We start from the raw sequence: 47,676 nt of genomic DNA, 5'->3' as shown, positions 1-47,676 counted from the left end.
AGCTCAGGTTCAATTCAGCGCCCGGAAGCAGCGAAGACGCGAACTATACGCTACCCAAACTACAACTGTCAAATACTAAAAAATAAAAATATCGCATAATCCTCGCAACACTTAGGTATCATTGGAAATTTAATTTAAAACACATCCGGCCCTCCAGCATCAAAATAACAGGCTACCTGAAAAAAGCCCCTAAACTAAAGCTGAAACCGCCCCCGCTTCACCTGCATCCCATATTGCAATTTCGCCGCCAAACCGTGATTGCGCAAGGCATGGGTGAGCGCCACCGCCAGCCCGTCGGCGGCATCGGCCTGCGGTTTGCCGGAAAGCTTCAGCATCTGCACCACCATGTGCTGCACCTGCTCTTTGGCCGCCTTGCCCTGCCCCACCACCGCCTGCTTCACCTGCAACGCCGTGTACTCGTACACCGGCAGCCCGCGCAACACCAGCGCCGCCACCGCCGCCCCGCGCGCCTGCCCCAGCATCAGCGTGGCCGCCGGGTTCACGTTTACAAACACCTGCTCTATCGCCGCCTGTGTTGGCTTATACGTGTCAATAATCTCGCCGATGTGCTGCACGATAATGCCGATGCGGCCGGCCAGCTCGTCGCCCGGAATGGTTTTGATGCAGCCGGAAGCCACATAGCGCTGGCTCTGCCCCACCACATCAATCACGCCAAATCCGGTTACCCGGCTACCCGGGTCGATGCCCAAAATCCGTATTGCTTTCTGCATAGTCGTTCCGTTCAAATTGCCCAAACTGGTTTTCAGGTAGCCTTTAGCGGGTAAACAGGCTACCTGAAAACCGATCCGCCGCATTATAGCCAAACAAATTCTTTTCCCCCACCAAGCATCAGCCCGCGGGCAGCGCAAACCGTACTATAAAGCAAGCCAACGCGGCAGATAACAAGAAACAGCCGGCCATACCCAGCCAAGTTTTCAGGTAGCCCATACGCCCTGTTCGGGCGCGCAAATTTGAAGAAGCCTAGATAAAACGGTAAACTGCGAGCCGTTTCAAACCTCACAGAACACCTCATCGCCGCGATGAAGCCCGCTTTCGACATCAAATCCGCCCGCCTCGACGCACTGGCTATCCAGCTCAACAGCGCCGACCCGGCCGCCATCCGCCAAGCATTAAATGAGCGCGCAGCCCAATATGCCGAACTCAGCGACATGCCGCTGCTGCTCGACCTGCAAGCATTCGGCGAACCCGGCGATTTAGATTTAGACAGCATCCTCGGCCTGTTTGCCGAACACAGCCTGCCCATCGGCACCCTGCGCCACCGCGGCGAAGCATGGCAAACCCTCGCCCGCGAGCACCATCTGGCCTTTTGCGAAGAAGGCATAAGCAGCAGCGAAGAGCCGAAAGAAGCCGGCAGGCTACCTGAAAAAAGGCTACCTGAAACCTCCGCCGAGCCGCAACCCGAAGCCCGCCCTACCCTCGTGGTGGAAAAACCCATCCGCACCGGCCAGCAGGTATACGCCGAACAAGCCGACCTCATCGTATTAGGCATGGTGAGCGAAGGCGCCGAAGTGATTGCCGACGGCCATATCCACGTTTACGCCCCCCTGCGCGGCCGCGCCCTGGCCGGCGCCAACGGCAACCAAAACGCCCGCATCTTCGCCCAATCCATGCAGGCCGAGCTGGTATCCATCGCCGGCATCTACCGCACCTTCGACCAGCGGCTGCCCCCGCACCTACACCGCCAGGCCGTACAGATATATTTGCAGCAAGAGCGGCTCGCCATTGCCGCCCTCAGCGACATCATTTAACCAACGCAATTTAATATACCGCAACACACCGCGCAAACGGCGGCCAACCCTTTTCCGTTTTTCAGGCAGCCTTTTTCAGGTAGCCTCAACAGCCCGCCAACCATTTAAACAACTTCAACAACAAATTCACCGAACAGAAAGGACTGTTACCGTGGCAAAAATCATCGTAGTAACCTCAGGCAAAGGCGGCGTGGGCAAAACCACCACCAGCGCCAGCATCGCCAGCGGCCTCGCCCTCAAAGGCCACAAAACCGCCGTGATCGATTTCGACGTCGGCCTGCGCAACCTCGACCTCATCATGGGCTGCGAACGCCGCGTGGTGTACGACCTGATCAACGTCATCCAAAACGAAGCCTCGCTCAACCAGGCCCTGATTAAAGACAAACACTGCGACAACCTCTTCATCCTGCCCGCCTCGCAAACCCGCGACAAAGACGCGCTCACCCGCGAAGGCGTGGAACGCGTGCTCACCGAGCTCACTGAAAAAATGGACTTCGAATTCGTGATTTGCGATTCGCCCGCCGGCATTGAAACCGGCGCGCTGATGGCGTTGTATTTCGCCGACGAAGCCATCGTTACCACCAATCCCGAAGTATCCAGCGTGCGCGATTCCGACCGCATCCTGGGCATTTTGCAGAGCAAGAGCCGCCGCGCCGAAAAAGGCGAACAGGTGAAAGAGCACCTGCTGATCACGCGCTACAACCCCGAGCGTGTGGAAAGCGGCGAAATGCTGTCTGTTAAAGACATCGAAGACGTGCTGCGCATCCCGCTCTTAGGCGTGATCCCCGAATCGCAGAATATCCTGCAGGCATCCAACGTCGGCCTGCCGGTGATTCATCAGGAAGGCGTGGCGGCGGCCGAGGCCTATAAAGATGTGGTGGCCCGCCTGTTGGGCGAAAACCGGCCGATGCGTTTTTTGGAAGCCGAAAAGAAAGGCTTCCTGCAACGCCTGTTCGGAGGTTAAGCCATGTCTTTAATCGATATTCTATTTGGCAAGAAACCCAAATCCGCCAGCATCGCCCGCGACCGCCTGCAAATCATCATTGCGCAGGAGCGCGTGAAATCGCAGGCGCCGGACTACCTGCCCACCCTGCAGAAAGAATTGCTGGAGGTGCTGTCGAAATACGTGCATGTTTCGCTCGACGACATCCGCATTTCGCAGGAAACGCAAAACGGCGTGGATGTGTTGGAGCTCAATATCGTGCTGCCCGACATCCAGCGCAAAAGCGAAGAAGGCTAAACCATGACCCTAACCGAATTGCGCTATATTGTGGCGGTGGCGCAAGAACGCCACTTCGGCCGCGCTGCCCAGCGCTGCTTCGTTAGCCAGCCGACTTTATCTATTGCCATCAAGAAATTGGAAGAAGAACTGTCGGTATCGCTGTTTGACCGCAGCAGCAACGAAGTCAAGCCCACCGAAACCGGCGAGCGCATCATCACGCAGGCACACCGCGTGCTGGAAGAAGCCGACCGCATCAAGCACCTGGCCGCTTCCGAGCAAAACGAGCTCTCCGGCGTGTTCAAGCTGGGGCTGATTTTCACCGTGGCCCCCTATCTGCTGCCGCGCCTGATCCTGTCGCTGCGCAAAATCGCCCCCGGCATGCCGCTGATGCTGGAAGAACACTACACCGCCAACCTCACCGACTGGCTGAAAAAAGGCGAGCTGGACGCCATCATAGTGGCCGAGCCTTTTCAAGAGCCGGGCATCGTTACCGAGCCCTTGTATGAAGAGCCGTTTTTCGTGATTGTGCCCAAGGGGCACGAGTTTGAGGAGCTGGATGCAGTATCCGTACAGCAGCTGATCGACCAGCAGGTGTTGCTATTGAGCGAAGGCAACTGCATGCGCGACCAAGTGCTGGAAAGCTGCAGCAAGCTGGCTTCCCGCCAGCGCATCGTCGGCCTGGCCAACACCCTGCAAGGCAGCTCCATCAACACCATCCGCCACATGGTGGCTAGCGGCATGGGCATCAGCGTGCTCCCTTCCAGCTCGCTCACGGATAACGACCACCTGCTGTTTTCCATCATCCCCTTCGAGCCGCCCGTGCCCAGCCGGCGCATCGTGCTGGCTTCGCGCCGCAACTTCGTGCGCCCGCAGGCCTTGCAGGCGCTGCGCCAGGCCGTGATGCAATCCCAGCTTGCCGGCGTGCGCTTTGCCGAAGCTTGAAGTGCAATATAGAGGCTACCTGAAATCCCCAACCATTTTTCAGGTAGCCTCAACTGTGATTTTGTTCCACCCGCAAACCAAGTAAAATAGCGCGATTATTTTATCCGCCCCACACCGCCATGCTCACCTTCCAACAAATCATCTTCAAACTGCAAAACTACTGGGCCGGCCAAGGCTGCACCCTCCTCCAACCGCTCGACATGGAAGTCGGCGCCGGCACTTCGCACCCCGCCACCTGCCTGCGCGCGCTCGGCCCCGAGCCCTGGTTTGCCGCCTACGTGCAACCCAGCCGCCGTCCCAAAGACGGCCGCTACGGCGACAACCCCAACCGCCTGCAACACTACTACCAATTTCAGGTAGCCCTCAAACCTGCCCCCGCCAATATCCAAGACCTCTATCTCGATTCACTGCGCGAACTGGGCATCGACCCCAAAGTCCACGACATCCGCTTCGTGGAAGACGACTGGGAAAACCCCACCCTCGGCGCATGGGGCTTGGGCTGGGAAGTTTGGCTCAACGGCATGGAAGTGACCCAGTTCACCTATTTCCAACAGGTCGGCGGCATCGACTGCGCGCCCGTCCTCGGCGAAATCACTTACGGCATCGAGCGCTTGGCAATGTATCTGCAAGGCGTGGAAAACGTCTATGACCTCGTCTGGGCGAAAACTTTGGACGGCAACACCGTTACCTACGGCGACGTTTACCACCAAAACGAAGTCGAGCAGTCCACCTACAATTTCGAATACAGCGATGCCGACTGGCTTTTGCGCCAATTCAACGACTACGAAGCCCAAGCCAAACGCCTGCTCGCCGTGGAAGACACCAGCCTCGCCCTGCCCGCCTACGAACTGGTTTTAAAAGCAGGTCATACGTTCAACCTCTTAGACGCACGCGGCGCGATTTCCGTTACCGAACGCGCCACCTACATAGGCCGCATCCGCGCCCTGAGCCGCGCCGTGGCGAACAAATATGTGGAAAGCCGCGAAAAGCTTGGTTTCCCGCTGATGAAACACAAATAAGCGGTAGTCGAAAAAAGGGTTGGAATATTCCAACCCTTTTGTTTTGCCTCCGCGATATGGCATTAACGCCATTCGCGGCATTCGAAGCTTTCTGCCTTGCCTGCATCACCGCCGGTATAAAACGCGATTTTCGGATAGGCGCAAACCGGCATTTGTTTGCCAGGGAAGGCTTTGCCTTGGGCAACCATGCGTTCGGGGGCTTGGTTTTTGCCGTGCCAGTTTTCCAGCAGCGTGAGCGGGTCGAAGTCGTTGAAAGCCTGTCCGCCGCCGCAGTGGTTCATGCCCGGCACCATAAACAGGCGGCTGAAACTTTGGGCGTTTGGCGTGTCGGCGTTCATCTGTTTGAACCATGCCACTTGGTCTTTGGCGGAGAACACGGGGTCGGATACGCCTGTCAAAACAATCAGTTTACCACCGCGTGCTTTAAAGCTGGACAAATCGGTGGATATAGCATCGTTAATCGCGCCGGTTTGGTAGGTTTTGGGCGTGTCGCGGTCGAAATCGAATTTCGCCAAATCAAAATTGGGCACGGCGGGGGTCATGAAATACCAAGTCAGCGAGCCTGCGCCGAGGGTTACGCTGCGGGCATCGGGCTGGGCGGTTTGCGAGCTGCCCAGTTTCCAGGCGCGCCAGTCGGGCTGGTTTAAGCCCGTGTCGTAATACCAGCCGCTGTAAATTGGGTTGCCGCGCGAGTCTTTTGCGCCGTCCATCACGGCTTTGAGCGCGGCGGTTTTGGCGCGGGGCAAACCTGCGTGTTCGGCTTTGAAATCGCAGCTTTCCCACGCGTTAATCACGCCGTCTTTTAAGCCGTCGCGGGCGTCGCAACGGTTTTTCACCGCTTGGCTGACTTTATCCAAATCGGCTTGGGTTAAGGCATTGGCCAGGATTGGCTTGCCTTGTGCATTGCGCGGGGCGATTTTGAGAAACTGCTGGTAATCCCACTGCTGGGCGACGGCGGCGCGGGAGAGGCGGAAGCCGGGGTTGGCGGCAATCACGCCGTCAAATTCCAAGGGATAACGCTGGGCGGCTATCATTGCCTCGCGTCCGCCGTTGGAACAGCCCATAAAGTAGCTGTGCTGCGGGGCGGCGGCATACATTTTTTGAATCAAAGCCTTGGCAACGTTGGTAACTTTGCCCGTGGATTGGTAGGCAAAATCCAGCCGCGCCTGCTGGTCTGCGCCGAAATCGGGCGTGGGCGTGGGGTGGCCACCGTCCATGCTGACCACGGCATAACCGCGCATCAAGGCAGGCGTGGCGGTGGTGGTATTCACGGGGATGTTGCCGACGGCGGGTGCGACAAAGCCGTCCACCCCGCCGCCGCCTTGGAACAGGAAGTTGCCGTTCCAGTTTTCAGGTAGCCTCAATTGGAATTTCGTGCCGTAGTGTTTGCCATCCGCCCCTGTGCGCGCGCCGATTTCGCCTTCCACAATGCAGTGCGGTTTCGCCTGCTGGGCATTGACCGAGCCGCCCGTAAAGGCAGACATGGCATCAGCGGCGATTTCGCCGTTTGACCATTCGGTTTTGGTGATGGCGGTGTTGGGCAGGACTGCGTTTTTCAGGGCAAGGCATTGCTGTTGCGCGTTGCCCTGTGCGGGTGCGGCCTGGCCTGCGGTGCTTAAGCCGGCCAAAAACAGGATGGCGGCGAAAGGGGAAAGTTGGTGCATAACGCTTCCTTTGCGGTGGGAAAATCAACGATTTCAGACAATACGGTATGGATTTCGGAAAACCATGCCGGTCTTTTTCAGGTAGCCTGATTAGCCATCAAGGCTACCTGAAAATGAGCAACAGGGGTTTCTGCGGAGCAAAAACCGATAAAGGCTACCTGAAATTTTTCAGGTAGCCTTTTGCGTGCCTCACAATACGTTGGCCAGCAGGCTTTGGCCGAGGTAGCCGCCCTGCTCGGCGCCAGGCAGGGTGAAGAAGTAGCCGCCGCCGAAGGGGCTGATGTATTCCTCCAGCGGTTCGAAGTCGAGCAGCTTCTGTACGAAGATGAAGCCGTCGTCGAGGTTGGCCTGGTAGCAGATGAAGATGAGACCGACGTCGAGCTGGCCGGATTTGGCCAGGCCGCGCGAGTAGTCGAAGGGGCGGCGGTAGAGCAGGTGCCGCCTCATGAATTCGGGGTCGCGCGGGTTGGCCAAGCGCATGTGGCTGTCTTTGGGGATGGTGCGGCCTTCGGGGTCGGAGGCATAGTTGGGGGTGTCGTGTTCGTGTTGCATGCCGAGCGGGGCGCCGCTGTATTTGTCGCGACCGAAGATGGTTTGCTGCTCTTGCAGCGGGGTTCGGTCCCAAAATTCGACGAAGTGGCGGATGAGGCGCACGCCTTGGTAGCTGCCGTTTTGGGCCCAGGCGGGCTCGTCTTGGCTGTTTTCGGCCACACCGGTCCACAAAACAGAGTCGGCGGTTTTGGGGTCGGACACGTCGGGGTTGCCGGAGCCGTCGCGGAAGCCGAAAAGGTTGCGGGCGGCGGTGCCGGGCTCGGTTTTGGGCAGGAAGCCGTCGATGCTCCAGCGGATCACGGCGAATTGGGCGGTGTTTTTGATGATGTCGCGCAGGGCGTTTTGGCAGGTTTCGGGAGTGAAGGCGCAGATTTGGATGCTGAGGTCGCCGTCGCACCATTCGCGTTGTAGTTTGTCGTTGGGGAAGTCTTTCATTTCCTGCAGGTGTTTGGGCTTGTGGGGGGCGAGGCCGAAACGTTCGTCAAACAGGCTGTTGCCCACGCTGAGGGTGATGGTGAGGCCGTCTGGTTTCACGACTTTGCCGAGGATGCCGCTGCCTTGCGGGGGGAGCTTGGGATCGCCGTCTTGCAGCTCGCCGCCTTTGGTGAGGAAGTCGGCGCGGGCGGTGATGGCGCGGAAGAGGTGTTCGAGCTCTTTGGGGGTTTTGGCGAGCACGTCGAAAGCGGCCATGATGGCGAATTGTTGGTGCGGGGTGGTGATGCCGGCCTGGTGCGGGCCGTAGAAGGGGAAGCTTTGGTCGGAATGGCCGGCGGCATCGGCGCTGCCGGGCTGGGCGGCGCCGGAGGCGGCATTGCTTTGGCTGCCGTTGCTCATGCCGCAGGCGGCGAGGCCGGCGGCTGCGGCGCCAACGGCGAGGCCTTTGAACAGGGTGCGCTTGGAGGGGGACTGGGGTTGCTGCTCGGCGGGTTTCATGATTTCTCCTTCTGGCAGAATGGTTTCAGGTAGCCTGTGGATGGCCGAATATAATTTCAGGTAGCCCCGCGGATGATAGAGGCTACCTGAAAATGCTTTTTTAAACTAAGTCAAACATTCGGTTTGGCTGATTAGTTCAAACCGAGGATGCCGCGCAGTTTGGCCAAGTCTTCGGCCAGGGTGTTGATTGGTGCCTGCAAGGTTTTGCGGTCGGCTTCGGTGAGCTTGTCGTAGGGCTCGAAACCTTTGTCGTTGCGGTATTTGGCGAGGATGTCGGTAACCTGTTTGAAGTTGGCATCCACTTTTTCCAGCAGGGCTTTGTCTTTCTCGGCAATCATCGGGCGGAACAGCTCGACGATTTTCTGCGCTCCTTCCACGTTGGCTTGGAAGTCGCTCAGGTCGGTGCGGCTGTAACGGTCTTCCTCGCCGCTGATTTTGCTGTTGGCCACTTCTTCAATCAGCACGGCGGCGCCGCCCACGACTTTGGTCGGCGGGAAGGTGAGGATGTCGATTTCCTGTTTCAGTTTCTGCACATCGGCCAGGAGCTTGTCGGCCACGGGCTCCATGCCTTTGGTGGTGTTCAGCGTCCACAGGGAGTGTTCGATGCGGTGGAAACCGCCGAAGCCTTCGTCTTTCTCGCCGAGCTTGAAGTCGTCGGCGCGGGCGTCGATGGCCGGGTCGAGCTCGTTAAACAGCTCGGCAATCGGCTCGATGCGCTCGTAGTGGCTGCGCACGTCGGCAAACATGGCTTTGGCTTCTTCGGTGCGCCCGCCCTTCACGGCGTTCACGAAGGCAGTGGTTTTGGTAACCAGCAGGTTGGCTTCGTTCTGTACGTAAACCTTGTAGTCGGCCAAAGGCTGTGCCAGTTTTTCCATATCGGCTTCGCCGGCAGTTTCCTTGAAGCCGCTGTCGGTTACCACCAGTTTGCCGCGCGGGTTGTTCAAGAGGCCGCAGGTCATTTCGTATTCGCCGGGCAGCAGGGTGACGGTCATCTTATCGCTCAGGGTCGGAGCGATGTTTTCACGCTCGTCCACCACCATCACGCCTTTGAGGATTTCCCATTCCAGCTTGCGGGTACTGTTGTTTTTGATGTTGAACACCACCTGGCCGCTGGGCACGGTCATTTCCATCGGCTCGCAGGCGTGGTCGTTCACCGCGATGTTGTAGCTACCGTCGGCATTGGCGGTGGCTGCGGCGCCGGAAGCGGCAGACGCGCCAGAAGCAGCGGGCTGGCTCGGGGTTTCGGCAGCCGGCGGCTGGCAGGCAGCCAAACCGAAAGCGGCAAACACGGCCAGAGCGGTAAGATTCAGTTTCTTCATAGTAAGACCTTTCACATGGCAAAAACTAAGAGGTTTGGGAAGATACGGCAGCCGGCTTACTGCCGCGCAAAAACAGGAACAACACCGGAATCAGATAAGCAAAATACAGGATAAAATCAGACAACACCGGATGATGCGTGTAACCGAAGAACCCGCCCATCAACACGCCCAGCGGGCTGTCTTCATGCAGCACGCCCGACCAATCCAGCGGCATCGGCGAAGACCAATCAAACGGGTTCACCTGCCACACATTCCACACCCCGGACTCATGCAGCGCGCGGAACGCCCCGGCTGTGAGCCCGGCAGCCACGAAAATCAGGAAAATGCCGGTCCAGCGGAAAAAGCGCGCCAAATTGATGCGCACCCCGCCTTGGTAAATCAGCCAACCCACCAGCGCCGAAGCGGCCAGCCCCAGCACCGCGCCCAGCGGCATGGCCGCGCTCTGGCTCTGGTTAAACACCGCCAGCAGGAAAAACACACTCTCCATGCCTTCGCGCGCCACCGCCAGAAAAGCCATGCCCACCAGCGCCCAGCCGTGACCGCTGCCCCGGTTCAGCGCATCCGTTACCGACTGCTGCAAATGCTGCTTGATCGACTTGGAAGCCTTCTGCATCCACAACACCATATAAGTGAGCATCGCCACAGCCACCAGGCCGATCACACCCACCACAAATTCCTGCTGCTTTTGCGGAATCTCACCGGTTTCCTTGTAGATCAGCCAGCCGGCCAGCAAACACATTCCCGCCGCCAGCGCCACGCCGAGCCACACTTTCGGCATCATGCGCTGGTAGCCGCCCTGCTTCAGGAAGCCGGCCACAATCCCCACAATCAGCGCCGCCTCGATGCCCTCGCGCAGCATAATCAAAAAGGCGATCAGCATGGCCGCCTCTCCTTTACACAAATTTGAACTTGCCCGATTATATCCCCGCCTTCCGGCAAAATGCAAACAATTCCCAATTAAACCCGAACAAAATCAGCACAATCTGTCAAGCAATTAAATCCACAAGCAAAAAACAAAAGCCCGGCTATTTGCCGCCGGGCATGAAAACCTTTTCGTTAGCACACTTATCAATATCCTCACCACCAATACGGATAATACGGCCGGTACATCATCCACTCCAGCTCACGCCGACGCTCGCGCCGCTCCAGCTGCTCCAAGCGCTGCCGATACACCAAATTCTCCCAAGCCATCCGGTAGCAGGCCTGAAACCCCGGTTCCGTCACCTTCCTGGTATATTCCTGCCGCAGCTTGGCCTTCTGCACATCCGGCACACCCAGATAATCCTCCTGCTGCAAAGCAATCAATTCCGCCGCACGCCGGTCGCACTGCGCCGCCAGCGCCACCGCTGTCTGCTTCATCTCCCGCTCCCGCGCCGCCTCATAGGCCGCCCGCTGCTGCGGCGTCATCACACAACCTGCCAGCAGCAACCCGGCAAAGGCTACCTGAAAAATAGATCCCTCCCATTTCGCATACATCATTCTTTCCTCCTTAAGCGGCTGCCTGCACAATGGATTCATCATACACCATCAAACCGATGCCTCAAACCTCCGCTGTTTCACAGCAGCTGAAAGTCCAACGGGGGCAAGGCATGGCTGCCTTCACCACACCCGAGTGCTGCGTTTGGCTACATGGCTGCCTACCTTTTTCAGGTAGCCCTTTCCCCGGCTCCGTTTTTGAAAAACTGCCGATTATTCTTTACAATGCCACTCCGGCAGCAATGCTGCCTTGTAAACAACCCAGAAAGGAATCAACTGATGAAATCCAAACAAGCCCTGTGGCTGCTGTGCCTCTCCGCCGTGCTCGGTCTCTCCGCCTGCGGCGGCAAAAACGAAGGCCAGGCTCCTGCCCAACAGGAAGGCCAAACCCAGGCCCAAAGCCAAGACAGCGCCAAACCTGAAGCCGAAAGCAAGCCCGAAGCCTCTGCTATGGACAACTTCCTGAGCAACGCCGAAGCCCTGCAGGCGGCCGAAGATTCGCTCAAAGCCCTGCCCCAATTTGAAGGCAAGCCCCTGAGCATCTTCCAAAATATCCAGTTCTACGGCGGCAGCCGCCCGCGCATCGAAATCGACGTGCAAGACCCGAACAAGCCGGAAAATATCGACCACTACACCTACGAAAACGGCCAGTGGGGCGAGCCCCAACCCGTGCAGATTTCCGGCGGTGGCGACATGAAACACAACGTAACTCCCTTGGCCGACATTAAGTTCGCCACCGTGGCCACCATCGCCCAAACCTGGGCCGAGAAAGCCAAAGAAGTAGAAGCCACCGAAGCCGAGCTCGATTTCGTAAGCTTCCAGCTGTGGGTGCCCAACCAAACCCGCCGCTGGATTACCTCTTCCATCGAAACCCCGCGCGCCAAATACTCCGTTGATTTCAAACTGGATGGCAGCCTGCAAGAATTCAAGAAACGCTAATTCTTAAAGCGATTTGGCAAGTCAAAGAGGCTACCTGAAAACCAAAAACCGTTTTCAGGTAACCTCTTAATTTGTCCACACCGCCCGCTTGAGAACGTTTCCAATCAAACACACAATCAGGCAGCCCAAAGGCTGCCTGAGAACACCGGTTTCAACAACACCAATATCCCGCTGCTATTTTTCAGGTAGCCCTGCCCACCGTCACCCGATACTGCTTCGGCGTTTGCCCGAAATACTGCTTAAACGCCCGGTTGAAATGCGATTCCGACACAAAGCCGTTGTCCAGCGCAATGCGCAGCACCGTGTCCGCGCTGTCCGAAAGCTGCACCGCCGCCTGCTGCAAGCGGATCGACAACACAAACCGGTGCGGGCTCACCCCCACCACAGACTTGAACAAACGCATCAGCTGCGCCCTCGAGAGCCTAGCCACCTCCGCCATCCTGTCCACCGGCCAATCCTCCTGCGGCGCCACCAGCACCGCCTGCAACACCGCGTTCAGGCGCGGGTCGGCCAGCTGCGACAAAAACGACGGATCGCTGCTCTGCTGCCGATAACGGCGCAACACCGCCACCAGCATCACCTGCGACAGTGCGTTCACCACTGTGCCGCTGCCATAGCGCGCGCCGTCGGCCTCCTCCAGCATGGTCAACGCCACCTGACGCATTTCCGGCAGCGGCAACAGCAGGTATGCCGGCATGCCCAGCCACAGCGCGGCATGACGCGTGTAGTGATAACACCCGCACAAAAGCTGCAGGCTGTTGCCGCCGCAGTCTTTGATGGTGAACACGCCGCGTTCGCTCAGCTGCGGCCGGCCCGGCGGCTGGCGCAGACCTTCCAGGCTGTCAGCAATGCTGTGCGGCGTGTCATACGGCAGCAGCACCGCGTCGCCGGTGTGCAGCGCCACCGCCGGTCCGTCGCCCACGCGCAGCCAGCCGCTGCCGGAGAGCACCCAGTGCAGCCGCGCCGTTTCCGGCTCGGTGCCGTGCCCGAGGTGAAAGCCGCCGCCCAAGCGGCAGCACACGTCTATCCGGCCGCGTAATCTGGCCAGATACATTAATTTATCTAACACATCCATGTTTCCTCCCCTCCTGTTTTCGTTTTGCACGGCATTTTCTGCCCGCCGGCCTATCCGGCCGGGCAACAGAATGAGACAATCGGGCAAGCCGCACGCCCTTTCCGCTAGCATAATACGCCGCATCAAGCAGCCGGACAGATGTTGTAATCCGTTCGGGCTATATTTACTCCAACCCGGTATTTTACACAAGGAGCATCATCATGTTTTTAGATTGGAAGAAACACGCCGCCCACGTCAAACAATCCTTCGCCAAGCTCGGCAAAGCGCATCCGAAAATGCTGGCCGGCTATGCCGCGCTGGATAGCGCCGCCGCAGCCGAAGCGCTGGATACCAAAACCCGCGAGCTGATTGCCCTCGCCGTGGCTGTTACCACCCGCTGCGAAAGCTGCATTTCCGTGCACGCCCAAGCCGCCGTGAAGGCCGGCGCCACCGAAAGCGAAATCGCCGGCGCGCTCGCCACCGCCATTTCCCTGAATGCCGGTGCCGCCTACACCTATTCGCTGCGCGCCATGGAAGCCGTGGAAGCCAACCGCGAATAAGCGGCGAAACATTTTCAGGTAGCCTTTGCCGCCGCGCTTGAGGCTACCTGAAAAAAGTGATACGGCTCACGCCAACGCGCAAAAGAACACCCACTGCCAAACCGAGCCGTATCACTTTAAACCGCCATAATCCCAATCTCGCAGCCACCCGCCGCATTCACTGTTTGCCGCGCAGAAATTCACTTCGTTCGTTTTAACTACGTCGAAGCTAGCGCTTTCAGGTAGCCTCCACGGCAACGCCGGAGGCTACCTGAAAACCTAAACCGTCCACACCAAGGATTCTCCATGAACATGCACACACTCCCCGTCCTCGCCGCCGTTGCCCTCCTTGCCGCCCTGCCATCCGCCGCATCCGCCCACGGCTCACACCGCCACGCCCAACACAGCCAGCCGGCACGCGCCGCCGCCCGCCAGCAGGCCGTGTGGATCGATGTGCGCAGCCCGGAAGAATACGCCCAAGGCCACATCCAAGGCGCGCACAACCTGCCGCACGACCAAATCGGCCGGCAAATTGCCGCCGTCGTGCCCGACAAACACACCCCCATCCAGCTCTACTGCCGCAGCGGCCGCCGCGCCGAATCGGCCAAGCAAGTGCTGGAAAGCATGGGCTACACCCGCGTGCAAAACCGCGGCGGCTACGAAGCGCTGAAGCAGGCCGGCGTGCAATAGCCGCCTGTTCCGCAGGCAAACAAAAACCGCATCCGGTTATGCCGATGCGGTTTTTGTTTGCCCTCACTATTCTTTCAGCTTCAGCCACTTATTACTCAGCGTGCCGGCCACCATCGCGCCGTTCACATTCAATGCGGTACGGCCCATGTCGATTAGCGGCTCGATGGAAATCAGCAAGCCCACCAGCTCCAACGGCAGATTGAGCGTGGAAAGCACCACGATGGCGGCAAAGGTTGCCCCGCCGCCCACGCCGGCAATACCGAAGGAAGACACGGCCACCACAAACACCAAAGTGGCAATGTAGCTCACGCTGAACGGATCCACGCCCACGGTGGGCGCAATCATCACCGCCAGCATGGCCGGATAGATACCGGCGCAGCCGTTTTGGCCGATGGTGGCGCCGAAGGTGGCCGAGAAATTGGCAATAGCGGAATGGTTGCCCAATTTGTCGGTTTGCGTTTCAATGTTCAGCGGGATGGAGGCGGCGCTGGAGCGGGAAGTGAAGGCAAAAGCCAAGGTGGGCATCACTTTTTTGAAGTAGCCCAGCGGGTTGATGCCGGAGAGAGCCAGCAGCGCGCCGTGCACGGCAAACATCAGGATAATCGCCAGATAGGAAGCCGCGATGAAGCTGCCCAAGTTTAAAATATCCGTCCATTTCGAGGTGGCGGCCATCTTCACCATCAGCGCAAACACGCCGTAGGGCGTGAGGCGGATCACGAAGCGCACCAGGCGGCCCACCAATTTGTTTAAGGTATCCACGCCCTGCGCGATGCGCTCGCCCAGCGCCTGATCTTCCTTACGCAGGCTCAACGCGGCCACACCCAAGAAAGCGGAGAAAATCACCGTGCTGATGATGGAAGTGGGATTGGCGCCGGTGAGCTCGGCAAACGGGTTTTTCGGAATGAAAGACAATAACATGGCCGGGATGGTGAGGTTGCTCACCTGATCCACGCGCCCCACCACATTGGCCTGCGCCGCTATTTCGCGCTCGCCCGCCACTAGGCCTTCCGCCGTGAGGCCGAACAGCTGCACCATCATGATGCCGATAAAGGCGGCAATCGCTGTGGTAATCAGCAGCACGGAAAGCACGCTGAAGCTGATTTTGCCCAGGGCGCTGGCCTGGTTCAGGCGCGTAATTGCCGACAAAATCGACACGAACACCAGCGGCATCACGATCATTTGCAGCAGGCGCACATAGCCGCCGCCCACCAGGTTGATCCAATCCAGCGCCGCCGCCATCGTTTCCGGCACGGCAGATGATTGCAGCAGCGCGCCGAAAGCCAAACCGGCCAGCATACCGGCAAACACCGTTTGCCCCAGTTTCTGCGTCTTCTTATATAAATAGCCCAGGCCGGCCAAGCCCAGCGCGAAAACAGCCAAAATCAAGAACAACATTGCTTGCTCTCTCGTGTGTGTCCATAACGGCCGGCACTATACCTGCCGTATAAAGAAAAGGCTACCTGAAAACGCAGCGCAGCGAAGTTTCTGCACAGCTAAATTTTTCAGGTAGCCTTTTTCAGCAACTAATCAAACCGGATTAAGCCAAGCCTTTGGCTTTCAACACTTCCAGCATGGTGCTGCCCAATTCGGCCGGGCTGCGGGTGTAGGCCACGCCGGCTTTTTCGAAGGCGTGGAATTTCTCTTCCGCTGTGCCTTTGCCGCCGGAGATGATGGCGCCGGCATGGCCCATGCGTTTGCCCTTGGGCGCGGTAACGCCGGCAATGTAGCCGATAACCGGTTTGGACACGTTGGATTGGATATATTCCGCCGCTTCCTCTTCGGCCGTGCCGCCGATTTCGCCGATCAGGATGATGGCTTCGGTTTGCGGGTCAGCTTCAAACAGCTTCAGCGCGTCGATCTGGTTCATGCCCGGAATCGGGTCGCCGCCGATGCCGATACAGGTGGATTGGCCGAGGCCGAGCTTGGTGGTTTGCGCCACGGCTTCGTAAGTCAGCGTGCCGGAACGGGAAATGATGCCGATTTTGCCGGGCTGGTGGATGTGGCCGGGCATAATGCCGATTTTGCACTCGCCGGGGGTAATCACGCCGGGGCAGTTCGGGCCCACCAGGCGGGTGCCGTTGCCGTTGGTTTCCAGATAACGCTTGGCCTTCAGCATGTCAAGCGTGGGCACGCCTTCGGTAATCACCACCACCAGCTTCACGCCGGAATCCACCGCTTCCACGATGGAATCCAACACGAAGGGCGCGGGCACGTAAATCACAGAGGCATCCGCGCCGGTTTCGCGCACAGCTTCGTTCATGGTGTTGAACACGGGCAGGCCCAGATGGGTTTGGCCGCCCTTGCCGGGGGTTACGCCGCCCACCACTTTGGTGCCGTAGGCAAGCGCCTGCTCGGAGTGGAAAGTACCGTTCTTGCCGGTGAAACCCTGTACCAATACTTTGGTGTCTTTATTTACTAATACGCTCATTCTGTTCTCCTTAGGCGTTTACCGCGGCAACAATTTTCTCGGCGGCGTCATTCAGGCCGTCGGCGGAAGTCAGTTTCAGGCCGGATTCGTTCAGAATCTTGGCGCCCAATTCGGCATTGTTGCCTTCCAGGCGCACCACCACCGGCACGTTCACATTGATTTCCTTCACGGCGGCCACAATGGCTTCGGCAATCATGTCGCAGCGCACAATGCCGCCGAAAATGTTGATCAGCACGCCTTTCACCGATTTGTCTTCCAAAATCAGCTTAAACGCTTCCACCACGCGCTCTTTGGTGGCGCCGCCGCCCACATCCAGGAAGTTGGCCGGCTGGCCGCCTTTGAGCTTGATGATGTCCATGGTGGCCATCGCCAGGCCGGCACCGTTTACCATACAGCCGATGTTGCCTTCCAAGGCCACGTAGTTCAGGTCGAATTCGGAAGCCTTCAGCTCGCGCTCGTTTTCCTGCGATTTGTCGCGCAGCTCGGCCACTTTCGGCAGGCGGTACAGGGCGTTGCCGTCGATGCCTACTTTGGCGTCCACGCAGGCCAGGCTGCCGTCTTGGCGCACGCTCAGCGGGTTGATTTCAAACAGGGCGAAGTCGTTTTCGATGAAGGCTTGGTAGGCGCCGGTCATCAGTTTCACAAACTGGCTCACCTGTTTGTCTTTCAAGCCCAGCTTGAAGGCCACTTCGCGCGCCTGGCAGGGCTGCAGGCCCACCAGCGGGTCCACCACCGTTTTGAAGATTTTTTCCGGGGTTTCGGCGGCCACTTTTTCAATTTCCACGCCGCCCTCGGTAGAGGCCATGAACACCACGCGGCGCGCGGCACGGTCCACCACCGCGCCCAGGTAGAGCTCGGTTTGCACCGGATACATATCCTCGCACACCAGCACGCTGTTTACCGGCTGGCCGTTGGCATCGGTTTGATAAGTGATCAGATGGGTGCCGATCAGGCTTTCGGCCACCTGCTTGGCTTCTTCGCGGCTTTTCACCACTTTCACCCCGCCCGCCTTACCGCGGCCGCCGGCGTGCACCTGAGCCTTAATCACGGCAAATTTGCCGCCCAGCTTGTCGAATGCGGCGGCGGCTTCCTCGCCGTTCACGGCCAAAATGCCGCCCTGCACGGGCAAGCCGTAGCCGGCAAGCAGCTCTTTTGCTTGATATTCATGTAGGTTCATCAAAGTTCCCTCAGTTTAGGTTAAACAAAGTTTGCGGCTCATGGCGAGCGCAACGCTTAAATTTCAATCCAGCTTTGATCATGCAGGCCGAAGTATAGACGAAAACCCGCAATCCTCCGCTGGGCGATTATGTTAGAACAAGTAAATACGCGGTGGATTTTTCGGCTTGAGCCTTTCTTTGCAAAAACGCTTCAACAAAGGGCGGTTTATGCCGCAGGCAGGGAAAAGGCTACCTGAAAATATAGCCGTGCAAAAAGCCAAGCAACGAGCCGCTGGCAGTAAGCAGCACGACAAGGAGAGCCGATGCCGCATTGCTTGTTGGCCGATCTTCACGACCGAATCGTTTGCCGGATTTTTCAGGTAGCCTGTTTGGCAAAAGGCTACCTGAAATTTTCAGGTAGCCTGCCCAAACGTTTTAAACGTTCGCCTTTAACGTTCGCTCAGGTTGAGGTAATGCCGGCTGCCGCGCAGGTTGGCGATGGCGTGCAACAGGAGCTCGAAGTGTTCGGGGTTGTCCACGAAATCGAGTTCGTCGGTGTTGGCGATGAGCAGCGGGGCGCGGTCGTAAAGGTAGAAATAGCGGTGGTATTCGTCGTGGATTTGCTGGAGGTAGCCGGGCGGGAAGAGGTTGATGTGGTTGTCGCCGCGCTGGCGCAGCTGCTGTTCGGCGGCGCCGGCGCTGGTTTGCAGGTAAATCACCAAATCGGGCACGGGGATTTCGGGCATCACTTTCTGCTTGAGCTGCCAATACAGCGCCTGTTCGTCTTCGCGCAGGATGGTGGGCACGAATATCTGGTCTTTTTCCAGCAAGAAGTCGCTCACCACGCGCTGCATGCCGTGGTTGGCATTGCCGATTTCGTCGGCTTCGGCGATGAGCTTGGGCACTTCGGCGCGGCGCAGCAGGAAGTAGAGCTCGGTGGCGAGGCCGTGGTTGGCGGCGTTGAGGTAGAACTGCTCGAGGAAGGGGTTTTGCTCGGGCTGCTCGCTGAGGAGGGTGCAGCCGAAGTGCTCGGCCAGCTTGCGGCTGAGCGGGGATTTGCCGCTGCCGATGGGGCCTTCTACAACGATGTAGCGGTAGTCTGTTTGCATGCTTGGCTTTCTGTTTGGAGTTTTCAGGTAGCCTTTGCTGCCGCCATCTGAGGCTACCTGAAAGCATGAGCTTCAACGAAGTTAAAACGAACGAGGTGCGTTTCTGCGAAGCTAAAAATAAAGTTTAACCGCCCGCTCCGATACGCTGCACGCCTTCATTGCCCAATGCGGCGGCCAGCTCGGCGGCGGTGGCGGTTTGCCCGGGCAGGAGGTGCTGCGGGGCGATTTCGGCCAGGGGGATCATCACGAAGCCCCGCTGGTGGGCGCGTGGGTGCGGCAGCTGCAAATCGGGGGCGGCAAGCGTTTGGCCGGCGTAGTCGATGATATCCAAATCCAGAGTGCGCGGGGCATTGCGGAAGGTGCGCACGCGGCCGGCGGCGGCCTCGATGCTTTGCAGCAGCGCCAACAGCTCGCTTGCAAGCAAATCCGTTGCCAGCAGCGCCACGGCGTTCACAAAATCGGGCTGCTCGGCATAGCCCACCGGCGCGGTGCGGTAAAACGACGATACGGCGCGCACTTCTATTTGCGGCTGCGCGGCCAGCTTATCCAGCGCGGCTTGCAGCTGCCGCTCGGGCTGCTCCAGATTGCTGCCCAGCGCGATGATGGCCTGTTTCATATTTGCTTCCTGCTATTCAAATCCAACCATTAAATTTCAGGTAGCCCGCATCACTGCCCAAGGCTACCTGAAAACTTGCCCTATAGCCGCCGGTTGCGGTAATCCGCAAACGACACCGGCTCACGGCTGCTGAGCCAATACCAGGCCAAAAGCGAACCGCACACCGCCCCGCCCACATGCGCCAAATGCGCGATGTTGTCGCCGAACAGCGACACGCCGCCAAACTGCGCAAACAGCTCGTAGCCCACCGCCACCGGCACCAGATGCTTGGCCTTGATCCGCATCGGCAGAAACATAACCGTGAGCGGCGCATTCGGATAACACAGCGCAAACGCCGCCAGCACGCCGAACACCGCGCCAGAAGCCCCCAAAAGGTGCGTGTAAAACGCCCGCGCCAAGCCCTCCGGCACGTTCGGCAGCCCGCCCGAAACCAGCGCCGATCGCACCGTGGCCGCATCCAGCCCCAGCTGCTCGGCCACATTGCGCACCCCGCCGGCAATCAAGTATTCGTTCCAACCCGTGTAGAGCAGCGCCCCCGCCAGCCCGCTGGCCAGATACAGCAGCAGGAAACGGCACGCGCCGAAACGCTCCAACAGCGGCGGCGCAAACGACCACAACACAATCATGTTAAACAGCAAATGCGTCAAACTCGCGTGCAGAAACAAATGGCTCAGCCACTGCCAAGGGCGGTAGTAGGGATGTGCCATCGGCCACAGCGAGCCAATCGTTTCCCAATCGGGCAAACCCGGCAACTGCATCAGCACAAAGGCCAACACATTCAGCCCCACCAAACCATACAGCACCGCTAAAGAAGAACGAAATTTCATAAAACCCATCAATATGCAAAAACAACAGCCCGCCAAGGGCTGCCGCGGATCATCCAATTGCGCCCGCCAGAGGCTACCTGAAACGCAGCCCGCGCAAGCAGCGCCGCATGATACCACAAGCCACCGCGCAGAATTTGCTAAAATCCCACCTGTCGCCAACCCGCCCTCATCCGGCCATTCCGTTTTAGCTTCAGCGAAACTCACTCCGCTCATTTTAACTTCGTTGCAGCTTAACGCTTTAGCTTCGCAGAAACTCAGCCTTGGCTACGCCGAGACATCGGTCCACTGCGTTGAAGCTTGCGCTTTCAGGTAGCCTGTTATGACTGATTCCACCGCCCCCGACCTCTTCTCCCGCGCCCCCGCCGCCCCGCTGGCCGAACGCCTGCGCCCCCATTCGCTCGACGACGTCGTCGGCCAGCAGCACCTCATCGGCGCAGGCAAACCCCTGCGCGTGGCCGTGGAAGGCGGCCAGCCCCACTCCATGCTGTTATGGGGGCCGCCCGGCGTGGGCAAAACCACCCTCGCCCGCATTCTGGCGCAAAGCTTCAACGCCCAATTCCTGCCCGTATCCGCCGTGTTCGCCGGCATCAAAGACATCCGCGAAGCCGTCAACAAAGCCGAGCTCGCCCTCCAGCGCGGCCAGGCCACCATTTTGTTTGTAGACGAAGTACACCGCTTCAACAAATCCCAGCAAGACGCCTTCCTGCCCTATGTGGAAAACGGCCTCTTCACCTTCATCGGCGCCACCACCGAAAACCCCTCTTTCGAAGTCAATCCCGCCCTGCTCAGCCGTTCCCAGGTGTACACCCTCCAGCCCCTCTCCACCGAAGACCTGCGCCGGCTCAGCCGCAAAGTGTTCGCCCTGCCCGAATACAGCGGCTTCACCATCGAAGAAAACGCCGAAACCCTGCTGCTGCACACCGCCGACGGCGACGCCCGCCGCCTGCTCAACCTGCTCGAACAGCTCCTGCGCGCCGCCCAAACCCGCCACATCCGCACCCTAACCGCCGACTTCCTCGCCGACAGCCTCGGCAGCCAAATCCGCCGTTTCGACAAAGGCGGCGAAAGCTTCTACAACCAAATCTCCGCCCTGCACAAATCCGTGCGCGGCTCCCACCCCAACGCCGCCCTCTACTGGCTCTGCCGCATGCTCGACGGCGGCGCCGACCCCCGCTACCTCGCCCGCCGCATCATCCGCATGGCCTGGGAAGACATCGGCCTAGCCGACCCACGCGCCCTGCAAATCGCCAACGACGCCGCCCAAACCTACGAACGCCTCGGCTCCCCAGAAGGCGAGCTCGCCCTCGCCCAAGCCGTGCTCTACCTCGCCGCCGCCGCCAAATCCAACGCCGGCTACAGCGCCTACAACCAAATGCGCCAGTTCGTGAAGCAAAACGGCAGCGCCGAAGTGCCCATCCACCTGCGCAACGCCCCCACCAAGCTCATGAAAGAGCTCGGCTACGGCCGCGCCTACCGCTACGCCCACGACGAACCGAACGCCTACGCCGCCGGCGAAACCTATATGCCCGAAGGCCTGCCCGAGCCTGATTTCTACCAGCCCGCCCCACGCGGCCTCGAAGCCAAAATCGCCGACAAACTCGCCTGGCTCAAAAGCCTCGACGAAGCCGCCGAAAACAACGGAAGCAGTGAATAACACCAAAGGCACCTGAAAGCGCAAGCTTCAACGCAGTGGACCGATGTATTGGCGTAGCCAAGGCTGAATTTCTGCAAAGCTAAAAACAAGCCGAAGTATTTTTCAGGTAGCCCTTATCTTTTGCTACAATCCCCTCCCATTCCAACCCCACACAAGGAACCCACCATGCGCCTCCTCCACACCATGTTGCGCGTCGGCAACCTCGACACCTCCCTCGCCTTCTATCAAGACGTGCTCGGCATGCGCCTTTTGCGCCGCAAAGACTACCCCGAAGGCCGCTTCACCCTCGCCTTCGTCGGCTACGGCGAAGAAGACGACACCGCCGTGATCGAGCTCACCCACAACTGGGGCACCGATTCCTACGACCTCGGCAACGCCTTCGGCCACATCGCCATCGAAGTGGAAGACGCCTATGCCGCCTGCGACGCCGTGCGCGCCAAAGGAGGCAAAGTCGTGCGCGAAGCCGGCCCCATGAGACACGGCAACACCGTAATCGCCTTCGTGGAAGACCCCGACGGCTACAAAATCGAATTCATCCAAAAACACGGCCGCCAAGATTAAACCCTTACCGTCGGCAAAAAAAGGCTACCTGAAAACCAATCAACAGTTTTCAGGTAGCCTTTTTGCCTAAACAAACCCCGCTAATCCTCCCCCTCCCTCGGCGGCACCGGCGCAAACCAGCCCACCAGCAGCAACAGCAAGCCCACGCCGATAAACGACACAATCCGCGCAATGCCCCCGCTGCCGCCCAATTCCACCGTAAACAGCTTCAGCACCACCAAGCCCATCAGCCCCGCGCCCGCCATCCAGCGGATGCGCCGCCCCGAGCGGTGGCCCGACACCATCAGCCCGATCGCCGTCGAAGCCCACACAATCGACAGCGCCGCCTGCAAACCAAACGAAGCCATGATGCCCGGCAGCGTCCATTCCACCCCCATATAGAAATACCACAGCCGCAACACCGCCCCGCTCACCAGCGTTAAGCCCGCCAGCACCGAGCCCGCCAAATGCAGGCGCAGCCCCTCGCCCTCCAACTCAAACTCCTCCTGCCACATTTCCGCGCTCTTCAGCCACAGCGCCCCCACCGCAATCCCCGCCAAATCCATCGGATTGAGCAGCGGCCAATAGCCCAGCGGCGCCACCGCGCGCGGCTCCAGCACATTATTGCCCACCAGCCACAGCAGCGCATACATCCCGCACAGCAGCGAGCACACCGCCACATAAGGCCGCAGCGTATCCCGCTCCCGCGCCAAGTAAAACAGCAGCCACAAAGCCAGCGGCAGCCCCAGCCAAGCCAACTGCGCCCACACGCCCGGCAGCGTTTCGCCACCCAACATGCCCGCAAAACCTGTGGCCTGCACCGCCCACAGTGCAAACGCCGGCACGCCCCAAATCGGCGCCGCTTCCCGCACGCGGAAATCCTGCAAACGCAGCACCCAAATCAGCAAAAGCGCCAGCAGCACCAGCATCAGGCTACCTGAAAACGCATACGGCGCAAAACCCACGCGGTTCAGCCAGCCGCCCAGCCACACCGCCTGGCACGGCATCAGCGGTATCAGCAGCAACAGCGCCCGCCTGCCCTGCCGCCAATCCAGCCAAGACACCGCCGCCGCCCACAGCGCGAACGGCAGCGGCAGATACCACAGCCGCGCCGTATCCGCCCAAACATCCGGCAGGCGGTTCAGCAGGCTGGCCGAAGACAGCACCGTGCCGAACAGCGCCATGCCCAGCAGCAGCCAGCCCACGCTTTGGTGCAGCAGCAGGCTGCGCGGGCGGGCGGTATTGTGCTGCCTGCCGCGCCTGTTTTTGCTGCGCAGAGGCTGTTCGCTTTCAGGTAGCCATGCATCGCCCTGGCGGTGCAAAGCATAGGCCGCCGCACCCAGCAATATCGTGGCGGCAAAGCAGCAGATAGTGGACAGCCAGCCTTCCCCGTCGGACACAACCGCCAACAACAGCAGCGACAGCATCCCCCAGCTCACTGCTGCCACTGCAAACAAGCCGCTGCCGGGCAGCCAGGCAGATTCGTCTGCCTCATCCGCATCTTCATCTGCCCCGCCTTCATCGGAGGGGCTACCTGAAAGTGCGGCCAACGGTTTGGGCGCAAACGCATCCTGCAACACCGCCTGCACCCGCATCGCTGCCCAAGCCAATGCGGCCAAAGCCACCATTGCCCAATCATACGTCAGGCACATCAACGGCAACAGCCCCGCGAGCAGCAGTCCTGCACCCAAAGCGCCGCGCAGGGCACAGCTTTCCCAATAGGCTGAACCACGGAATCGCCACCGCAGCCAAGCAGCATACATTGCCAAACCGGCCGAACTCCCCACCAATGTTGGCACCAACGGGCCGATAAGCAGCGGCACATTTTCTTCACCCACAATCTGCCAGCCCAACTCATCGCCAAACAGCAATGCGCACAGCGACAGCACATACACCACCACCGCCAAAAAGCGCGTGTGCGGCCTTTGCTGGCGCAATGCAAAAATATACACCAGCGCCGCCTCCAGCGACCACAGCGATACCGTGGCTGCCTGCTCAAAGGCCAGCGGCACTGCCAGCGTGATAAAGACCAGAGAAAGCGCGCCCAGCGCCTGCCGCAGCAGCGGGAAATCGCGGCTGCCGGTAAACCAGGCCGCCAGCAGGGTATAAACCGCGGCAAAGCCGAGCGAGGCGCCCGCCGCCAAACTGTTCGCGCCCTCGGGCAGCATGTGGTATTGCAGGACAAACGCCGCAGCGGCCGTGCCGAACAAGAGCGTTCCGTCTATCGCGCCGATAATCATACCGTGGCTGAGCAGGCTGTCGGCCAGCTCGCCCAAATCCGCATTGTCGGGCACGGGGTGTTCTTCCGCGGCCTCGCGGCGGTGCAGCGCGTAGAGGCAGGCCACCAGCGTGTAGAGCAGCCAGTGGTAGAGCAGGAAGGGCTCGGTGCTGGCAAAGCGCTCCACCGTGTATTCCGAAGTGCCCCACATCAGCGCGATGACCAGCGTGCCGACAAAGCCGATCAGGTTCAGGCTGCGCCAGGTTTTAAAGCGGGCGATGGCAGCCACACCAGTGTTGAGCAGCGCCAGATAAGTGAACAGCACCACGTGGCTGCCGCTGCCGTCCGACACCAGCATCGGCGCGGCCAACCCGCCGATGAGCGCCACCTGCGCCATGATTTTGGCATCCTGCCGCACCGCCATCAGCGCCATCGCACACACCAGCGCCACCATCAGCACAAAGGCCGTGCCCGAAGGCAGCAGCGGATGCAGCTTCACCGCCGCCAGCACGGTGAGATACATCACCGCCATGCCGAAGCCCTGCAAAATCAGGCCGTATTCGCGGCGGCGGCGCTGCAACACCCAGCCCGCCACGGCCGCAGCCAAGCCGGAGCCCATCACGCCGAGATAACGCATTTCAATCGGCACATGAATCCGCTCCGAAGCAAAACGCAGCAGGAACACCAGCCCCAAAAACAGCACCACAATGCCGGTTTTCAGCAGCAGGTTGCCGTGCATCAGCCAATCGATCAGCGGAGCAAACGCACTTTCCTGCCGCGGTTCGGGGCGGCGTGCAGCACGGCGGGTTTGGCTTGCCGTTTGGCTTGTTTCGGCAGACGGCGCACGCGCCGCAGCCTGTTCGCGCGACTGGGCAGGCGTTGGCGCCGGATGCGGCTCGCCCTGCTGCGCCCGTTTGCGGATTCTCACCGTACCCGGTCGGCTGCCCGGCATCACGCTGCTGCCAGAAGCCACGGGGGCGCGTTGAGAGGCAGAAGCAGAAGCGGCTGGGGAAACGGCAGCTTGCGGATGGGATGGGGCGGCGGCCGCATCGGGCGTGAGGCTACCTGAAATGGTTTGCGGCTCGGCTGCGGAAGAAGCGGCAACCGGATGCACGGAAGGCTCTGCCGCGCGGATATCGGCGGGCAGGTGGACGGTGTGGGCAGGTTGGGCGGGATTTTCCGCAGCGGGCGGGATGCGTTCGAATGCGGCCGGATTGGGCTGCGCTGCGGAGATTGCGACGGAAGTGGGCACGTCCGGGTTGTACGGCCAGCCGCTGAAATCGGGCTGCGGCGCGGCGGGCGTATCGGAGCCGGGCCGGCCTTGCGCGCTCGAATAAAGCCCGGCTTGTTCGCTTTCAGGCGGCTTGTGCTCCGGCAGTGGCTGGCGGCGGCGCAGTTTTTCCACTTCCGTTTGCAGCCAAGATAATTTTTCGGCCAGCTCCTGCTGCTGCATGCGGTTTTGAAACACCATCACCAGCAGCGCGCCGAACCCCAACAGCAGCAACATCACGATGAAAGCCATATCACACCTCGTTTTGGCCAGGCCGCCGCAGGCTACCTGAAAATGATTGGGTTTGCCTAAAGCCTTTGCAAAGCCCCGGATTTGAGCACAATTCAAAGCGATAGCATCGCAAAACGCGCAGACATACCACGTGGGTAGGCAAGCGTTTGAGAAGCGCATCGCGAAGAAGTGTGCCAAAGACGGGGAGTTTGCAAAGGCTTCAGATTATTTGCTTCGGCAGGATTATAGCCGTATCCGTTGGCAGCGGGGAGGCGGCGGCAAAATGGCTGGCGCTGCCCTATTTTTCAGGTAGCCTCAAAACCAGATAAGGCTACCTGAAAAACAAGCAAAGCATGCCCGCATGGGAATGAAACCGATTGCCCCTTCTGTGCCGGCAAAAAACCGCCCGAGCCTGGCAGCTTCGGGCGGTTTCCAACACGCAAACCGGGTTGCTTAGAACCTCACGCGCACGCCGGCGGAAACTTCGTGGGAATCCAGCTTCGTGCCGTCGAACTTGCCCCAGTAGTTGTAGCGGTAGCCCGCATCCAGGGTGATGTTTTGGGTGATGTCGTAGCCCACCCCAATCAGGGCGCCCACGCCGGTTTTGGTTTTGCTGTAGTGGTAGTCGTCGTCATACCCGGGGGCGTAGTCATGATCGTCAAATGAAATATGGTTGACGCCGATGCGCGCGCCCACATAGGGTTTCACCGGGGCGTTCAGGTCGATATCGTAAATAGCAGATACGCCGAAGCTGCGGAATTTGTATTTCCAATCCTCCCCGCCAACTGGATAAGTTTCGTGGCCGCTCACGCTTTTATAGTGAGTGTAGTCGGCCGCCACGCGGAAATCGCCGAAATCGTAGCCCACTGACAGGCGCGGGCTGAAGCCTTTGGCGCTTTGCGCATCTTCGTCGTCATGAAGTTTCACCCTCGCATGGCCGAGGTCGCCTTGAACGTAGAAACCGCGGTTGTCGTCGGCCAGGGCAACGGCGGGAAGGGAAAGGGCAAGCAGCACAGCCAGAATTTTTTTCATGATGTTCCTCACAATGGGTAAAAAACTATTTGAATATAAGTGACGGCTTTGGAAACCGTCTGCTGCCCGAATTGTATGGCGTGGCAGCGGTGTGGACAATCTTAAACTATTTTAACGGAACGGATTGTTGGAATCTTGCAATGAAAAGGGGAAAAGCATGCCGGAAATGCTGTTTTCGGCGGTTATTTTTCAGGTAGCCTCCCGATCGGGAAGAGGCTACCTGAAAATATCCAAACAAACATTTACACCGCCCAATCCATCAATCCTGTTCCGCTTCGCCTGCAATGCGGCAGTTAATCACGCGTTTGCCTTGGATACTGAGGTGGCCGGCGGCGAAATCGGCCACGGCTTGGGGCAGCAGCTGATGTTCGACTTTCAAGACGCGCTCGGCAAGGGTGTCGGCGGTGTCGCTGTCGTACACGGGCACGGCACCTTGGGCGATGATGGGGCCGCAGTCAAGCTCGGCGGTGACGAAGTGCACGGTGCAGCCGGCGAGGCGGCAGCCTTCGTCGAGGGCGCGCTGATGGGTGTGCAGGCCGGGGAAGGCGGGCAGCAGGGAGGGGTGGATGTTGATGGTTTGATTGGCGAAGCGGCTGCAAAACTCGGGCGGCAGGATGCGCATGTAGCCGGCGAGGAGGACGAGGTCGGGCGCGTGGCCGGCCACGAGCTCAAGCATGGCTTGGTTGAAGGCGGTGCGGCTGGGGTAGTCTTTGGGGTTGAGCGCGGCGGTGGGTATGCCCTGCCCGGCCGCCCAGGCAAGGCCGGGGGCTTGGGGGTTGTCGGAAAGGACGGCGGCGATGTGCAGGTTGGGAATCTTGGCTTGCACCACGGCCTGCATATTGCTGCCGCGGCCGGAGATGAGGATAACGGTTTTGGTCATGATGTGATTGTTTGATTTGAAAAGTGGTGGGAATATTTTTCAGGTAGCCTTTTGCCTGATGCGAATTTCGTAAGACACCTAATAAACAAAAATAAACTCTTTAAAAACCAAGAGTGGAACATTTGGCGCAATCGGTTGGGCCGTACCCTTCTCTGCTGGCGCAGCCGAACGGAGCGCGGTTTTTCGGGGAACAAAGGCTTGCATGTTCGAAGCGGCGCAGCCGCAAGTTCGAGCCCGCCCGAAAAACCGTGCGGAGTGAGGGAAGTTTGGCGAAGCCAAACCTGTGCCCGCGCCGGCATGAGGCGCAAAGGTGAACAGGGTACGCATAAAAAAGGCTACCTGAAATCCAAATCAGTTACCTGGAACCCAATTGACACCGTATAAACAACAGTCTGCACTTTTTCAGGTAGCCTCATGCCGCCAAAGGCTACCTGAAAATTTCGGGCAACGGCCTCTTAGCCCAGCCGCATCATTTCTATCTGCTCCATGCTGCGACCGAGGAAGCGTTCGCCGATGGTGCGGAAGCGCAACGGGATGTCGCTCACGTAGAAGCGGTAGTCGGCGGGGGCTTGGCTGCTGTTGAGCAGGCCGGCAGCGGAGAGGGCTTCGGCGGCGGCTTCGGCGGTGGTGAGCGCGGAATCCACCAGGGCGAGGTGCGGGGCTTCGCTTTGCAGCAGCGGCTTGAGCAGGGGGTAGTGCGTGCAGCCGAGCACGAGGGTGTCGATGTCTTCGGCCAGGAGCGGCTTGAGGTATTCGCGCACGGTGAGGCGGGTGACTTCGTGCTCGAGCCAGCCTTCTTCCACCAGCGGCACGAGCAGGGGGCAGGCTTGGGAGGGCACGCGCGCCTGCGGGTTTTGCGCGTGGATGGCGCGGGCGTAGGCGTTGGAATTGACGGTGGTGGAGGTGGCGATGATGCCGATGTGGCCGTTGCGGCTGGTGCGCAGGGCGGCCTGGGCGCCGGCGCTGATCACGTCGAGCACGGGCATGCTGCCGGCCATCTGCCGCACTTTGGCGCCGGCCACGGCGGCGATGGTGTTGCAGGCAATCACGAGCGCTTTCACATCGTGCTGCATCAGGAATTCCACGATTTGCCCGGTGTAGGTTTCGATGGTACTGCGCGATTTCACACCGTAGGGCACGCGGGCGGTGTCGCCGAAATAGATGATGTTTTCATTGGGCAGCCGCTCCATCAGGGCACGCACGTTGGTGAGGCCGCCGACGCCGGAATCGAATACGCCGATGGGGCGCTGCGTGAGGCTGTTGGGTTTCATGTTGCCAAATTTGCCGTTGCGAAGAAAAGGCGTATTGTACACGCGCGGCGGATAAGAGGAAGGCTACCTAAAAAACAGCACGTGTATTTTTCAGGTAGCCTTTCGCGCGGGATGCCCCTTCAATCAGCCTTGGCGCGGCGGCTCGCCGTCGTGCTGCTCCAGCAGGCGGGTTTCCCCGCGCTCTTCCTGCGGGCGCACGGTTTCAAACTCGCCGTCGATGATGTCGCCGTCTGCACGATAGCCCGAAGCACGGCTGCTCTGCCCCGTTTGCCCGGGGCGCACCGCCGAGGGGCCGCCCTTAATCGGCAGCATCAGCACGCAGGCCAAAAGCGTGGACACAAAGCCCGGCGACATCAAAAGCAGCGCCGCCACAATATAGCGCAGCGGCCACAGCATTTGGTAAAACGACAGCTCGCCCTGATTGTGAAACAGCGAGCCGGCCAGCATCACCGAAGAAAAGCCCAAATTGCGCAGCATCGCCAGCCCGGCCATAAACGACAAAACCATCAGCAGCAGCGTGGGCAGCCCGCCGAGCCGTTCGGCCACCATCACAATCGAAGCCGCTTCCGCCCCCGCCAGCAGCAAGAGCCAAATCCCTAGGTAACGCATTGAGTTTCCTTTCAAACTAATTTTTCTGATATTGAGTTTCGCTGAAGCTGCGCTCTACCCCGTTTCAGGTAGCCTCGGCTCGGCCACAGCCCTGCGCCCTCCCCTATATCTGCCCGCCAAGCGCAAAATCAAGCACACATTCTGCAAAGTTTCCTCAGCTTTTGCGTCTCACTCGAAGGCTACCTGAAAACGGATGGTGCAAACGGGTCGTCCGCCGGATTGTCGTGCCAGATATATTCGCAATGCGCGGCAATCTCCTCCGCCCGAGAGCGGCCGTAGTGGTCGGCGATGAAACCCAGCGTCATGTCCATGCCCGCCGATACGCCGGAGGAGGTGTAAAACCGCCCTGCGGCCACCCAGCGCGCCGCCGGCTGCCAACCCGCCTGCCCGCCCACGCTGCATACCCAATCGAAAGCTTTTTTGTTTGACGTGGCCGGCAAGCCGTCCAACCTGCCGCTGGCTGCCAGCAACGCCGCGCCGGTGCACACCGACAAGCAGCAGGCGGCCTGATCCAGCCACGCGCCCAAATCGCGCAGAAACGCCGCATCCCGCACCAGCGGCCGCGTTCCCTGCCCGCCCGGCACCAGCAGCAAACTGTTTTCAGGTAGCCTTTCCAGCCGCTGCGTCTGCACGGCAAAACCCTGCCGGCTGGCCACCATGCCGCCGCCCCGCGACACATAATGCAGCCGGGATTGCGGCAGGCGGAACAAAAATTCCACCGGCCCCATCAAATCCAGGGTTTCGTATTGGTCGAACAGCAGGCAGTAGATATCGGTTGCAGCCTGCGGATTGAATGCTGAAGGCATGGTCGGCTCCTCGCGCGATGGTTGGCAAAATAGTTGGCAAACGAGCCTCATCATACCCCGTTTGCGCCGGCGCCGCCCGGCTGCCGGTTTGTTTCCCCGCCGTTTCCTATAGTATGATAGAAGCACCTTCTCGGCAGCAAACCCGAATAAACGGCAAATTTGCTTTGTTCGCCCCTGCTGTCTCTTTCACTTTTCAGGTAGCCCTGCTGCCGCTTCCAACGGAGTGCACACCTTGAAAATCCCTTCCGCCTGTACCCTCCTGCTGTGTACCACTCTTCTGGCTGCCTGCGCCGGCACCGGCTCCGGCGACCAATACTACCGCGTGCAGCGCGGCGACACGCTCTACCGCATCAGCCGCCGTTTCAACCAGCCCGTCTCCCGCCTGATGGCCTGGAACAACCTGAAAAACCCCTCCCAGCTCGAAGTCGGCCAGCGCCTGCGCGTGGGCCACGCCCGCAACAGCGGCGCCAACACCCGCAGCACACCCGCCCAACAGGTGAGCCGCGCTCCCGCCGAGCGCACCACCGCTCCGCCCAGCAGCCTGCAATGGCCCGTGCGCGGCGAAATCCTCACCCAGTTCAACGGCGCCTCCAGCAAGGGCATCGACATTGCCGGCAGCGCCGGCACGCCCGTTAAGGCCGCCGCTCCCGGCCGTGTGAGCTACGTGGGCGAAGGCATCCGCGGCTACGGCAAGCTCATCCTCATCAACCACACCGGCGGCATGCTCACCGCCTACGCCCACAACAGCCAAATCAACGTGCGCGAAGGCCAGCAGGTATCCGCCGGGCAAACCATCGGCAGCATGGGCAGCAGCGGCACCGACCGCGTGAAGCTGCACTTCGAAGTGCGCGTAAACAACCGCGCCGTCAATCCGCTGGACTACCTGCCGAAATAAAACAGTAAAGGCTACCTGAAAATCGGTTGCCGGATTTTCAGGTAGCCCCTTTAACACACCGCCATACCACCAAAGGCTGCCGGAAAACAAAGTTAAAACGGCAGCCGCCTCCCTCATACGCAAACCACTCCCGACAGCACACCGTTTCCGCCCTCGGCGCCCAAGCCGCTTTCAGGCGGCCCGCACCCATCCGCCATCATTCGGGAGCCATCATGAACCCAACCGTTTCCTCCAGCACCATCAGCCAGCTTTCCACCACCATGCTGATTCCGCTCTGGGCCAAGGCCGTGGAATACGACCGCCCCGACGCGCTCATCCAAGATGCCGCCGCCGTGGGCATGCTTCAGCAAATCGATTACGATTTCAGCGTGTTCGCCAAATCAAAACTGTCTCAGCCGGGCTGCTGCGCCCGCGCCGCCCTCATCGACGAAGAGGCGCAACGCTTTATCGCACAACACACCGACTGCGTGGTCGTGCAGCTCGGCGCTGGGCTGGACGCACGCTTCGAACGCCTCGGCCGCCCGCCCGTTACCGCCTGGTACGACTTAGACTTGCCCAATGTGATCGACATCCGGCGCCAACTGCTGCCCGAATCGGGCAACCATTACCTGGCCGGCTCCATGTTTGAAGAAGGCTGGGCAGACACCGCAGCCGCCCACGGCAAACCGGTGCTGCTGCTTGCCGAAGGGGTGCTGATGTATTTCGACGAAGCCCAGGTCAAAGCCCTGCTGGTCATGATTGCCCGCCAGCTGCCGCGCGCCGTGCTGGTGTTCGACATGCTGCCGCCAGTGGCCGTCGGCCGCGCCAAACAGCACGATGCCTTGGGCAAGATGGCGCAGTCGCCCGAATTCAAATGGTCGCTGCCCGACGCCCGGGTGATGGAGGCATGGCTGCCCGGCAGCAAAGTGCGCGTGGTGGGCAGATTGAGCGAGCGCTGCGGCCACCGCTATCCCTGGCTGTTCCGCCAAATCTACCGCACCGGCTGGGGCAAACGGCTGTTTGACCAGAAGATTATCAAAATCGAGCTGCCCTAGCCCGCTCTGCGCAGCACCAAAGGCTACCTGAAAAAGTGCAAACCACTTTTCAGGTAGCCTCTTCAGTATTCAAGCGCACAACAAAAAGGCTACCTGAAAACTTTAGCTTCGCACAAACTGCGCTGCGCTCCGTTTTCAGGTAGCCTTTTTTCCGTTTGCGCCATCAACGGATGGAATTGCCGATGCGCGATCTGTCGCCCACGTTCATCCACACGAAAAACGCCTTGCCCACCAGCAGCTTGTCATCCACAAAGCCCCAGTAGCGCGAATCGGCGCTGCTGTCGCGGTTGTCGCCCATGGCGAAATATTTGCCCGCCGGCACAGTGCATTTGAAGCCGCTGCCGTCTGCCTCGTATTCGCAATTTTCGCGCAGGCCGCTTTGGTAGCCGCTCTTGGCGAAATCGTTGGCCGATTGGGCGAGGAAGGGGATGGACACCGTGGGCGCATCTTCGTTTTTCAGCACTTCAAACTGCCGGCCTTCCCAGTTGGCCGCAAAACGGGCGGCTTCCAACATTCGGTTTGCATTGAAATCATCGGGATAGCTGTAGGCGGCGGCGAAGGTATCCTGCTCGGTTTTACCGTTTACTGTCAGCACCTTATTGCGGTATTCCACCACATCGCCCGGCAGGCCGACAATGCGCTTGATGTAGTTGGTGTCCGGATCCACAGGATAGTTGAACACCACCACGTCGCCGCGCTGTACCTGCCCCACCGGAATCAGCACATTGTTCAACACCGGCACGCGGATGCCGTAGGTAAACTTGTTCACCAGCACGAAATCGCCCTTCACCAGCCCCGGCCGCATCGAGCTGGAAGGAATCTGGAAAGGCTCGGCCACGAAGGTGCGCAGCACGAACACCACCAAAATCAGCGGGAAGAAGCTGCCCATGTAGTCGCGGAAATGGTTGTCGTCGCGGTCGGTTTCCGCGATGTAACCGGGCTGTTTCTGCCGATGTTTGCGCGCCATCCGCGCCCACAGCCACACCGCGCCGGTAAGCAGCACCAAGAGCAGCAGCACTGCCGTGAGGCTCATCACTTTGGCCAGCAGGCCGAAGGCGCCCACCATCATCAAAAGGTAGCCCCATTGCAGGCCGCCGCTCCATTCGCCATTGTCCTGCCGCGTTTTCCCGCTCACGGCAAACAGCACGATGCCGGCAGCCAAAGCGGCGATGGCGGCATAGAGGATTGTGTTGGATTGTTCCACTTTGATTTTGTTCCTATGTTGTGGTTTTCTTAACTGAAAGAGAGGCTACTTGAAAATAAGTAATCTCAATAAATCAATGCATTACTATTACCTACCTAGGCCCACGCCGAAGCCGTAGGCCATTTCGCCGTTTGCCTTGCGGCAGGCTACCTGAAAATACTGAAAGCGCGGATCGTGTTCGTACAAATACAGCACCGGCGTGCCGTCCGGGCAAAACTGGCGGAATTGCGCCAATGTTTCCGGCGTGGCAACCATGCTCAAGCGTTCGGACTCTGCCGCCGCTTTTCCCGTTGGCGGATTCGGCGCGGCACAGGCAGCGGAAACCACGCAAGCCGCCAGTATCAAAAAAACGTTTTTCATTATCGGGCTTCCTTTTCTTCGGGCTCTCGTTTTTCAGGTAGCCCGAATGCGGCTACTTATCCCCCACCTGCAAAATCGCCAAAAACGCGCTCTGCGGGATTTCCACATTGCCCACCTGCTTCATGCGTTTTTTGCCGGCCTTTTGTTTTTCCAGCAATTTTTTCTTGCGCGTGATGTCGCCGCCATAGCATTTGGCCAGCACGTTTTTGCGCAGCGCCTTCACGTTTTCGCGGGCGATGATCTGGCTGCCGATGGCGGCCTGCACGGCGATGTCGAACATCTGGCGCGGAATCAGCTCGCGCATTTTCGCCGCCAGCTCGCGGCCGCGGTGCACGGCGTTTTGGCGGTGCACAATCAGGCTGAGCGCATCTACCTTGTCGCCGTTTACCATAATGTCTAATTTCACCAGGTTGGCGGCGCGGAATTCTTTGAAATGGTAGTCGAGCGAGGCATAGCCGCGCGAAGTGGATTTGAGCTTGTCGAAAAAGTCCATCACCACTTCGTTCATCGGCAGATCGTAAGTGAGCATCACCTGGCGGCCGAGATACTGCATATTAAGCTGCACGCCGCGCTTCTGATTGCACAGGGTCATCACGTTGCCCACGTATTCCTGCGGCACGAGGATGGTGGCGGTGATAATCGGCTCCAGTATGGATTCCACCGTGGCCAAATCCGGCAGTTTGGACGGATTTTCCACTTCGATATGTTCGCCGGTTTTCAAAATCACTTCATACACCACCGTGGGCGCGGTGGTGATCAAATCCATGTCGAACTCGCGCTCCAAGCGTTCCTGCACGATTTCCAAGTGCAAGAGGCCGAGGAAGCCGCAGCGGAAGCCGAAGCCGAGCGCCTGGGATACTTCCGGCTCGAATTTCAACGAAGCATCATTCAGTTGCAGCTTTTCTAGCGCATCGCGCAGGGCTTCGTAGTCGTGGCTTTCCACCGGATACAGCCCGGCAAACACCTGGCTTTGCACTTCTTTGAAGCCGGGCAGCGGCTCGGCGGCGGGGTTGGCGGCGAGCGTAACCGTATCGCCCACTTTGGCCGAGCCCAGCTCCTTGATGCCGGTAACCAAAAAGCCCACTTCGCCGGCGGAAAGCTGCTGTTTCGGCAGCGATTTCGGCGTAAACACGCCAAGCTGTTCCACCAAGGTTTCGGCTTTGGTGCTCATGAAGCGCACTTTGTCTTTCAGCTTGATGGTGCCGTTTTTCACGCGGATCAGCATCACCACGCCCACATAATTGTCGAACCACGAATCGATAATCATGGCCTGCAAAGGCTCATCCGGGCTGCCCGAAGGCGCGGGTACCTTGGCCACAATTTCTTCCAGCACGTCTTCCACGCCCAAGCCGCTTTTGGCCGAACACTGCACCGCGTCCACCGCATCGATGCCGATGATGTCTTCGATTTCCTGCGCCACTCGGTCGGGGTCGGCAGCGGGCAGGTCGATTTTGTTCAACACGGGCACCACTTCCACGCCCAAATCGATCGCCGTGTAGCAGTTGGCCACGGTTTGCGCTTCCACACCCTGTGAAGCATCCACCACCAAGAGCGCGCCTTCGCAGGCGGAAAGCGAACGGGATACTTCGTAAGAAAAATCCACATGCCCCGGGGTGTCGATCAGGTTGAGCAGATAAGTTTCGCCGTTTTTGGCTTTGTATTGCAGCGCGGCGGTTTGCGCTTTAATCGTGATGCCGCGCTCTTTTTCGATGTCCATGCTGTCTAAAACCTGCGAACTCATTTCGCGGTTTTCCAGGCCGCCGCAGTATTGGATGAAGCGGTCGGCCAGCGTGGATTTGCCGTGGTCGATGTGGGCGATGATGGAGAAATTGCGGATATTGTTCATAATGGCCGGGCAGTTAAGTGTGCAGTCGTTATGCGGATAAGGCGAAATCGGCAAAGGCGGCTACCTGAAAAATGCAAATGCCAGCGCAGTGAAAACATCGGGCGCGCCGCCGCAACCGAACTGCGCATTTTAGCCGAAAATGCTTGAAGCTGCCCGACAATTTGCAGCAAGCCGCCCGCTGCGCCACGCCCAACCGCGCCACCCGCCCCCGCTGCGGAACAATCAGCCCGCCCCGCCCTATCAGCCGGCCTGAAAATTGCTATACAATAGCGCACCTGTGCCCGTCTATCCCAAGGAGAAACCACAATGAACAATCTGCCGCTCATCACCCAACTTCTACTGGCCGGCCTCGGCGGCTTCCTCATCGGCATCCTCATCACCCTGCTGTTCAAACGAGGCAACCGCAAGCAGCAGGCCGAGCTGGAAGAAGCCAAAAAAGCCCTGCAAGACTACCGCGAAGCCGTAAACCACCACTTCATCGACACCGCCGACGCCGTAGACGAGCTCACCCGCAGCTACCAAAACGTGTTCGCCCAGCTCAGCCGCGGCGCCGAAGAGCTGATGACACCCGAAGCCTACCGCAGCCAAATCGAGCAACGCAGCGGCCAAACCATCACCCTCTCCTATCTGGCCGATGCCGAAGCCGACACCGCCGCAGACTCAGCCGAACAGCGCATCCAACTGGTGCCGCACGATGCGCCCGTGCCGCCGCAAAACGATTTGGACGAAGCCGACTCCGCTGCCGATGCCGCCGTGTTCAATCCCGCCGCAGCCACCGCTGAGCCGGCTGCCGCCGCGCCCGCCGCATCGGTTGCCGAAGCCCCAGCTGCCGGCAACGCCCCGACAGCAGCCGAAGCGGTTGCAGAAAACACCGCCGAAGTCGTGCCCGCTCCCGAATCCGCACCCAACGAAGAATCCGCACCTCAAGCCTGACCGCTTCGCTTCCGACACCATAAAAGGCTGCCTGAAAAAGCCCGGCTACTTTTCAGGTAGCCTTCTCTTTGCCGCTCAGCTTAAGGCGGCAATCAAGCCAAACAAACAAGGAAGCCAGTAAGATTGGCGGCAGCCCAAGCCGAGATACAGGCTACCTGAAAACCGAATGACTTTTTCAGGTAGCCTTTACTCTGCCCGATTGATTAGCAAGGGCAATCATCAAAGCACACCGCCAATCCGGCCAGCCGGCAAAATTGGGGAAACCGAGCCCAGCTGCAACAAAAAGGCTACCTGAAATTTTTCAGGTAGCCTCCACGCCTATTGCTGCCGTTCAAGCAGGCACTTATTGATCCACAAACGCGCGCTCGATCAGGTAATCGCCGCGCTGCCCCATTTTGGGCGACACGGTGAGGCCGAAGCCGTTGAGCACGTCGCTGGTGTCTTTGAGCATGGCCGGGCTGCCGCACAGCATGGCGCGGTCGTCTTGCGGGTTGATGGGTGGCAGGCCGATGTCGGCAAACAGTTTGCCGCTCTTCATCAGGTCGGTGAGGCGGCCTTCGTGTTGGAAGGGCTCGCGCGATACGATGGGGTAGTAGATGAGCTTTTCCCGGATCATTTCGCCCAGGTATTCGTGGTTGGGCAACTCTTGGGTAAAGCGATCGTAGTAGGCGAGGTCTTTTTTGTAGCGCACGCCGTGCACGAGGATGACTTTTTCAAACTGATCATACACCTCCGGATCTTTGGTGATGCTCAAAAACGGGGCGATGCCGGTGCCGGTGGAGAGCAGGTAGAGGTGTTTGCCGGGGTTGAGGTCGCCGCAGATCAGGGTGCCGGTGGGCTTTTTGCTGATGAGCACTTCGTCGCCCACTTTGAGGTGTTGCAGGCGGCTGGTGAGCGGGCCGTCGGGCACTTTGATGCTGAAAAATTCGAGGTGTTCTTCCCAATTGGCGGAGGCGACGCTGTAGGCGCGCATCAGGGGTTTGCCGTCCACCATCAGGCCGACCATCACGAATTGGCCGTTCTCAAAGCGCAGGCTGTCGTCGCGGGTGCAAGTGAAGGTGAAGTAGGCATCGGTCCAGTGGTGTACGGACAAGACGGTTTGTGTGTTGAAGGCTGCCATGTTGTCTTTCTAAAGGGGATAAGGCCGCGCGGCGGCGGAAAAATTTGCGAATTATAGCATTGTGTTGGAGTGCGGAGAACTGGCTTGCAAAACTGCAATATTTTTAGCTTCGCAGAAACTCAACCTTGGCTTCGCCAAGACATTGTTTTAACTCCGTTGAAGCTTGCGCTTTCAGGTAGCCCCTTGCCTACGCGGCGGCCAAGGCTCAATGCGGCCTACGCTGCCGCTGCCGAAACTGCCACGGTGCCTGCGGTGCATTCTGCTGCCACACGCCGGCGCGGCGGCTTTTGGCACCTTCTTCCGCTGCGGCATAGGCGGCGTATTCGGCCGGGCTTTGGCGGCGGCGGGCAAAACGGCGGTAGTGCCAGGCGCAGCCGTCAGCCAGCTGTTGCCGGTTGATGTCGGCGCCGTTGAGCCGGATATAGGCCACTTGTCGGCCGTGCGGATCGGTGTCCACGATTTCGGCCTGCACACGCCGGTGCAGCACTTGTTCGGCCAGACGATTGCGGCAGGCGCGGCCTTGCGGCTGCTCCAGCTCGGGTGCGTCGATGTCGGCAAGGCGGATTTTATGCCGCTGCCCGGCGGCGTCCAGCAGGTGCAGGCTGTCGCCGTCCCACACGCGCACCACTTCGCCGCTCACGGTTTCGGCCTGCGCCGACAAGGCAAACAGCAGAGCAGGCAGCAGCGCGACGGTTTTAGCTTTGCGGAAACTCGCTTGGCTCATTTTAACTGCGTTGAAGCTTAACGCTTTCAGGTAGCCTTTGCAGCACCAGGATAGAAACCAGCTCATTTTGCTCATCCCTACCAATCGGCTCGGATTTTCGCCATTAGCCGCTGTACGGCCTGCGCGCGGTGGCTGAGGCGGTTTTTGGTGTCCGGCGGCAGCTGGGCGGCGGTTTGCCCCAGCTCGGGCAGGAAGAAATGCGGGTCATAGCCGAAGCCGTGGCTGCCGGCTGCTTCATGCTGCCATTGCCCGTGCCACACGCCTTCGGCAATCAGCGGCTGCGGGTCGTTTGCATGGCGCACCAGCACCAGCAGGCACACGTAATACACGGCCGAACCGCCCCGCGCGGCCAAATCCGCGCCCAGTTTGGCATTGTTGGCGGCATCGGAGCGCGGCTCGCCGGCATAGCGTGCAGAGAGCACGCCCGGCGCGCCGCCCAGCGCGGGGGCACAAATGCCGCTGTCGTCGGCCAGTGCGGGCAGGCCGCTGTGCCGGCTGGCGTGCCGTGCCTTGGCCAGCGCGTTTTCCACAAAGGTGCAGTGCGGCTCGGGGCATTCTGGCACGGCAAAATCCGACTGCGCGCGCACCCGCCAGCCCAAATCGGCAAACAGAGCACTAAATTCGCGCAACTTGCCTGCGTTGCCACTGGCCAATACCAACTCTTTCATGGTGCATCCTTTGTTTCTGCTGCGTTTTCCGTTGCTGTTGCTGTATTTGCACTTTGCGCGGCCTGCGCCTGCAAAACGGCCAGCTGCTTCTGGCGCAGATACTTGCCCAGCGCCATCATCTGCCCGGCCACGCACAGGAAAGCAGCCACGAACGAAGCAACAGCGGCAGGAATATAACGCAGGATAATCAGGCAGTTGCCCAGCAACAGCAAGAGAATAAAGAGAATAGTGAACAGCGCGGTGAGTTTGAGATAGCGGCGGGGATTATTCATGACGGAACTGGAAAACGGGGGAGCTGGTTGCGGCGTTCCCCCGAAGATTTGAAATGTTTGTGAACGGGTTGCAACCCTATTTTGATTTTCAGGTAGCCTTCCGGCTGCCCAAAACAAAGTCGGGAAAAGCTTATTTCGGAGCCCTGCAAGCGACGTATTGTAGCAGTTCTTTGCCGCTTTTTGTTTGGCGCAGCGGCTTGCCGGGCATGACGGCTACCTGAAAACCGCAGAGGCTACCTGAAAACGATGTCTTGGCGAAGCCAAGGCGGCGTTTCTGCGAAGCTAAAGCGCAAGCTTCAACGTAGTTAAAACAGTCGGAGCAAAATTTCAGGTAGCCTCTATGCGGCAAATACAAAAACAGCCTTTAACGGGCATTAAAGGCTGTTTCTCAATCACGCTTAGCGCAACTCGTTATACAGGCGGGTCAGCCAGGATTGCGCATCGCCGCCTTGGTAGGGCGAGCCGTCTTTGTTGGCCAAAAGCAGCTGGCTGGCATTGTTACCCTGCGGCTGCACCACCACCACGAATTCGGGCTGCGCCTGCGGCTCGGCAGGCTTGCTGCTGCGGCCGAACAGGCGGCCGAAGAAGCCCGGTTTCTCGGTGCGCACGGCTTCGCCCTCGGCCGGGGCAACCTGCACCAGATAGGCCTGGCGCTGGGTGTTTTCGCCGGTTACGTTCAGGCCGATGCGGTCGAGCGCGAGGCCGACGCGGCGCCAGTTGCGCGCCTGGTCGCCGCGCAGGGTGAGCTGGCCGTTTTGCAGGGTGGCCAAATCGCCGCTGCGGGCAGAGGTGGCCTGCTGTTGTTTCAGCGCCTGTTCGATTTGCTGCTCATCGGCGCCCAGATACTGCATAAAGCGGCCGAGCAGAGCGGCTTCCAAATCGGTGTCGCGGGCGGATGGCTGCCACATGGTGGTGTCTTTGTTGCGGTCGGCGTAGGTTTCCTTCATGCCGCGGTGGGTGAAGAATACGTCGGTGCCGCCTTTGCTGTTGCGTTCGAGGCGGATGGTGAATTTGTCGCGCTCGCCGGTGGAATACACGCCACCGAGGCCGACGCGCTCAAACAAGCGGCGCAGGCCGTCTTGCGGCAGCTTGGCGCGGTTTTCCGCCCAATCGGTTTCCATCAGGCCGATGCCCGGCTCTTCGCGAGCGATCACAAAACCCTGCTCTTGCCAGAAGGCATGCAACAGCGGCCACACTTCAGAGGGGTTTTTGTTGGCGATGTTCAGCCAGCGGTCGCTGCCCTCGCGCTGGATGGTTACGTTTTTCACTTCGGCCAGCACCGGAGTGCCGGGGCGGTTGGCGGCGGCCTGTCGGCTGCGGGCCACGTCGGAAGCGCGCACCGCGCCTCCGGCCGGCAGGCTGTAGGCGTTGCCTTGGCCGGGGTTGTCCAAATCGGGCGGCACTTCCAGATTGACTACCTTGCGGTTTTCGGTTTGGTAATCCAGCTTGGGCGCTTCGCTGCTTTTGGAGGCGCAGGCAGCCAAGAAGCCGGCCATCAGCAAAGCGGCGGGCAGTTTGTATACATTCATACAGCAATCCTTTGATGTGGAACTTGGGTTAAATCAGTTGCAGATCCTGCAGGGTGGCGGCCACGCGCGCCTGTCCGGCTTCGCTCAGCGGCATCATCGGCAGGCGCACAGAGCGGCCGCACAGGCCGAGTTTTTCTAGCGCCCATTTCGGCGCAGCGGGGCTGGGCTCGCAGAACATTTCGCGGTACAGCGGCACCAGCTTGGCGTTCAGCGCGCGGGCTTCTGCCAGATTGCCGGCCAGCGCGGCACGGCACATATCGGCAAACAGTTTGGGCGCCACGTTGCCAGCCACGGTGATCACGCCGTGGGCGCCGCACAGCATGGCGGCCATGCCGGTGGGGTCGTCGCCGGAATACACGGCAAAGCCTTCGGGCACGCGGTTGATCAAATCGATTTGGCTGCCGATGTTGCCGCTGGCTTCTTTAATGCCGATGATATTCGGGATTTCAGCCAGCCGCAGCACGATATCGTTGCCCATGCTCACCACTGTGCGACCGGGCACGTTGTATACGATCATGGGGATGTCGGCGGCTTCGGCGATGGCGGCAAAATGGCGGTAGATGCCTTCCTGCGGCGGCTTGTTGTAATACGGCACCACCGACAGCGTGGCATAAGCGCCGCTACCGGCCACGGCGCGGGAGAGCGCGATGGCATCGGCGGTGCTGTTGGTGCCAGTGCCGGCGATTACGGGAATGCGGCCGTCGGCAAAACGGATGGCCGCTTCAATCACTTCAATCTTCTCCGGCACGCTCAAGGTGGCGCTCTCGCCGGTGGTGCCCACGGCCACGATGCCGTCGGTACCGTTGGCAACGTGCCAATCAATCAGGCGCCGGAATTGTTCGTAATGGACGCTGCCATCTTCACGCATCGGGGTGATGATGGCGACGATACTGCCTGTTAGCATGGCGTAAACCTTTACTTCTGGATGGTCTGAAACGGGGCGATTGTAGCCTATTTTCCCGGCTTGTGCGAAATATTGCACAGTTTAAAACTCGGCCAAAGGCAGCTTCTGCCAGGCTGTACCGCGCCACGGCTATCCCTATGGCCGGGCAAGTGATTCCGGGCGGCGGTTCGGATTGGAAATATTTTCAGATAGCCTCCCCTTTCTTCAACAGGCTACCTGAAAATAAGCCAAATAATTGCTGCTTGATTAAAGCCGATGTTTTTTAGGTAGCCAGAAGCGGCCGGAAGGCTACCTGAAAACGTTAAGCTTCAACGAAGTTAAAACAAACGCAGTGCGTTTCTGCGAAACTAAAACCCTCAGCCTTCCCCCGCCGCTGCAAACCGCGCCAAATCCGCCTTCCGCCCGAACATTTCCTGAATCACCGCCTGATGGCTGATGCCCACGCACAGCGCATCGGGCAATTCGCGGCGCAGCGTGCGCATGACTTCGGCGGCGGATGTGTCGTCCAACTGGTTGGTGGCTTCGTCAAGGAACAATACATCGGGGCGGTGCAGCAGGGCGCGGGCGAGGCTGAGCCGCTGTTGTTCGCCACCAGAGAGTGTTTTGTGCCACTCGTGTTCGGCATCGGGGTCGAGCGCGAGCAGGCGCGACAGGCCGACTTGGGTCAGCACGGCGGCAACGGAGGCGTTATCGGGCGCGGCGGCGTATGGGTAGGCGAGCACGTTGCGCAGGCTGTCGTGCGGCAGGTAGGGGCGTTGCGGCAGGAACAGGCTGCGGCCTTGAATGGCGAAGCGGCCTTGGTAATACGGCCACAGCCCGGCCAGCGTGCGCAGCAGGGTGGATTTGCCGATGCCGCTGCGGCCTTCGAGCAGCAGCCATTCGGGCGCGCGGGCGGCGAGCGACAAACCGTGCAGCAGGGTGCGGCCGTCGGCGGTGTGCAGGGTAAGGTCGTCCACTTCGAGCCGGGCGGCATGGCCGTGTTCCGCGTGTCCGCCGTGTTCAGGATGTGCAGGCTGCTTTTGCGGCGCGTTATCCGGTGCGTTGTCCGGCGTGTTGTCCAGCGCGTTTAAGGCTACCTGAAAACCCGCCAAACGTTCCACCACCGATGCCCATTCGATGATGCGTTTGTAGTAATCCATAAACCAGCCGAAGCCGTCCTGCACGTTGGAAAACGCGCTGCGTGCCTTCATCATGTCGCCGAAAGTGAGCGTGTGCGCCAGATACATGGGCAGCGTGGCGATGATGGGGATGAACATGGACAGGCGCAGGTAGGCGGCGGAAAAGGTTTCCAGCCGCAGCTCGCGGCCGATGAGTTCGCGCCAGTTTTGCCGCACGGCTTCAAAGCGGCGGTTCAGGCGGCCTTGCTCGGCATTTTCGCCGCGATACAGCGCGATTTGCTCGGCGTGGTCGCGCACGCGCAACAGGGTGGCGCGGTAGTCGGCTTCGCGGTGCTGGCGTTCCACGTTGAGCGGTTGGAGTTTGCGGCCAATGAGGTGGGTAACCAGGGTGCAGGCTGCCGAGTAGGCCAGCGCCACCCACACCAAATAACCATGTATCGTGATGCTTTGCCCGAAGATTCGGAAGGTTTGCACGCCGGAGAGCTGCCACAGGATGACCACGAACGCGCCGAGTTTGGCAGCGTTCATGATGAAATATTTGAACAAATCAATACTTTTTTCCGACAGCAGGAAGATGTCTTCGGCAATGCGCTGGTCGGGGTTGTCCGGTTCACCGCCGGCTTGCAGTTGCAATCGGTAGTGGCGGCTGCGGCCGAGCCATTGCCGCTGGAACTGCTGCGTGAGGTGGCTGCGCCAGCGGAACAGCAGGATTTTACGCAGCCAGTTGCCGAACGCCACAAACGCTGTAACCAGCGTGATATACAGCAAAAATTCGCCCACCAGCGCGGGCATGGCGGCACCGTCGAAGGCGGCCAGCGCATCGTAAAACGTTTTGTTCCACTCGGTAATCAGCACACCCACGCGCACGATGGCGAGCGAGCAGCCGACCACGGCGGCCAACAGCAGCCATTCGCGCCACTGGCAGCGGGCAAACCAAAACGGGGCGGCAAGGCGGAGGAAACGGCGGAGGGTGTTCACGACAGAGGCTACCTGAAAACGTAAGCTTCAATGAGGTTGAAATAGTGCGGATATGATTAGTAGGGATGTAATATAAAGATTATTTGGATAGCGCGCTTAAGATCAAACAAATAAACAAAAAGCTTAATTCCGTGTTCCAGAATTAAGCTTTAATCAAAAATTTATCTTTTTTATTTTTCCAAAGCCCAGAATCAACTGAACCTTCGAATCTTGGCACGCCCAGGGGGAATCGAACCCCCGTTACCGCCGTGAAAGGGCGATGTCCTAACCGCTAGACGATGGGCGCATAATTGGCGCACCCGGAGCGATTCGAACGCCCGACCCTCTGGTTCGTAGCCAGATACTCTATCCAACTGAGCTACGGGTGCGCTGTGAAGTTTTGAATTATAGATAGCCTTGCAATTTGAGTCAAGCCATTTCTACAAAAATATTGCTGTTTTCGTGCAAATATCATCTATCTGATTTATTCATAAGCACAAATAGGCTACCTGAAAACACAGGCCCCGGCAAAATCAAAATAATATTTTGAAGCAGCCAAAGCCGCCTTTCTGCCAAACCACATGATCAACCGACACAGAACCCTCTACCCTGCATCTGCCTCATTACCATTGACCACCAGGGTCAATTTGCCGGTGGTCGGGTGGATGACCATGCCGTGCACGGCAACGTGATCCGGCATCAAGGGATGCTGGCGAATCATCTGCACCGTATGCCGCACGCTGTCGTCGGCATTATCGAAACCGGTGAGCCAGCCGTCCAAATCGATACCGGCGTGGCGCAAGGTGTTGATGCTTTCATCCGAGATGCCGGCGGCACGGGCTTTATCCAGCAGGTGTTTGGACGAGAAGCCGCACATGCCACAATCGTGGTGCGCCACCACCATAATCTCTTCCACATTCAAATCAAATACCGCCACCAGCAGGCTGCGCATTACCGAGCCCCACGGATGCAACACCACCGCGCCGGCATTGCGTATCACCTTGGCATCGCCGTTTTTCAGCCCCATGGCCGCATACAGCAGCTCCATGATGCGGGTGTCCATGCAAGATAGAATCGCCAGTTTTTTCTCGGGGTATTTGTCGCTGAAAAATTGGATGTATTCGCCGCTTTCCACAAAGTGCTTGTTAAATTGCAGAATATCGTCGAGCAGATTCATGAGCTTTCCTTCCATGTGTGAGCGCGTTTGCGCGGGCGGTGGCGGGATTATATATCCTTTCCGGCTTTCGTTTGCGGATAAACAAAAGGCTACCTGAAAATATTTTCAGGTAGCCTTTAACGGCCAATATCCGTGTTTAAGAGCGGATGCCCGATGCTTTCACGCTTTCGATGTAGCCGTGGTCGTTGATACGGATGTGGCGGAACAGCCAGCCTTCGCACAGATTGATTACTTCGTCCAACGCGGCGGCATCGCCGTTGTGGTAGCGGGCTTGCAGGGTGCTCATTTTGTTCACGAAGTTTTCATGCACTTTCCTGTGCGGCTCCAGCAGGCGGTATTGTGCTTCAGCCAGCATCATTTCTTCGTAGCTGAAGTGTTCGATGGTGTAGTCGATCAAATGCTGGAACTCCCGCTCAATCGCTTCTTGGTCGCCGCTTTGTTTGGCTTCATACAGCTGATTGATGTAATCCACCAATTTGCGGTGTTGTTCATCAATGTCTTCAAAACCTGTATCCAAATCAGATGTCCAATATACGAAAGCCATTTTCATCCCTCATCAAGTAAACATAAATTAATCACCGCCGGCAATCACACTCCCTTTGCCGGCCGGCAACGCTTCAAACCGAAATTTGCCCATGGCGGCAAATATACGGTAATCCGGTATCAAAATCTTACCGATTTACCTAGCAAGTATTATGCCAGCTTGTGCGCCGAACGTAAATAAACCCTTCTTACTCAACAAGAAGGGTTCTCATTTGCCAGCTTCCTGGCACTTATTTCAACTGAAACAGCAACAATCAGCGCCGGGTGCCGTAGCCGTCCACTTGGATTTCCACGCGGCGGTTCGGTTGCAGGCAGGCAATCAGCTCGTTGCGGCTGCCGCGGTTGTCGCACTGTTTCACCGGCTGGGACTCACCCATGCCCACGGCACGGATTTTCTCTGCCGGCAAACCTTCGCCTGCCAAATAGCGGCGCACGGTTTCGGCACGCTGTTGCGACAGGGTTTGATTGTAGGCATCGGAGCCCAAATAATCGGTGTGGCCGACAACGGTGATGCTGTTGAGCTGCTCGAAGCTTCTCAGTTTGGCGGCCAGTTCGCTCAGTTCTTCTCGGCCGCGCGGCTGCAAATCGCGCTCGCTGCTGCGGTCGAAAGCAAACAATACGTCTGCACTCAAGGTGTAGTGTTGCTGCATTGCTGCGGCAGCCTGAGGCTGCGGCGGGCAGGTGGCATCAGCCGGATCGACGGCTTTCCAATAAGTGCTGCCGCTGAATCTGTTCTTGTCGAACAATACCTTAAATTGGCAGGTGGTCACGCCGTTGGTGCCTTGGCCGGGAGTGTGGAAGTGGAACAGGTAGTTCCACTCGCGCGGACGCCACACTTCGTTGTAGTGCGGGCGGCCGAGCAGGTAGTAGAGCTCGTCTTTGGTCAAGCCCGGCTTCACTTGTGACAGGCTGCCCAAATCGGGGAAGGTGCCGCGTTTGTTGTTAAACGAAACGCTGTCCCACTTCGGCCATACCGGCTCGTCGGTGGTGCCGTCTGCTTTCACTTTCGACAAAGAAGAACAGGCTGACAAGGCGAGCGTCGCTGCCGCCACCGCTGCCATACGGCCGGCTAATTGAACAAATTTCATCATCTTTCCTTTTATCTTGTTTTACAGAAATCCGATTAGGCTACCTGAAAACCGTTTGCTGCATTTTCAGGTAGCCTCTTTCAGCTTACCACTGGTATCCGGCGCCGATGGAACCGCCGAAGTTGCCGCGCGAATTGCCGCTGCCGGTGGCTTTGATGATCCAGTTGCCGTTATCGGAAATCGTGGAGAATCCGATGGCGTAACCGGTTTCGCCTTTATAGTAGCCGCCGCCCACGGCCACCATGTTTTTGCCCGGCAGATAAGCCTGCGGCAAACCGGCGGTGGCGATGGCTTGGGCAACGCCGGCATTGGCGGTGTTGGCCACGTCGTTTACTTTGGCGTCTAGGGCAACAATATTGGCATTGTTGTTACCCGAGATCGCACCCAAGGCCTGGTTCAGCTGACCCACGTTCACCGCATCGGTGTTATCCGTACCGTTGGCCACATTGGTGATCTTATTACCGCCGTTATCCAAACCGCCGGTCGTCAGGCTCACCGGGCTGCCGCCGCCTGCCGGGGTGATGGTCACACCGCTGCC

45 protein-coding genes, 2 tRNA genes and 2 pseudogenes are annotated in these 47,676 nt (G+C 59.2%); 13 read left to right on the top strand and 36 right to left on the bottom strand.

Annotated features, from left to right (window positions below; all coding sequences use genetic code 11):
- Nucleotides 1-194: 194 nt before the first annotated feature.
- On the bottom strand, nt 195-731 hold the full coding sequence (gene ruvC, locus H9Q10_RS06795; RefSeq protein WP_197903206.1) for a crossover junction endodeoxyribonuclease RuvC: 537 nt from the start codon (nt 729-731) through the stop codon (nt 195-197).
- A gap of 309 nt (nt 732-1,040) precedes the next feature.
- Here ruvC and minC point away from each other — a divergent pair, with 309 nt between their 5' ends.
- The 5 genes from minC to glyQ all read left to right on the top strand — a co-directional run bounded on the left by minC (nt 1,041) and on the right by glyQ (nt 4,952).
- Nucleotides 1,041-1,769, top strand: coding sequence for a septum site-determining protein MinC (gene minC, locus H9Q10_RS06790; RefSeq protein WP_197903205.1), 729 nt, complete (start codon nt 1,041-1,043; stop codon nt 1,767-1,769).
- Between the two features lie 151 nt (nt 1,770-1,920).
- Entirely contained in the window at nt 1,921-2,733 is an 813-nt protein-coding gene (gene minD / locus H9Q10_RS06785; RefSeq protein WP_197903204.1) for a septum site-determining protein MinD, read from the top strand.
- Nucleotides 2,734-2,736: 3 nt separating this feature from the next.
- Nucleotides 2,737-3,009 (top strand): cell division topological specificity factor MinE, encoded by a 273-nt coding sequence (gene minE / locus H9Q10_RS06780; protein WP_197903203.1) that lies wholly within the window; start codon nt 2,737-2,739, stop codon nt 3,007-3,009.
- A 3-nt stretch (nt 3,010-3,012) separates the two neighbouring features.
- Entirely contained in the window at nt 3,013-3,933 is a 921-nt protein-coding gene (locus H9Q10_RS06775) for a hydrogen peroxide-inducible genes activator (protein ID WP_197903202.1), read from the top strand.
- 119 nt (nt 3,934-4,052) lie between these two features.
- Nucleotides 4,053-4,952: a glycine--tRNA ligase subunit alpha gene (glyQ, locus tag H9Q10_RS06770; protein ID WP_197903201.1), complete on the top strand. Its 900-nt coding sequence runs from the start codon at nt 4,053-4,055 to the stop codon at nt 4,950-4,952.
- Between the two features lie 62 nt (nt 4,953-5,014).
- Here the strand turns inward: glyQ and H9Q10_RS06765 are convergent, their stop codons facing one another.
- The 5 genes from H9Q10_RS06765 to H9Q10_RS06745 all read right to left on the bottom strand — a co-directional run bounded on the left by H9Q10_RS06765 (nt 5,015) and on the right by H9Q10_RS06745 (nt 10,899).
- Complete coding sequence (locus tag H9Q10_RS06765) at nt 5,015-6,616, bottom strand: tannase/feruloyl esterase family alpha/beta hydrolase (protein WP_197903200.1); 1,602 nt, start codon at nt 6,614-6,616, stop codon at nt 5,015-5,017.
- 189 nt (nt 6,617-6,805) lie between these two features.
- The gene (gene efeB, locus H9Q10_RS06760) at nt 6,806-8,101 is read right to left on the bottom strand and encodes an iron uptake transporter deferrochelatase/peroxidase subunit (RefSeq protein ID WP_197903199.1); all 1,296 of its coding nucleotides are present in this window, start codon (nt 8,099-8,101) and stop codon (nt 6,806-6,808) included.
- A gap of 131 nt (nt 8,102-8,232) precedes the next feature.
- Nucleotides 8,233-9,420, bottom strand: a complete 1,188-nt coding sequence (gene efeO / locus H9Q10_RS06755) for an iron uptake system protein EfeO (RefSeq protein WP_197903198.1) — start codon at nt 9,418-9,420, stop codon at nt 8,233-8,235.
- A 25-nt stretch (nt 9,421-9,445) separates the two neighbouring features.
- The gene (efeU, locus tag H9Q10_RS06750) at nt 9,446-10,300 is read right to left on the bottom strand and encodes an iron uptake transporter permease EfeU (protein ID WP_197903197.1); all 855 of its coding nucleotides are present in this window, start codon (nt 10,298-10,300) and stop codon (nt 9,446-9,448) included.
- Between the two features lie 197 nt (nt 10,301-10,497).
- Entirely contained in the window at nt 10,498-10,899 is a 402-nt protein-coding gene (locus H9Q10_RS06745; RefSeq protein ID WP_197903196.1) for a hypothetical protein, read from the bottom strand.
- A 276-nt stretch (nt 10,900-11,175) separates the two neighbouring features.
- Here H9Q10_RS06745 and H9Q10_RS06740 point away from each other — a divergent pair, with 276 nt between their 5' ends.
- A complete protein-coding gene (locus tag H9Q10_RS06740) occupies nt 11,176-11,835 on the top strand; it encodes a hypothetical protein (protein WP_197903195.1) in 660 nt (219 codons plus the stop codon).
- 181 nt (nt 11,836-12,016) lie between these two features.
- On the opposite strand, the gene H9Q10_RS06735 is transcribed toward H9Q10_RS06740, so the two are convergent.
- Nucleotides 12,017-12,910, bottom strand: coding sequence for an AraC family transcriptional regulator (locus H9Q10_RS06735; RefSeq protein ID WP_205229552.1), 894 nt, complete (start codon nt 12,908-12,910; stop codon nt 12,017-12,019).
- Nucleotides 12,911-13,110: 200 nt separating this feature from the next.
- Between H9Q10_RS06735 and H9Q10_RS06730 the strand changes: the two genes are divergently transcribed.
- Both H9Q10_RS06730 and H9Q10_RS06725 read left to right on the top strand, forming a co-directional pair.
- Nucleotides 13,111-13,449 (top strand): carboxymuconolactone decarboxylase family protein, encoded by a 339-nt coding sequence (locus H9Q10_RS06730; RefSeq protein ID WP_197903193.1) that lies wholly within the window; start codon nt 13,111-13,113, stop codon nt 13,447-13,449.
- A gap of 291 nt (nt 13,450-13,740) precedes the next feature.
- Complete coding sequence (locus tag H9Q10_RS06725) at nt 13,741-14,118, top strand: rhodanese-like domain-containing protein (RefSeq protein ID WP_420841849.1); 378 nt, start codon at nt 13,741-13,743, stop codon at nt 14,116-14,118.
- A gap of 66 nt (nt 14,119-14,184) precedes the next feature.
- Here the strand turns inward: H9Q10_RS06725 and H9Q10_RS06720 are convergent, their stop codons facing one another.
- From H9Q10_RS06720 to H9Q10_RS06695, 6 genes are all read right to left on the bottom strand, one after another.
- A complete protein-coding gene (locus H9Q10_RS06720) occupies nt 14,185-15,513 on the bottom strand; it encodes an L-cystine transporter (protein WP_197903191.1) in 1,329 nt (442 codons plus the stop codon).
- 142 nt (nt 15,514-15,655) lie between these two features.
- Nucleotides 15,656-16,546: a succinate--CoA ligase subunit alpha gene (gene sucD, locus H9Q10_RS06715; RefSeq protein ID WP_197903190.1), complete on the bottom strand. Its 891-nt coding sequence runs from the start codon at nt 16,544-16,546 to the stop codon at nt 15,656-15,658.
- 10 nt (nt 16,547-16,556) lie between these two features.
- Complete coding sequence (gene sucC / locus H9Q10_RS06710; RefSeq protein WP_197903189.1) at nt 16,557-17,723, bottom strand: ADP-forming succinate--CoA ligase subunit beta; 1,167 nt, start codon at nt 17,721-17,723, stop codon at nt 16,557-16,559.
- A 429-nt stretch (nt 17,724-18,152) separates the two neighbouring features.
- Nucleotides 18,153-18,812, bottom strand: coding sequence for a deoxynucleoside kinase (locus H9Q10_RS06705; RefSeq protein WP_197903188.1), 660 nt, complete (start codon nt 18,810-18,812; stop codon nt 18,153-18,155).
- A gap of 124 nt (nt 18,813-18,936) precedes the next feature.
- Complete coding sequence (folK, locus tag H9Q10_RS06700; RefSeq protein WP_197903187.1) at nt 18,937-19,428, bottom strand: 2-amino-4-hydroxy-6-hydroxymethyldihydropteridine diphosphokinase; 492 nt, start codon at nt 19,426-19,428, stop codon at nt 18,937-18,939.
- A gap of 80 nt (nt 19,429-19,508) precedes the next feature.
- The gene (locus H9Q10_RS06695) at nt 19,509-20,255 is read right to left on the bottom strand and encodes a rhomboid family intramembrane serine protease (protein WP_197903186.1); all 747 of its coding nucleotides are present in this window, start codon (nt 20,253-20,255) and stop codon (nt 19,509-19,511) included.
- Between the two features lie 319 nt (nt 20,256-20,574).
- On the opposite strand from H9Q10_RS06695, the gene H9Q10_RS06690 reads away from it, so the two are divergent.
- Both H9Q10_RS06690 and gloA read left to right on the top strand, forming a co-directional pair.
- Nucleotides 20,575-21,909, top strand: coding sequence for a replication-associated recombination protein A (locus tag H9Q10_RS06690; protein ID WP_197903185.1), 1,335 nt, complete (start codon nt 20,575-20,577; stop codon nt 21,907-21,909).
- Between the two features lie 165 nt (nt 21,910-22,074).
- Nucleotides 22,075-22,470 carry a lactoylglutathione lyase gene (gene gloA, locus H9Q10_RS06685; protein ID WP_197903184.1) on the top strand — a complete coding sequence of 132 codons (396 nt, stop codon included), beginning with the start codon at nt 22,075-22,077 and terminating at the stop codon, nt 22,468-22,470.
- Between the two features lie 80 nt (nt 22,471-22,550).
- Here gloA and H9Q10_RS06680 read toward each other — a convergent pair whose 3' ends face one another.
- From H9Q10_RS06680 to H9Q10_RS06655, 6 genes are all read right to left on the bottom strand, one after another.
- Nucleotides 22,551-26,189, bottom strand: a complete 3,639-nt coding sequence (locus H9Q10_RS06680) for a DUF2339 domain-containing protein (RefSeq protein WP_197903183.1) — start codon at nt 26,187-26,189, stop codon at nt 22,551-22,553.
- A gap of 432 nt (nt 26,190-26,621) precedes the next feature.
- A complete protein-coding gene (locus H9Q10_RS06675; protein WP_197903182.1) occupies nt 26,622-27,200 on the bottom strand; it encodes an opacity family porin in 579 nt (192 codons plus the stop codon).
- A gap of 259 nt (nt 27,201-27,459) precedes the next feature.
- On the bottom strand, nt 27,460-28,080 hold the full coding sequence (gene purN, locus H9Q10_RS06670; RefSeq protein ID WP_197903181.1) for a phosphoribosylglycinamide formyltransferase: 621 nt from the start codon (nt 28,078-28,080) through the stop codon (nt 27,460-27,462).
- A 455-nt stretch (nt 28,081-28,535) separates the two neighbouring features.
- Nucleotides 28,536-29,351 carry a glutamate racemase gene (murI, locus tag H9Q10_RS06665; protein ID WP_197903180.1) on the bottom strand — a complete coding sequence of 272 codons (816 nt, stop codon included), beginning with the start codon at nt 29,349-29,351 and terminating at the stop codon, nt 28,536-28,538.
- A gap of 123 nt (nt 29,352-29,474) precedes the next feature.
- Nucleotides 29,475-29,960 (bottom strand): FxsA family protein, encoded by a 486-nt coding sequence (locus H9Q10_RS06660; protein WP_197903179.1) that lies wholly within the window; start codon nt 29,958-29,960, stop codon nt 29,475-29,477.
- Between the two features lie 179 nt (nt 29,961-30,139).
- Nucleotides 30,140-30,766, bottom strand: coding sequence for a DJ-1/PfpI family protein (locus H9Q10_RS06655; RefSeq protein ID WP_197903178.1), 627 nt, complete (start codon nt 30,764-30,766; stop codon nt 30,140-30,142).
- A gap of 223 nt (nt 30,767-30,989) precedes the next feature.
- Between H9Q10_RS06655 and H9Q10_RS06650 the strand changes: the two genes are divergently transcribed.
- The gene (locus tag H9Q10_RS06650; RefSeq protein WP_420841847.1) at nt 30,990-31,661 is read left to right on the top strand and encodes a peptidoglycan DD-metalloendopeptidase family protein; all 672 of its coding nucleotides are present in this window, start codon (nt 30,990-30,992) and stop codon (nt 31,659-31,661) included.
- Nucleotides 31,662-31,873: 212 nt separating this feature from the next.
- A complete protein-coding gene (locus H9Q10_RS06645; protein WP_197903176.1) occupies nt 31,874-32,695 on the top strand; it encodes a class I SAM-dependent methyltransferase in 822 nt (273 codons plus the stop codon).
- Nucleotides 32,696-32,858: 163 nt separating this feature from the next.
- Here the strand turns inward: H9Q10_RS06645 and lepB are convergent, their stop codons facing one another.
- From lepB to lepA, 3 genes are all read right to left on the bottom strand, one after another.
- Nucleotides 32,859-33,899, bottom strand: a complete 1,041-nt coding sequence (gene lepB, locus H9Q10_RS06640) for a signal peptidase I (RefSeq protein ID WP_197903175.1) — start codon at nt 33,897-33,899, stop codon at nt 32,859-32,861.
- Between the two features lie 87 nt (nt 33,900-33,986).
- The gene (locus tag H9Q10_RS06635) at nt 33,987-34,259 is read right to left on the bottom strand and encodes a hypothetical protein (RefSeq protein WP_197903174.1); all 273 of its coding nucleotides are present in this window, start codon (nt 34,257-34,259) and stop codon (nt 33,987-33,989) included.
- Nucleotides 34,260-34,311: 52 nt separating this feature from the next.
- Complete coding sequence (lepA, locus tag H9Q10_RS06630; RefSeq protein WP_197903218.1) at nt 34,312-36,105, bottom strand: translation elongation factor 4; 1,794 nt, start codon at nt 36,103-36,105, stop codon at nt 34,312-34,314.
- Nucleotides 36,106-36,411: 306 nt separating this feature from the next.
- Here lepA and H9Q10_RS06625 point away from each other — a divergent pair, with 306 nt between their 5' ends.
- A complete protein-coding gene (locus tag H9Q10_RS06625; RefSeq protein ID WP_197903173.1) occupies nt 36,412-37,038 on the top strand; it encodes a Z-ring associated ZapG family protein in 627 nt (208 codons plus the stop codon).
- Nucleotides 37,039-37,381: 343 nt separating this feature from the next.
- Here H9Q10_RS06625 and H9Q10_RS06620 read toward each other — a convergent pair whose 3' ends face one another.
- The 14 genes and pseudogenes from H9Q10_RS06620 to H9Q10_RS06560 form a co-directional block, all read right to left on the bottom strand.
- Nucleotides 37,382-38,158, bottom strand: coding sequence for a ferredoxin--NADP reductase (locus H9Q10_RS06620; RefSeq protein ID WP_197903172.1), 777 nt, complete (start codon nt 38,156-38,158; stop codon nt 37,382-37,384).
- 205 nt (nt 38,159-38,363) lie between these two features.
- Nucleotides 38,364-38,882 carry a thermonuclease family protein gene (locus H9Q10_RS06615; protein ID WP_197903171.1) on the bottom strand — a complete coding sequence of 173 codons (519 nt, stop codon included), beginning with the start codon at nt 38,880-38,882 and terminating at the stop codon, nt 38,364-38,366.
- A 77-nt stretch (nt 38,883-38,959) separates the two neighbouring features.
- On the bottom strand, nt 38,960-39,550 hold the full coding sequence (locus H9Q10_RS06610; protein WP_197903170.1) for a non-canonical purine NTP pyrophosphatase: 591 nt from the start codon (nt 39,548-39,550) through the stop codon (nt 38,960-38,962).
- Nucleotides 39,547-39,822 (bottom strand): NGO_0222 family membrane protein, encoded by a 276-nt coding sequence (locus H9Q10_RS06605; protein ID WP_197903169.1) that lies wholly within the window; start codon nt 39,820-39,822, stop codon nt 39,547-39,549. The genes H9Q10_RS06610 and H9Q10_RS06605 overlap by 4 nt, the downstream gene beginning before the upstream one ends.
- 398 nt (nt 39,823-40,220) lie before the next feature.
- A complete protein-coding gene (gene bamC / locus H9Q10_RS06600; protein WP_197903168.1) occupies nt 40,221-41,351 on the bottom strand; it encodes an outer membrane protein assembly factor BamC in 1,131 nt (376 codons plus the stop codon).
- 28 nt (nt 41,352-41,379) lie between these two features.
- Nucleotides 41,380-42,255 carry a 4-hydroxy-tetrahydrodipicolinate synthase gene (gene dapA / locus H9Q10_RS06595; protein WP_197903167.1) on the bottom strand — a complete coding sequence of 292 codons (876 nt, stop codon included), beginning with the start codon at nt 42,253-42,255 and terminating at the stop codon, nt 41,380-41,382.
- Between the two features lie 356 nt (nt 42,256-42,611).
- Nucleotides 42,612-44,351, bottom strand: coding sequence for an SbmA/BacA-like family transporter (locus tag H9Q10_RS06590; RefSeq protein ID WP_197903166.1), 1,740 nt, complete (start codon nt 44,349-44,351; stop codon nt 42,612-42,614).
- 211 nt (nt 44,352-44,562) lie between these two features.
- A tRNA-Glu gene (locus H9Q10_RS06585) sits at nt 44,563-44,637 on the bottom strand.
- Between the two features lie 5 nt (nt 44,638-44,642).
- A tRNA-Arg gene (locus H9Q10_RS06580) sits at nt 44,643-44,719 on the bottom strand.
- A gap of 215 nt (nt 44,720-44,934) precedes the next feature.
- Entirely contained in the window at nt 44,935-45,507 is a 573-nt protein-coding gene (locus H9Q10_RS06575; protein ID WP_197903165.1) for a beta-class carbonic anhydrase, read from the bottom strand.
- A 136-nt stretch (nt 45,508-45,643) separates the two neighbouring features.
- Nucleotides 45,644-46,051, bottom strand: coding sequence for a bacteriohemerythrin (locus H9Q10_RS06570; RefSeq protein ID WP_197903164.1), 408 nt, complete (start codon nt 46,049-46,051; stop codon nt 45,644-45,646).
- A gap of 253 nt (nt 46,052-46,304) precedes the next feature.
- Nucleotides 46,305-46,634: pseudogene (locus tag H9Q10_RS12150) on the bottom strand (OmpA family protein); the annotation flags it as partial.
- 87 nt (nt 46,635-46,721) lie between these two features.
- Nucleotides 46,722-47,138, bottom strand: a pseudogene (locus H9Q10_RS12145) (outer membrane protein assembly factor BamE); the annotation flags it as partial.
- Between the two features lie 85 nt (nt 47,139-47,223).
- On the bottom strand, nt 47,224-47,676 hold a 453-nt coding region (locus H9Q10_RS06560; protein ID WP_205229551.1), incomplete at its 5' end, for a YadA family autotransporter adhesin.

This window comes from Eikenella glucosivorans (assembly GCF_016025525.2).
In the GTDB taxonomy this organism is placed as follows: Bacteria; Pseudomonadota; Gammaproteobacteria; order Burkholderiales; family Neisseriaceae; genus Eikenella; species Eikenella glucosivorans.
The sequence above is the reverse complement of the archived record's forward strand: the minus strand, read 5'-3'. Positions and strand labels throughout refer to the sequence as shown.

Bases quoted from the DNA above. Each gene is read 5' to 3' on its own strand.
- dapA (WP_197903167.1), bottom strand. From the start codon at position 42,255: ATGCTAACAGGCAGTATCGTCGCCATCATCACCCCGATGCGTGAAGAT.
- H9Q10_RS06615 (WP_197903171.1), bottom strand. From the start codon at position 38,882: ATGAGCCAAGCGAGTTTCCGCAAAGCTAAAACCGTCGCGCTGCTGCCT.
- H9Q10_RS06720 (WP_197903191.1), bottom strand. From the start codon at position 15,513: ATGTTGTTCTTGATTTTGGCTGTTTTCGCGCTGGGCTTGGCCGGCCTG.
- ruvC (WP_197903206.1), bottom strand. From the start codon at position 731: ATGCAGAAAGCAATACGGATTTTGGGCATCGACCCGGGTAGCCGGGTA.
- H9Q10_RS06625 (WP_197903173.1), top strand. From the start codon at position 36,412: ATGAACAATCTGCCGCTCATCACCCAACTTCTACTGGCCGGCCTCGGC.
- H9Q10_RS06660 (WP_197903179.1), bottom strand. From the start codon at position 29,960: ATGCGTTACCTAGGGATTTGGCTCTTGCTGCTGGCGGGGGCGGAAGCG.
- H9Q10_RS06610 (WP_197903170.1), bottom strand. From the start codon at position 39,550: ATGAAAGAGTTGGTATTGGCCAGTGGCAACGCAGGCAAGTTGCGCGAA.
- glyQ (WP_197903201.1), top strand. From the start codon at position 4,053: ATGCTCACCTTCCAACAAATCATCTTCAAACTGCAAAACTACTGGGCC.
- H9Q10_RS06765 (WP_197903200.1), bottom strand. From the start codon at position 6,616: ATGCACCAACTTTCCCCTTTCGCCGCCATCCTGTTTTTGGCCGGCTTA.
- H9Q10_RS06735 (WP_205229552.1), bottom strand. From the start codon at position 12,910: ATGGATGTGTTAGATAAATTAATGTATCTGGCCAGATTACGCGGCCGG.
- H9Q10_RS06775 (WP_197903202.1), top strand. From the start codon at position 3,013: ATGACCCTAACCGAATTGCGCTATATTGTGGCGGTGGCGCAAGAACGC.
- efeB (WP_197903199.1), bottom strand. From the start codon at position 8,101: ATGAAACCCGCCGAGCAGCAACCCCAGTCCCCCTCCAAGCGCACCCTG.
- bamC (WP_197903168.1), bottom strand. From the start codon at position 41,351: ATGAATGTATACAAACTGCCCGCCGCTTTGCTGATGGCCGGCTTCTTG.
- H9Q10_RS06690 (WP_197903185.1), top strand. From the start codon at position 20,575: ATGACTGATTCCACCGCCCCCGACCTCTTCTCCCGCGCCCCCGCCGCC.
- H9Q10_RS06675 (WP_197903182.1), bottom strand. From the start codon at position 27,200: ATGAAAAAAATTCTGGCTGTGCTGCTTGCCCTTTCCCTTCCCGCCGTT.
- H9Q10_RS06705 (WP_197903188.1), bottom strand. From the start codon at position 18,812: ATGCAAACAGACTACCGCTACATCGTTGTAGAAGGCCCCATCGGCAGC.
- lepA (WP_197903218.1), bottom strand. From the start codon at position 36,105: ATGAACAATATCCGCAATTTCTCCATCATCGCCCACATCGACCACGGC.
- H9Q10_RS06730 (WP_197903193.1), top strand. From the start codon at position 13,111: ATGTTTTTAGATTGGAAGAAACACGCCGCCCACGTCAAACAATCCTTC.
- H9Q10_RS06605 (WP_197903169.1), bottom strand. From the start codon at position 39,822: ATGAATAATCCCCGCCGCTATCTCAAACTCACCGCGCTGTTCACTATT.
- sucD (WP_197903190.1), bottom strand. From the start codon at position 16,546: ATGAGCGTATTAGTAAATAAAGACACCAAAGTATTGGTACAGGGTTTC.
- H9Q10_RS06740 (WP_197903195.1), top strand. From the start codon at position 11,176: ATGAAATCCAAACAAGCCCTGTGGCTGCTGTGCCTCTCCGCCGTGCTC.
- efeO (WP_197903198.1), bottom strand. From the start codon at position 9,420: ATGAAGAAACTGAATCTTACCGCTCTGGCCGTGTTTGCCGCTTTCGGT.
- H9Q10_RS06725 (WP_420841849.1), top strand. From the start codon at position 13,741: ATGCACACACTCCCCGTCCTCGCCGCCGTTGCCCTCCTTGCCGCCCTG.
- purN (WP_197903181.1), bottom strand. From the start codon at position 28,080: ATGACCAAAACCGTTATCCTCATCTCCGGCCGCGGCAGCAATATGCAG.
- H9Q10_RS06645 (WP_197903176.1), top strand. From the start codon at position 31,874: ATGAACCCAACCGTTTCCTCCAGCACCATCAGCCAGCTTTCCACCACC.
- H9Q10_RS06620 (WP_197903172.1), bottom strand. From the start codon at position 38,158: ATGGCAGCCTTCAACACACAAACCGTCTTGTCCGTACACCACTGGACC.
- H9Q10_RS06695 (WP_197903186.1), bottom strand. From the start codon at position 20,255: ATGAAATTTCGTTCTTCTTTAGCGGTGCTGTATGGTTTGGTGGGGCTG.
- minE (WP_197903203.1), top strand. From the start codon at position 2,737: ATGTCTTTAATCGATATTCTATTTGGCAAGAAACCCAAATCCGCCAGC.
- minC (WP_197903205.1), top strand. From the start codon at position 1,041: ATGAAGCCCGCTTTCGACATCAAATCCGCCCGCCTCGACGCACTGGCT.
- H9Q10_RS06635 (WP_197903174.1), bottom strand. From the start codon at position 34,259: ATGAAAAACGTTTTTTTGATACTGGCGGCTTGCGTGGTTTCCGCTGCC.
- sucC (WP_197903189.1), bottom strand. From the start codon at position 17,723: ATGAACCTACATGAATATCAAGCAAAAGAGCTGCTTGCCGGCTACGGC.
- H9Q10_RS06570 (WP_197903164.1), bottom strand. From the start codon at position 46,051: ATGGCTTTCGTATATTGGACATCTGATTTGGATACAGGTTTTGAAGAC.
- H9Q10_RS06575 (WP_197903165.1), bottom strand. From the start codon at position 45,507: ATGAATCTGCTCGACGATATTCTGCAATTTAACAAGCACTTTGTGGAA.
- H9Q10_RS06745 (WP_197903196.1), bottom strand. From the start codon at position 10,899: ATGATGTATGCGAAATGGGAGGGATCTATTTTTCAGGTAGCCTTTGCC.
- murI (WP_197903180.1), bottom strand. From the start codon at position 29,351: ATGAAACCCAACAGCCTCACGCAGCGCCCCATCGGCGTATTCGATTCC.
- efeU (WP_197903197.1), bottom strand. From the start codon at position 10,300: ATGCTGATCGCCTTTTTGATTATGCTGCGCGAGGGCATCGAGGCGGCG.
- folK (WP_197903187.1), bottom strand. From the start codon at position 19,428: ATGAAACAGGCCATCATCGCGCTGGGCAGCAATCTGGAGCAGCCCGAG.
- H9Q10_RS06655 (WP_197903178.1), bottom strand. From the start codon at position 30,766: ATGCCTTCAGCATTCAATCCGCAGGCTGCAACCGATATCTACTGCCTG.
- H9Q10_RS06680 (WP_197903183.1), bottom strand. From the start codon at position 26,189: ATGGCTTTCATCGTGATGTTGCTGCTGTTGGGGTTCGGCGCGCTGCTG.
- gloA (WP_197903184.1), top strand. From the start codon at position 22,075: ATGCGCCTCCTCCACACCATGTTGCGCGTCGGCAACCTCGACACCTCC.